Below are 55,347 nucleotides of genomic sequence, written 5' to 3'. Positions count from 1 at the left end.
CACCTTGCGCGCCCGTGTGCCCGAAGCCCGCGACGCCAGCGACCAGGTGCTGGCCGAAGCCATCCTCGCCCTGTGAAGCGCATGCGTGCCTGGCTGCTGGGCTGCGCCCTGACGCTGCTTGGCACGCCCGCCCTGGCCGATCTGCAGCTGGTGCTGCAGACCGACGGCCTCGCCCCTTCGCAACGGCAGGCCAGCCAGGTGCTGCTCGACGAAGCCATGGCCAAGCTGCCACCGCGCTTCAAGCAGCAACTCGACCGGCAGATCCTGGTCAGCTGGACCACACGCATGCCCGAGGATGCCTATGGCCAGGCCTCGCCGGTCGCCAGCCTGGATCTAAACCGACGCCTGCTACCGGGCCTCGTGGATGGCAGCGCCGCCCGCGAGAAGACCAACCGCCCCCATGGCACCGTCCGCGAAGAACTGCTGGCCACCGTGCTCCACGAGCTGACCCATATCTATGACCGCGCCCGCCTGTGGCCAGAGGCTGAGCGCCAGCTGATCAGCCGCTGCAAGCGCCAGCAGGGCGCGCTTGGCAAAGTCGGCCTGCCGCAGGACTGTCGCGGCCAGGCCGAACGCCGCTTCACCTTGAGCGACGACCCGCGCCTGCTGGACCTGGCCGGCTGGCCGCAGTACGTCGGCCGGCGCGGCGAGCGCGAGCAGCACAACGGCCAGCTGGTGCGCAGCCCGGATCCCTACGAGCTGAGCAGCCCGAAGGAGTTCATCGCGGTCAACATGGAGTATTTCCTCCTCGACCCGAGCTACGCCTGTCGCCGCCCAGCGCTGAACCAGTACCTGCGCGACCACTTCGACTGGGCGCCGCGCCAGGACGCCTGCGCCAAGGGCCTGCCGTTCCTCAACGCCGGCAACGACTTCGCCCGCCAACCCTTGGGCGAGATCGACCCGGAACGGGTCTATGAGGTCGACTACCTGCTGGCAGAAGCCAACCAGAACTGGGTCAGCCGCTGGGGCCACAGCATGCTGCGCCTGGTGATCTGCGCCCCGGGCCGCCCACGCGGGCCGGCCTGTCGCCTGGACCTCGACCAGAGCCTGGTGCTGTCGTACCGCGCCTTCGTCAATGATGTGCAGCTGTCCAGCTGGGACGGCCTGGTCGGCGCCTACCCGTCGCGGCTGTTCGTGCTGCCGTTGGGGCAGGTAATCGACGAGTACACCAAGACCGAGCTGCGCAGCCTGGCCTCGGTGCCGCTCAAGCTCAGTCGCGCCGAGATCGAGAACCTGGTGCGCCAGGCCGCCGAGATGCACTGGAGCTACGACGGCAACTACTACTTCCTGTCCAACAACTGCGCGGTGGAGTCGCTCAAGCTGCTGCGCAGCGGCACCGGCAATCCACGCCTGAATGACCTGGACAGCATCATGCCCAACGGCCTGCTCGAGGTCATGAAGGGCAGGGGGCTGGCCAATACCAGCGTGCTCGACGATCCACGCGAAGCCCTGCGCCTGGGCTATCGCTTCGACTCTTACCGCGACCGCTACCAGGCGATGTTCGAGGTGTTGCGCAAGCAGCTGCCAATCAAACAGACGACGGTGGAAGACTGGTTGGCGCTGGACGCCGAGCAGCGCCGCCAGTGGTTCGAGCGCGCCGACCTGCGCACCAGCGCGGCCTTGCTGCTGCTCGAACAGGCCGGGCTGCGGCGCCAGCTGCTGCTGGCCCAGGATGAGGTCAAGCAACGCTACCTGAACGGGCGGGCACTCAAGGACGGCAGTTTCGACAAGGCCAACGAGACCTTGCAGGCGATGCTGGCCAACAGCGGCTTCCTCAGCCGCCCGGCGGAGCTGCTCGGGGCAGGGGGCTACGGCCTGCCGCAGCCGGAAGAGCGCAAGCAACTGGAACAGGTGAGCAGCGAGCGCCAGGCGCAGCTGCTGCGCCTGAGCACCGACCTCGACCAGCAGGTGAGGGCGCTGCTGGGGCCCGAGCGGGGCAGGGAAATCAAGGCGGTGGAGGCCAACATCAAGCAGGTGGGCGAGCATCTGAGGGCGTTGCACAAGGCGGCCGGGGGATTGCAGCTGCCCTAGTACATGGCAGGTCAGCCTCTATCGCCGGCAACCCCTGATCCACCTGCAACCATGGCAACCGGCTCCCCACCCAGATATGCCGATTGGCCGGAACCCGCTCCGGGTGATCCAGCGTCGCCACGGTCACATCGATCGAATCCGGGCTATGGGCCGTCACCAGCGCCACGTGCGCCCCACAACTGCCACAGAAATAACGGCTACAGGTTTCCGGCGCCATGTAGCGCTGCGGTGAGCCCGCCAACCACTGGAAAGCCTCGAAGGGCAGGGTGACCCAGGTCACCAGAGTGCCCCCGCTGACCCGCCGGCAGATCGAGCAATGGCAATGGGCGACATCGCCCAGGGCGCCCGACAAGCGATAACGCAGGGCACCGCAATGGCACCCGCCTTCCACGACATCCACCATCGAAATGACCTCCCGTCGCCTTGCACCGGGCGAAAGCTGGCTGAAAGCTTGCCCACATAGGATAGCGCCACCACCGGCAGCAGACCGGTCAGCCAGGGCACCCGGAAACTTCCGCGCCCGGCCCAATCAACAACAACAATGGTGATTCTGATGTTTTCCTGTGCCCGCCTTTTCGCAGTCCCCCTCCGCCTGCTCCTCGCGCAGCGCCTGACGCGCTGATCCGCCCGAATCGTCCTTCCTTTCGCCGCGCCACGCCTGGAGTACCGCCATGCTGACCTTCCTCGGCTTCGCCATGGTCATCACCTTCATGTACCTGATCATGACCAAGCGCCTGTCGGCCTTGATCGCGCTGATCCTGGTACCGATCCTGTTCGCCCTGTTCGGCGGCTTCTACAGCGACATCGGCCCGATGATGCTGCAGGGCATCAGCAAGCTCGCGCCCACTGGCGTGATGCTGATGTTCGCCATTCTCTACTTCGCCTTGATGATCGACTCCGGCCTGTTCGACCCAGCCGTGCGCAAGATCCTCAAGCTGGTCAAGGGCGACCCGCTGAAAGTTTCGGTCGGCACCGCGGTGCTGGCCCTGGTGGTGTCCCTGGACGGTGACGGCGCCACCACCTACATGATCTGCTGCGCCGCCATGCTGCCGATGTACAGCCGCCTGGGGATGAGCCCGCGGATCATGGCCGGCCTGATCATCCTCGCTGGCGGGGTGATGAACATGACCCCATGGGGCGGCCCTACCGCGCGCGCCGCCAGCGCCCTGCACGTGGACCCTTCTGACATCTTCGTGCCGATGATACCGGCCATGGCCTTCGGTGTACTGGCGATCCTCGCCATCGCCTACTGGTACGGCCTGCGCGAACGTGCCCGCCTCGGTGAACTGCACCTGCCGACCGACGACATCGACCACAGCGAAATCAGCGTGTCGCAGTTCCCGGAAGCCCGCCGGCCCAAGCTGCTGTGGTTCAACGGCGCCCTGACCGCCGCGCTGATGGTCGCGCTGATCGCCGGCGTGCTGCCCCTGCCGGTGCTGTTCATGATCGCCTTCAGCATCGCCATGATCGTCAACTACCCGTGCCTGCAGCAGCAGAAGGACCGCATCGCCGCCCACGCCTCCAGCGTGCTGGCCGTGAGCGGGTTGATTTTCGCCGCTGGCATCTTCACCGGCATCCTGTCGGGGACCGGCATGGTCGATGCCATGTCCAAGAGCCTGCTGGCGGTGATCCCGGAAGCGTTCGGCCCCTACATGGCGGTGATCACCGCACTGGTCAGCATGCCGTTCACCTTCTTCATGTCCAACGACGCCTTCTACTACGGCGTGCTGCCGGTGCTGTCGGAGTTCGCCAGCCACTACGGCGTCACCCCGGTGGAAATGGCCCGCGCGTCGATCGTCGGGCAGCCGGTACACCTGCTCAGCCCACTGGTACCCTCCACCTACCTGCTGGTGACCCTGGCCGGCATCGAGTTCGGCGACCACCAACGCTTCACCCTCAAGTGGGCAGTGCTGGTGTGCCTGTGCATAATGTTCGGCGCACTGGCACTGGGGACTTTCCCGCTGTTCAGCAGTCTGTAAGACAAGCGCCTCATCCAACCGCAAAGCGCCCGCCATCAGGGCGCTTTGCCTTTACCGCTCGAAGGAATACACATGGAATGGCTGACCAGCCCGGAAATCTGGGTTGCCTTTTTCACCCTCACCGCGCTTGAGATCGTGCTCGGGATCGACAACATCATCATGATCTCGATCCTGGTCAGCCGCATGCCCAAGCACATGCAACCGCGCACACGGATCTTCGGCCTGGCCCTGGCCATGGTCACGCGGATCATGCTGCTGCTGTCGATCACCTGGGTCATGCGCCTGACCGACGACCTCTTCCATGTGCTGGGCGAGGGTATCTCCGGGCGCGACCTGATCCTGTTCTTCGGCGGCCTGTTCCTCTTGTGGAAAAGCTCCCAGGAGATCTACCACGGCCTGGAAGGCGAGGACGAGAGCGCGGACGAGCCGAAAGGCTCGGGCGGCAAGTTCTTCTACACCATCATCCAGATCGCCATCATCGACATCGTGTTCTCGCTGGACTCGGTGATCACCGCGGTGGGCATGGTCTCCCACGTGCCGGTGATGATCGCCGCGATCATCGTCGCCGTGCTGGTGATGATGCTCTGCGCCGGCACCATCAGCGATTTCATCGACAAGCATCCGTCGCTGAAGATGCTCGCACTTTCGTTCCTGATCGTCGTCGGTACGGTGTTGATCGCCGAGTCCTTCGATGTGCATGTGCCCAAGGGCTATGTCTACTTCGCCATGGCTTTCTCGCTGGCGGTGGAGGCGATCAACATCCGCATGCGCACGGCGATGGCACGCAAGAAGGGCAAGGAACACGATCCAGTGAAACTGCGCAAGGACATCCCGGGTCAATAAACCCAGGAAGCGCGGTAGCAAAAGGGCCCTTCGGGGCCTTTTTTGTTGCCGACGATGAGGCCAGAGCATGTTTCAAATACGTTTCACCCATGCCAAGCTGGCGCCAGCCACGCAAAACAACTAAAGCTTCAGTGAGCACTGGAAAAAACAGCCCACCCCCGGGCCAGGCTCACCGCTGCACCCATTGGCCCCGCCCAGGGGCATAGAAGAAAAGGGGGCCCGACCATGCTGACCCTGCTCAATCTGCTCTCCGCCGTGGCGTTGCTGGTGTGGGGCACCCATATCGTGCGTACCGGCATCCTGCGGGTCTATGGCTCGAACCTGCGCCGCGTGCTCGGCCAGAACATGAACAAGCGCCCGCTGGCCTTCATCGCCGGGATCCTGGTCACCGCCATGGTGCAGAGCAGCAACGCCACCGCCATGCTGGTCACCTCGTTCGTCGGCCAGGGCCTGATGGCCATGACCCCGGCCCTGGCGATCATGCTCGGCGCCGACGTCGGGACCGCGCTGATGGCGCGGGTGCTGACCTTCGACCTGTCCTGGCTGTCGCCGCTGCTGATCTTCCTCGGGGTGATCTTCTTCCTCTCGCGCAAGCAGACCCGCGCCGGCCAGCTGGGCCGCGTCGGCATCGGCCTGGGCCTGATCATCCTGGCGCTGCAGCTGATCGTCCACGCTGCCGCGCCGATCACCCACGCCCAAGGGGTGAAGGTGCTGTTCGCCTCGCTCACCGGCGATATCCTCCTCGATGCCCTGATCGGCGCGCTGTTCGCCATGATCTCCTACTCCAGCCTGGCCGCCGTGCTGCTCACCGCCACCCTGGCGGGCGCCGAGGTAATCAGCCTGCCGGTGGCCATCGGCCTGGTGATCGGCGCCAACATCGGCAGCGGCCTGCTCGCCTTCCTTACCACCAGCCTGCAGAACAGCGCCGGGCGCCGGGTGGCGCTGGGCAGCCTGTTGTACAAGGTGATCGGCCTGCTGCTGATCATCCCGGTGCTGCACCCGCTGGTGGCCTGGATGGACAGCCTGAGTTTCAGCCCGCAGGAGCTGGTGATCGGCTTCCACCTGCTCTACAACACCTTGCGCTGCCTGCTGATGCTGCCGACGGTCAAACCCATGGGCCGCCTGTGCGGCTACCTGCTGCCCGAACGCGACAACGGCAATGGCCACCACCAGCCACGCCACCTGGACCCGACCGCGTTGAACACCCCCAGCCTGGCGCTGGTCAACGCCGTGCGCGAGACCCTGCGCCTGGGCGATATCGTCGACAGCCTGCTCGAGGCCATGCTCGGCGCCCTGCGCGGTACCCAGACGGCCTTGCCGCAACAGGTTCGGGCCCTCGGGGAGGATGCCGAGGCACTGTACAACGCCATCAAGCTGTACCTGGCGCAGATGCCCCGTGAAGACCTCGCCGAACAGGAAAACCGGCGCTGGGCAGAGATCATCGAGGTGGCGATCAACCTCAAGCTGGCCAGCGACCTGATCGAGCGCATGCTGCGCAAGGTGCAGCAGCAGAAGACCTCGCAGCGCCGGGAGTTTTCCCAGGTCGGCCTGGAGGAGTTGACCGGCCTGCAGGAGCAATTGCTGGCCAACCTGCGCCTGGGCCTGTCGGTGTTCCTCAGCGCCGACCCGCAGAGCGCGCACCAGTTGCTGCGCGAGAAACGTCGCTTCCGCGCCCAGGAGCGGCGCCTGGCCCACGCCCATGTCAGCCGCCTGCAACGTAAAGTGGTGCAGAGTATCGAGACCAGTTCGCTACACTTGGAGCTCATTGCCGACATGAAGCGTTTGAACTCTTTGTTCTGCAGCAGTGCCTATGTGGTACTGGGCGGCACCGATACCGGCGGGCTGATGCTCGACAGCGTGCCGGACGAAGCCCGCCAGCCTTGAGCCACGACACCCCGGAGACCGAAGCTCGCCTATGCGTTGCCTGTTGTTCGTTTGCCTGCTGATCTGCAGCCTGCCCACGCTCGCCCTCGACCGCTCGCGGGTCGAGGGCTACCTGCTGCCCAACGGCCTGCAGGTGATCCTCAAGTCCGGCTACGAGCGCGATCATGTGTCGATCCGCCTGGTAGTGGGCGTGGGCCTGGACGACTTCGACTGTGACCAGCGCGAGCTGCCACACCTGCTCGAGCACCTGCTGTTCAGCGGTATCGACGAGACGGGCGAGGGCGGCCTGGAGGAGCGTATCCAGGCCCTGGGCGGGGAGTGGAACGCCTTTACCAGCAGCGCCGACACCACCTTCGTCATCGAAGCCCCGGCGCGCAACCAGCGCAAGGTGCTCGACCTGCTGCTGGCGGTGGTCCGCGATACCCACATCGACGCCAAGGCGCTGGCCACCGCGAAAAAGATCATCGAGCGCGAGGACGGTGGCCATTATGGCCGCCTGCAACGCTGGCTCGATCGCCAGGACATCGGCCATCCGGCCAGTGACCAGCTGGCTACCGAGCTGGGCCTGAAATGCCCGGAACGCTCCAACCTCGACGACATGACACTGGAGCAGGTCCAGCAGTTGCGCGAGCACTGGTATGTGGCCAACAACATGTCGCTGATCGTCGTCGGCGGCCTCGACCGCCTGCTGCCGGCCTATCTGGAACGCACCTTCGGCGAGCTGCCGGCGACCGAGCCCGAAGAACGCCGCAACCTCGAAAGTATCAGCCAGCAGGCCGAGCCGCGTCGCGACCTGACCCGCGGCTGGCTGGGCGACAACGTCAAGCTGCACTGGCTGTTCATCGAGCCGACCCTGGAGGAGGGGCACGACCAGACCCTCGAGCTGCTGTCGCGCTACCTGGACTGGGCGCTGTACGACCAGTTGCGCCTGCGCCACGGGCTGTCATACGGGCCATCGGCGCAACGCGAGAGCTTTGGCGACAGCGGGCTGCTCAGCCTGAATGCCGACCTCGAGCGCCAGGACCTCGACAAGGCACTCAAGGTACTCGAGCAGTTGTTCGACCACCTGCGCAAGCATGGCCTGGACCCGGACACCTTCGCCCGCATCAAGGAGGCAGCGATTGCCCGGGAGAGCTGGACCACCCAGGGCAACGTGGCGCTCGCCGACTACTACTGGGGGGCGCTCAACGCCTACGAGGACGGGCGCTTCACCGACCCGGTGCGAGAACTTCGCCAGGTCAGCCTGAAACAGGCCGATGCAGCGCTGCGCGAGCTGCTCAAGGAGCCTGGTTACCTGCGTATCGAGAAGCCGTTGCTGGGCTATGACGAGTTGTATGGGCTGGTGGCGTTGTTGTTGGGGCTGATACTGGCGGTCGGGTTGATCCGTCGCCGTCGGCCACACACCAAGCCCAGCGGTGCTACACGGGCGCCTTGATTCGGCGGTATCCTGTAAGCCGTTCGCTAGCGCTCATCGCGGGGCAAACCCGCTCCCACGCCGACTCATGCGTGGGAGCGGGCTTGCCCCGGGATGAAGCTGGCACAGCCATCCACCGCTCCCTGTTGCTTGCCCCATGCCCCCAATCCCCAGCTTCATCCTGCGCATCATCGAGCTGCTCAAGCGCTACCCCGGCATCATTGCGCTCTACGGCTTCGTCTCGGGGATCGGCAGCTTCATCCTGGTCGACCGCCAGGCCGGCCTGGCCAGATGGATCGCCATTGCGATGCTGGTCAGCTGGGTCTGGCTGATGCTGGAGAACACCCTCACCGAACTGTTCGCCCGCACCTTCAAGCGCGAGATCCCACAACCGCTGCTGCGCTTCGCGACGCAGATGATTCACCAGGAAAGCCTGTTCTTCGTCCTGCCGTTCTTCTTCATCACCACCACCTGGAACAGCGGCCAGCTGGTGTTCACCGGCCTGCTCGGTGCCGCGGGGCTGATCTCGATCATCGACCCGCTGTATCACAAGTGGCTGGTGCCGCGGCGCTGGCTGTTCCTGGCGCTGCATACCCTGACGCTGTTCGCGGCCATGCTCACGGCGCTGCCGATCATCCTGCATCTGACTACCGCGCAAAGTTTCAAGCTGGCACTGATCGCCGCCATGGCGCTGTCGTTCCCGAGCCTGGCCAGCAGCTTCCCGATCAACAACTGGCGCCGTGGCGTAGCGCTGGTGCTGGTGACCCTGGCGGTGGGCGGCGGCGGCTGGCTGCTGCGCTCCTGGGTGCCGCCGGCCACGCTGTGGATGACCGACGTGGCGATCAGCACCGAGGTGCTCAACCGCCAGCCAGGCGCGTCGCTGGAGGAAGTAGCAGCCAGCCGCATCCGCAGTGGCGGGCTGTATGCCTACACCGCCATCAACGCGCCGCGCGGCCTGAACGAGCGCATCTACCATGTGTGGCAGCTCGACGGCAAAGAGGTCGACCGCATCGCCCTGGACATCCACGGCGGGCGCAAGGAGGGCTACCGCGCCTGGACCCACAAGCAGAACTTCCCACCGAATCCCGTGGGCAAGTGGCAGGTGAGGGTGCTGACCGAGGACGGGCAGGTGATCGGGGTGTTGCGGTTCAGGGTGGTCGACTCCTGACAAGATCGCCGGGCAAGTCGCATCGGCGCACCGCCGCTCCCACGCCATGATTCTGGTGGGAGCGGGCTTGCCCCGTGATGGGCTATGATCTGAGTCGCCGATTCACCCGTCAGATGCATGGAGCCTATGACCGCCCCGAGCGCTATCCTGGACACCCAGCAGCAGCCCACCCGCCTGCGCATCGTCGGCGACTGGACCCTGGCCCACTACGCCGAGCTCAAGCGCGAATGCGAGCGCCTGGGCAGCCAGTACGGCGATGACACCCAGGTCGACCTCAGCCAGCTGGGCCGCCTGGACACCGCCGGAGCCTCGCTGCTGGCCGAACTGCTGGGCTCCGAACGCCTGTCGCGCTGCAGCGACGAACTCCCCGACGCCAGCCGGGCCTTGCTGAAGAACGTCTATTGCTCGGTGCAGGACTACTGCATCCCGGTCAAGGAACCGGAGCAGCCAGTGCTGCTGCTCCTGCTGGCGCGCATCGGCCGCGCCGTCGACCAGCTGTGGCAGGACACCACCCAGGTGCTGGGTTTCATCGGCCTGATCCTGCAGACCTTGTTCCTGCGCCTGTTCCAGCCGCATCGCTGGCGGGTCACCCCGGTGGTCGCGCACCTCGAGCAGACCGGCCTGGACGCCGCGCCTATCGTCGCCTTGCTGACCTTTCTGGTTGGCGCCGTTGTGGCCTTCCTTGGCGCCACGGTGCTGGCCGACTTCGGCGCAACGATCTTCACCGTCGACCTGGTGGCATTCTCCTTCCTGCGCGAGTTCGCCGTGCTACTGACCGCCATCCTCATGGCCGGGCGCACCGCCAGCGCGTTCACCGCGCAGATCGGCTCGATGAAGGCCAACGAAGAGATCGACGCCATCCGCACCCTGGGCCTGAACCCCATCGAGCTGCTGGTTGTGCCCCGGGTGCTTGCACTGTTGATCGCATTGCCATTGCTCACCTTCGTCGCGATGCTCTGCGGCATGATCGGTGGCGCGGTGGTCTGCGCCCTGACCCTGGACATCTCGCCTGCCATGTTCCTCTCGCTGCTGCAGAGCGACATCGGCGTGCAGCATTTCCTCGTGGGCATGGCAAAGGCGCCGTTCTTTGCCTTCCTGATCGCCGCCATCGGCTGCCTGGAGGGCTTCAAGGTCAGCGGCAGCGCCGAGTCGGTGGGCGCCCACACCACCTCCGCCGTGGTGCAATCGATCTTCGTGGTCATCGTGCTGGACGCGGTGGCCGCGCTGTTCTTCATGGAGATGGGCTGGTGACTGAAGCGGTGATCGAAGCCCGGGGCCTGTGCAACCGCTTCGGCAGCCAGAGCGTGCACGAGAACCTCGACCTGGACCTGTACCGCGGTGAGATCCTCGCCGTGGTCGGCGGTTCGGGCAGCGGCAAGTCGGTGCTGCTGCGCAGCATCGTCGGCCTGCGCCGGCCCAATGAAGGCACGGTCAAGGTGTTCGGCCAGGACCTGGCCACGCTCGACGAAAACCAGCGCTCGCTGGTCGAACGCCGCTTCGGCGTACTGTTCCAGAAGGGCGCGCTGTTTTCATCGCTGACCGTTACCGAGAACGTCGCCCTGCCGCTGATCGAGCATGCCGGGCTGTCGCGGGCCGACGCAGAGCACCTGGCCGGGGTCAAGCTGGCGTTGGCCGGGCTACCGATCAGCGCCGCCGACAAGTACCCGGCCTCGCTGTCCGGCGGCATGATCAAGCGCGCCGCCCTGGCCCGCGCCCTGGCCCTGGACCCGGACATCCTGTTCCTCGACGAGCCCACCGCCGGCCTCGACCCGATCGGCGCCGCCGCTTTCGACCAGTTGATCCTCACCCTGCGCGACGCCCTGGGCTTGTCGGTGTTCCTCATCACCCACGACCTGGACACGCTCTACACCATTACCGACCGGGTGGCGGTGCTGTCGCAGAAGAAGGTGCTGGTAGCCGGGCCCCTGGCCGAGGTCGAGCAGACCGTTGATCCCTGGATTCACGAATACTTTCACGGCCCGCGTGGCCGGGCGGCCGAAGACGCCGCCCTGCGCGCCCGCCAGGAGCGCTGAACGATGGAAACCCGAGCTCATCATGTCCTGATCGGCCTGGTCACCGTGCTGGTGGTGGCGGGCGCCATGCTGTTCGGCCTGTGGCTGACCAAGTCCAGTGTCGACGACGCATTCAAGGACTACGAAGTGGTGTTCAACGAGGCGGTCTCGGGCCTGTCCCGCGGCAGCCCGGTGCAGTACAACGGCATCAAGGTCGGTGATGTCAGCAGCCTGCGCCTGGACCCAAAGGACCCGCGCCGGGTCCTGGCTCGCGTGCGCCTCAGCGGCGACACGCCAGTCAAGGAAGACACCCAGGCCAAGTTGACCCTGGCGGGGGTGACCGGCAACTCGTTCATCCAGCTCAGCGGCGGCACGCCGCAAAGCCCGGAACTCAAGGGCAAGGACGGCAAGCTGCCGGTGATCGTCGCCTCGCCATCGCCAATCTCGCGCCTGCTCAACGACAGCAGCGACCTGGTGACCAACATCAACCTGCTGCTGCACAACGCCAACCAGATGTTCTCCTCGAGCAACATCGAGCGCCTCAGCAATACCTTGGCCAACCTCGAGCAGACCACCGGCGCCTTCGCCAACCAGAAGGGCGGGATTTCCGAGGCCATCGAACAGCTGGCTCAGGTCGGCAAGCAGGCCAATGCCACCCTGGCCGAGACCCAGGCCCTGATGCGCAACGCCAATGGCCTGCTCGGCACCCAGGGCAAGCAGGCCATCGGCAGCGCCGAGCAGGCCATGCAGTCGCTGGCCGAAAGCACGGCGACCATCAACAGCCTGCTGCAGGACAACCGCCAGTCCCTGGACGACGGCGCCCAGGGCCTGAACCAGATCGCCCCGGCAATCCGCGAACTGCGCGAGACCCTCAACTCGCTCAAGGGCATCTCCCGGCGCCTGGAAGCCGACCCCAGCGGCTACCTGCTGGGCCGCGACAACAACAAGGAGTTCCAGCCATGAAGCTGTCGCTGCGCCTGGCCGCACTCGTTTCCACCCTGAGCCTGGCTACGGCCTGCTCGATCCTGCCGCAGTCCGAGCCTGTGGATATCTATCGCCTGCCGGTGAGCCAGACCGCCCGCAGTGCCGCGCCGCTGGACTGGTCGCTGCGCCTGAACAAGCCACTGGCCAGCGAAGCCCTGGCCGGGCCGCGTATCGCGGTCATTCCCCAAGGGGATGTGATCAGCAGCTACAAGGGCGCCCGCTGGAGCGATCCGACGCCGATGCTGGTGCGCAATCGCCTGCTCGACGGCTTCCAGCGCGATGGCCGAGTGCAGCGCCTGAGTGCCGACGACAGCAACCTGCAGGCGGACTACGAGCTGGGTGGCGAACTGCAAGCGTTCCAGAGCGAGTACCGCCCAGGCGGGGCGGTGGAGGTGGTGATTCGCTACGATGCACGGCTGGTGCAGGGCCGCAGCCAGCGCATCCTCGCGAGTAAACGCTTCGAGGTACGCCAGCCGCTAGGCAGCCAGCAAGTGCCGGCAGTGGTCGCAGGCTTCGGTACGGCCAGCGACCAGCTGGCGCGCCAGGTGATCGACTGGACCGTCAGCCAGGCTCAGGCAAAGAACCAGTAGCAGACGAAGATCGCCGCGATCACCCCGGACAGCTCGGCCAGCAGCGCGCAGCCCACCGCATGGCGCACGCGCTGGATACCCACCGCGCCAAAGTACACCGCCAGCACGTAGAAGGTGGTTTCGGTGCTGCCCTGGATGGTCGCCGCCACCAGCGCCGGGAAGCTGTCCACGCCCTGGGTCTGCATGGTCTCGATCAGCATCGCCCGCGCCGCGCTGCCGGAGAACGGCTTGACCAGCGCCGTGGGCAGGCCCTCGACGAAGCGCGTATCCAGGCCCATCCAAGTCACCGCGTGGCGGATGCCGTCCAGGGCCAGCTCCAGGGCGCCGGAGGCACGCAACACGCCCACGGCTACCAGCATCGCCACCAGGTAGGGCAGCAGCCCCTTGGCCACGTCGAAACCCTCCTTGGCGCCCTCGACGAAGGCCTCGTACACCTGCACCCGGCGCAACGCGCCGATCACCAGGAACAGGATGATCACGCCGAACAGCGTCAGGTTACCCAGGATCGAGGACAGGCTGGCCAGCGCGGCCGCCGACAGCGTGCCGAGAAAAGCCATGAAGCCACCCAGCAACAGCGCGCCGGGGATCAGGTAGGCAAGCACCACCGGGTCCCACAGGCGCAGGCGCTGCATCACCGCCACCGACAGCAGGCCGACCAGGGTCGAGCAACTGGTGGCCAACAGGATCGGCAGGAACACCATGGTTGGGTCAGGCGCGCCTTGCTGGGCGCGGTACATGAAGATGGTCACCGGCAGCAGGGTCAGCGACGAGGCATTGAGCACCAGGAACAGGATCTGCGCGTTGCTCGCCGTGGTGCTGCTGGGGTTGAGCTCCTGCAGCGAACGCATGGCCTTCAGGCCGATGGGCGTGGCGGCGTTGTCCAGGCCCAGGCCGTTGGCGGCGAAGTTCATGGTGATCAGGCCCAAGGCAGGGTGACCCGGCGGCACCTCCGGCATCAGCCGGGCGAACAGCGGCCCGAGGACCTTGGCCAGCCATTCGACGATACCGGCCTTCTCGGCAATCTTGAGAAAACCCAGCCACAAGGTCAGGGTGCCGAACAGCAGGACCATCACCTCTACCGAGAGCTTGGCCATGGCGAAGATGCTCTCGACCATCGCGGCGAAGATGCCGGCATTGCCGCCCACCAGCCATTGGCCCAGGGCGCTGATGGCCGCAATCAGGAAAAAGCCGAGCCAGAGGCCGTTGAGCATCCGTGTGTTCCCCCGTGAAAAATGCCCGAATGATAGCGCAATCAACGTGCGCGCTGTTGGGGGCGCTTTGCACCCCATCGCCGGCGAGCCGGCTCCCACAGGGATTTGCGATACCCGTGTGGGAGCCGGCTTGCCGGCGATGGGGCCAGTGTGGGTAACACGGCCGCGGTCAACTTTCAGACAGCAAAAAGCCCCGACAAGTCGGGGCTCTTCGTTCAGCTCAGCGGCTTACTGGTTGACGGTCTTGCCCGCCACCACGGCCTCTTTCTTGCCTTTTTCCAGCACCAGCGACTTGTAGTACGCCTCGCCTTTCTCGGCGTCGTACATGCCCTGCCACTTGGCGATGACCACTGCGGCCAGGGCGTTGCCGACCACGTTCAGCGCGGTACGGGCCATGTCCATGATGCGGTCGACACCGGCGATGAAGGCCAGGCCTTCCAGCGGGATGCCCACGCTGCCCAGGGTGGCCAGCAGTACCACGAACGATACGCCCGGCACGCCGGCGATACCCTTGGAGGTGACCATCAGGGTCAGCACCAGCAGCAGCTGCTGGCTCCAGGACAGGTCGATGCCGTACAGCTGGGCGATGAAGATCGCCGCGATGCTCTGGTACAGGGTCGAACCGTCGAGGTTGAACGAGTAGCCGGTCGGAACCACGAACGAGCAGATCGACTTCGGCGCACCGTACTTCTCCATCTTCTCGATCACGCGCGGCAGCACGGTCTCGGAGCTGGAGGTGGAGTAGGCGAGGATCAGCTCATCTTTCATGATGCGCATGATCTTGATCACCGAGAAGCCGAACAGGCGAGCTACCAGGCCCAGCACCATGAAGGCGAAGAAGGCGATGGCGAAGTACACCAGCAGCACCAGCTTGGCCAGCGGCAGCAGCGAGCTGAAGCCGAAGTTGGCGACAGTCACGGCGATCAGGGCGAACACACCGATCGGCGCGTAGTTCATGATCATGTGGGTGACCTTGAACATGGTCTCCGACACGCCCTGGAAGGTACGCACCAGCGGCTCGCGCAGGTCGGCGTTGAGGCTCGACAAGCCCATGCCGAACATCACCGAGAAGAAGATGATCGGCAGCATCTCGCCACGCATCAACGCCGCGAAGATATTCGACGGGATCAGGTTGAGCAGGGTCTCGATGAACGCGTGCTCATGCTGCACCTCGGCCGCGGTGGCCTGGTACTTGGAGATGTCGACGGTGCCCAGGGTGCTCATGTCGATGCCGGCGCCTGGGTGGAACACGTTGGCCAGGACCAGGCCGACGACGATGGCGATGGTGGTCACCACCTCGAAGTAGATGATGGTCTTCAGGCCGATACTGCCCAGTTTCTTCGCGTCGCCTACCCCGGCGATGCCCACGATCAGCGACGAAATCACGATCGGGACGACGATCATCTTGATCAGGCGAATGAAGATATCGCCGGCCGGCTGGAGGACGTTGCTGATCCACCATGCCTTTTCTGCACTGAAATGATTCAGTAGCGCGCCGACTGCAACGCCCAGCAACAGACCGATGACGATCTGCCAGGCGAGGCTCAGTTTTGCCTTCTTCATGTCATTACCCTTTGTTGTAGTGGTCACGGGCACCTGACGGAAAGTCGCGTTCCAGAGCGCTTGAAAGCTTCTGGGCGGCTGCATGTTCCGTTCCGGGCCCCTCTGTAAGGACACCGCGAGCGAGTATTTCTGGCGCTCGGGCCAAGGAAAAAGGCGGCAACTATTGCGACGTGGGCAGGGGCAGTCTAATGCCGGAAACGACTACCCCATACCGAATCGGCATGAGACCAGAAGCCGAAATCGAGCATCGCCAAAGCCTTGATTTTCAACGTTCGGATTTCCGAACAAGGCCAATGCGCCATTTTTCGGCAGATTTGCAGGTATGGAAGAAGGGGGTTTGATGGCGTGTTCGACAATCCGAATGGCTGAAATGCCACACAGGCTGACCTGTCGGACAACTAAAAAAATTTCGATATACGGTAGCGACAAAATGTGTCTGAAGTAAAAAGTCGCTCGTATGGATAGATAAATTCCTACAGGCGCTTCGGAAGCCAGATCGATCACGTCCTCAACTCGACCCGATCGACCTGCAACTTCCGATGCCACCCTCTCCTGACCCGGCCCATGATGGAGGCACTCCCTGTACCCCTAGGCCACTCCGACCCTGCAACAGTCAGAACGGCCCGGCCCCCTGGTCATGCGCCGTCCCTCCTCGGGGCGGCGCATCATAGAAGCCTGAAAGATAAAAAGGTTCAGCTTCTATAGCGTTACAGTGCGCGACCGCTGGTCAGTACCAGTTCGGGTCACGCTTGAGCTGCTCCTGCAGCAAAGCTTTCATGCCTTCGTCCGGCTTGCCCAACCAGCGGTAGTCCGCATGGCGGGTCGGCGACTTGTCCGCAGGCAGGCCCTCTGGCACTTCCACAAGCATGCCGTAGGCTTCGTCCTTGTCCCAGCTGAAGGCCACGACCAGGCGCTTGTAGGTGCAATTGCCCTCGGATTCGCAGAGCGGACCAACCAGATACTGGTCGCCGTCCTCGGTCACCGCCGACATCTGCTGCGCCGAGCTGCCGCTGAGGTTGATCACCCATTCGGGCAAGCGCTCTTCTTTCTTTATCGTGTTCTGCCAGGTCTTCTGGTATTCAGGGTCCGAGCCAAGCAACTGGTTGACCCGGACCTGGCCGTCATTAGCGGCCAGCGCCGACGCACCACTGCCTAGCAGCAGTGCGACGGCCAAGGCTTTCGGGAGCATCCTGCTCATGGTCGTCAACCTCTACCACGGCCGAAGAAGAAGGAGGCAACGAACAGCACCAGGAAGACAATGAACAGGATCTTCGCGATACCGGTCGCAGCACCGGCGATACCACCAAAGCCCAGGACTGCGGCAATAATGGCGATGATCAGGAAGGTGATAGCCCAACTCAGCATGATGTTTCTCCTTTTCTTGTACGAAATCGGTCAGAAGTATCAGAACACCCAACGTTCCTGAGGCTCGACGCGGTCGAGAACGGCAGGGGCAGTATCGGCGCTGGGCAGTGGCTGGGTGGCCTTGACCAAGGTGCTGGCGTGGGGCGTTGCCCGCAGCTGCGTCAACAGCGCAGTCTGCGCCGCCACTTGCTCGGCCAGCCGGGCGGTCTGCCAGCTGTGATGGAACAGGCCGACCGCCAAGGTCAGCAGCAGGGCCATGCCGAGGAACAGCAGCTGCTGCAGGGGTACTACAGCGCTCTGCGTGCGGTTGACGTTGGGGCGATTCATGCCGGCTCCTCCTGCAGTACTTGTTATCCGTTCTTGGGAAGATCAGTGCAGCCTGCATGCCAGCCGTAAAACTCTAAAAAAACCCTTTTAAATCAAATAGTTATTGAATACTCACATAACCGGGAAGGACGTATCCTGCACGATGCCCCTGCAAGGGCTCGTGCGATTTGCACGATCAGCCCTCTACCTTGGTGGCGATCTTCAACAGATCGGCGTCTACCCCACGCACCCCGACGATCTGCCTCGCGACGTCCACGGCAATGGCCTTCTGCTCGCTGCTGACCACCTCACCCGATAACCTGACCAACCCCTCTTCACTGGCTACCTTGATGTTCAGCCCGTCCAGGTTACGGCTGAAGCGGTAGCTGGCCTGGATCTTGTCGACGATCCAGCTGTCGCTGGGCTGCGGACCGGTTGGGGCATCGACAGGTTTTTCCCTGGCCTTGGCCAGGGCCGTGCTGTCCAGGCTGACCAGATTGTTGACCAGGTGCACCCCATCGGTGGTACGCGCCAGAACCCCGGCAAGGTCCTTGGCCTCGGGGCTGTCCACCTTGCCGCGCAGGGTCACCACGCCTTCACGGCTTTCCACCTCGATAGGGGCCTTTTCGGTAATCCGGCTCCACAGCAGCCGTGCGCGCACCACCGCACCGAGGGTGGCGTCCTCCAGGCGCTGGGCGTAGGCACGCAGTTCCAAGGGCTTGTCCACCAGCCCCGGGTCGATCCGCAACTGGTTGTCCACCTGCTCGATCCCGCGCGTGGCCAGGGCCACCTGTTCGGCCAGCATGCGTTCCACCGGGTTTTCCACTTCGCCCGAAAGCCGAGCCCGCCGGCCATCGACTTCTACCTTTATAGGGAAGGCATTGAGCATGGTGTTAAGGGACAGGGCCGTCTGCAGGGCACCTTCAAGTCGCGCGTCCTGCACCGGGTCGGCCTGGGCCTGGCCGACGATCGACAACACACAAGCCGCCAGAACGGCCATTCGAGGGTAAACGGACATCACAGAACCTCCTTTCGCATCACTCAACCCAGGACTCTCGCAACCCACATGCCAACTATTTACCCACAATCAACTTCAGATTTATCAGCTACTTAGCCATCATGAAGGCATGCGGCTAGCATGCATGGAACAGAATCAATCAGAATCGACCATGCAACTTGCCCGATTTTTCCGACACTAATTGAGATCAATCCCAAAGGAGCGCAGGAAATGGAATCAGCCCAGGACAACCAAGGCCGCATTCTGCTGGTGGACGACGAGTCCGCCATCCTGCGTACCTTCCGTTATTGCCTCGAGGACGAGGGCTATAGCGTGGCGACCGCCAACAGCGCCGCCCAGGCTGAGACCCTGCTGCAGCGCCAGGTGTTCGACCTGTGTTTCCTCGACCTGCGCCTGGGCGAGGACAACGGCCTGGACGTATTGGCGCAAATGCGCATCCAGGCGCCATGGATGCGGGTGGTCATCGTCACCGCCCACTCGGCCATCGATACCGCGGTGGACGCGATCCAGGCCGGGGCCGCCGATTACCTGGTCAAGCCTTGCAGCCCCGACCAATTGCGCCTGGCCACGGCCAAGCAGCTGGAAGTGCGCCAACTGTCAGCGCGCCTGGAGGCCCTCGAGGGTGAAGTACGCAAGCCCAAGGACGGCCTGGACTCCCACAGCCCCGCGATGATGGCGGTGCTGGAAACCGCCCGCCAGGTGGCGACCACCGATGCCAACATTCTCATCCTCGGTGAGTCCGGTACCGGCAAGGGCGAGCTGGCCCGTGCCATCCATGGCTGGAGCAAGCGCGCACGCAAGGCCTGCGTGACCATCAACTGCCCGTCGTTGAATGCCGAGCTCATGGAAAGCGAGTTGTTCGGCCATACCCGTGGCGCCTTCACCGGTGCCAGCGAAAGCACCCTGGGGCGGGTCAGCCAGGCCGATGGCGGCACCCTGTTCCTTGACGAGATCGGTGATTTTCCCCTCACCTTGCAACCAAAGTTGCTGCGCTTCATCCAGGACAAGGAATACGAGCGGGTCGGTGACCCGGTCACGCGACGGGCAGATGTTCGGATCCTCGCGGCCACCAACCTCAACCTCGACGAGATGGTGCGCGAGAACCGTTTCCGCGAAGACTTGTTGTACCGGTTGAACGTGATCACCTTGCACCTGCCACCCCTGCGCGAGCGCAGTGAAGACATCCTGACCCTGGCCGACCGCTTCCTGGCGCGCTTCGTCAAGGAGTACTCGCGCCCGGCCCGTGGCTTCAGCGACGAAGCGCGCGCGGCGCTGCTGAACTACCGCTGGCCGGGCAACATCCGCGAACTGCGCAACGTGATCGAGCGCGCCAGCATCATCTGCCCTCAGGAACGTGTGGAGATCAGCCACCTGGGCATGGCTGAGCAACCCGCCGGCAACGCGCCGCGGGTCGGTGCGGCGCTGAGCCTGGACGAGCTGGAACGCGCCCATATCGGCGCGGTACTGGCCACCAGCGACACCCTCGACCAGGCCGCCAAGACCCTAGGCATCGACGCCTCCACCCTGTACCGCAAGCGCAAGCAGTACAACTTATGAAATGGCCGATGAAGCTGCGCACGCGGCTGTTCCTGAGCATCTCGGCGCTGGTCACCGTGGCCCTGCTGGGCTTGCTGCTGGGGTTGTTCAGTGTGCTGCAGATGGCAGCGCTGCAGCAGCGCGTGGTGCAGGACACCACCGAGACCCTCGAGCTGGGCCTGAAGCTGCGGCAGAACCTTGGCGAACAACTGAATCTCATCCTCGACGAGGACACCGCCCCTAGCACCCTCGTCACCTTGCAGGAGCAGTTCCAGGCCCTGCTCAAGCAGGGGCTGGAGCAGGGCGGCGAACGCACCGGCTTCAGCAAGGCCGCCAGCAACTACCAGGCGTTCGTCCAGGCCTATCGACAGAGCCCCGCGCCCGCCCGCAGCATGGGGGTGGACCAGCCCCTTGGCGCCACCTTCAACCAGGTGCGCGCCGATCTGCTGGACTCACATCGCCAAGCCCTTGAACACATCACCCGAACCGAGAAGTCATCGCGCGATCACGCCTTGCTCATCAGTGGCCTGCTCGGGTTGATGGGCCTCACCGTGCTGGTGCTCGGCTTCATCACCGCGCACAACATCGCCCGCCGCTTCGGCCAACCGATCGAGGCGCTGGCCAAGGCCGCCGACCAGGTCGGCCAGGGCAACTTCGACGTCACCCTGCCCGTGACGCAGGCCACCGAGCTCAACCTGCTGACCCGCCGCTTCGGCCTGATGGCCGACGCCCTGCGCAAGCACCAGGCCACCAATGTCGATGAGCTGCAGGCTGGCCAGCAGCGCCTGCAAGCGGTACTGGACAGCATCGACGACGGCCTGCTGATCATCGATCGCCAAGGGCGCCTGGAGCACCTCAACCCGGTGGCCCAGCGCCAGCTGGGCTGGGACCCGAGCCGCCTGGGCGTAAGCCTGGCCGAAGCCCTGCAACGCCCCGAGCTGGAACAACAGCTGCGCCAGGTGCTGCGAGGTGGCAGCCTGGACCGACTGCCGGAAGACCTGAGCCTTGAGGTGGATGAAGAGACCAGGCTGCTGACCTATAGCCTGACGCCGGTCAGCCACCCCGAAGGACCTATTCTCGGCGCGGTGATGGTGTTGCACGATGTCACCGAACAACGCGCCTTCGAACGGGTACGCAGCGAGTTCGTACTGCGTGCTTCCCACGAGCTGCGCACTCCCGTCACGGGCATGCACATGGCGTTCGGGCTGTTGCGCGAACGTGTCAGCTTCCCGCCCGACGCGCGGGAGAACGACCTCCTCGAAACCATTGCCGAGGAAATGCAGCGCCTCACCCAATTGATCAACGACCTGCTCAACTTTTCCCGCTATCAGAGCGGCTTGCAAAAGCTCGAACTGGCCCCCTGCTCATTGGAGGAACTGTTCGAGCGCGCCCAGGCGCGTTTCGTCGAACAAGCCTCGGGCAAGCAGATCGAGATTATCCGCGAGCTGGAGCCACCGCTGCCACGCATTCAGGCCGATGTCGCGCAGCTCGACCGGGTGCTCGACAACCTGCTGCACAACGCCATTCGCCACACCGGCAGCGGCGGGCGTATCCGCCTGCATGCACGGCGGCATGCCGAGCGGGTGATCATCAGCGTCGAGGATAACGGCGAGGGTATCGCCTATGGTCAGCAGGGGCGGATCTTCGAGCCGTTCGTGCAGGTCGGGCGCAAGAAGGGCGGGGCAGGATTGGGCCTGGCGCTGTGCAAGGAGATCGTCCAGCTGCATGGCGGGCGGATGGGCGTGTTCTCACGGCCGGGGCAGGGAACGCAGTTCTATATGGCACTACCGGTTTGACGGGTCCCTCCAGGGCGCCCAGTCTCAAGGTTCATCATCGATCCGCCGCCCAGCCACACGCCGCCCGCGAGTAATCAGTTCGGCAAACTGACGGGCATTCAGCGGATGGGCGAACAGCCACCCTTGCCCGTAGTTGACCCCCTCGCTGTTGAGCAGCACCGCCTGGTCCTCGCACTCGATGCCTTCGGCGATCACCCGCAGGTGCAGGTCGTGGGCCATGCGGATGATGTGCGGCGCCACGCCGCTGCTGGCGGCGTCATGGCCCAGGGCATCGATGAACGACTTGTCGATCTTCAGGCAGTCCACCGGCAGAGTCTGCAGGTAGGCGAGGCTGCAATAGCCAGTACCGAAGTCATCGATCAGCACCTGGTGCCCGACAGCGCGCAGGGCCTGCAGGTTGTCCCGCGCAACCACCACATCGATCAGCCCCCGCTCGGTCACCTCGAAGGCGATCTGGCTGGGGGCGACACGATGGTGCGCCAGCAACCGCGCCGCCACCCGGCCTATACGCGGCGCCATGACGTCGCAGGCCGCCAGGTTGACCGAGATATAGAGCTGGCGGTTGGCCCGCAGCAACTGCCCCAGCTGTTCGAGCACCCGTTGCAGGACGAAGTCGGTGATCTGTCGAATCTGGCCGGTGTTCTCTGCCAGGGGGATGAACAGCTCGGGGCTGGTCAGGCTGCCGTCCGGGCGGCGCCAGCGCACCAGGGCCTCGGCACCGACACAGCGGCGGCTGTCCAGTTCGAAGATCGGCTGGTACAGCACCTGCAGCTCGCCGCGGCGCAGCGCATGCTGCAGCTCCGAGCTCATCGAGCGGCGTTGCAGGATCAGTTGCAGCACCAGCCAGCCGATACAGCCGGCCAACACCAGGCTGCCGGGGAACAGCAACCAGAGCAGGCCATTGAGCTTCAGTGGCAGGCTCGCCCGCGGTGCGATCAGCACCAACTGGTAGTCCGGTGATTTGGTGGACATGCGATAGACCAGGCGGTCGGGCAGCTCGATCAAGGATTTGCCCTGCGCAGGTGGCCATTCGGTGGTCGGCGGCCAGGGTTGCGTCGGGCCCAGCACGGGGATGGCCCGGGTACCCCGATCCAGCACTACCAGCAGGCTGCCACCGGGCGGCAGGTCGACGACGTCGGTGAGGTGGCCACGGGAGGTGGAGACGACGAAGCGGCCACGGCCCAGCATCAGGGCCGCGAGATTCTCGTTGGGTTCAGTGGTGGTATTGAGCCAGTAGCTGTAGGTCGGCCCTTGGATATCCGGGCTGCGCAAGGGCTCGATGATCCGCTCGTCGCCGCGGTTGGAGCAGGCCCGCGTACCCTCCACATAGGACGCTTCATAGATGAACCGCGACTTCAGCGCCACCTGTTGCAGTTGCGTCAGCATCAGCGCATCACAGCCGCGCAGGGGCTGCGCCTGAAGCTGGTCCACAGCCTCGCGCAATTGGCCGAACACCTGCTCCAGGCGCTCGAGGAAACGCTCGCCCTGGGCATTCATCTGCGCGCTTTCACTTTGTTTCATCTGTTGCAAGGCAACGTTGACGCTGATCGCCAGCAACAGCCCGGCACTGGCCAACGCCGCGAGCGCGGCTAAAAGCCAGGGGCGGTGGAAAAATTGACGCACCGTAGCGAAGAGGGCAAGCATGCGTGGCATCCAGTTGAATACCAAAGGTATAGCAACGGAATCAAAGCTTGGCGCAGCCGCTGGGCATGTGAATTGGCCCGCTTGCGCGCCAAGCGTCCGAAAAGTTCGGGTCAGCGCTTGCGGTTAAGCACCTGCAACATCGCGGCGGTCTGTGCATCCGGCGTGCCATCGAACAGCCGCGGGCGGAAACGCATCTGGAAGGCCGCGATCACATGCCGGGTGGCCACGTCCAGTTCACCGGTCTGGTCGATGGCATAGCCAAAGCGCGACAGTTGCTGCTGGTACCAGCTGATGCTTGGCGGGTTGACCTCGAAAAAGGCCTGTTGCCGCGCCACCGCAGCGCTATCCGGCCAGACACCCAGGCCGGCCTCGGCCAGACGCTTCCAGGGGAACAGCGGGCCCGGATCGAGCTTGCGCAGCGGGGCGATGTCGCTATGGCCGATGATGTGGCGCGGGTCGATATTGTTGCGCTTGACGATATCCTTGAGCAGGGCGATCAGCGATTGCACCTGGGCTTCGCTGTAAGGGTGCCAGACACGCCCGGTCGGCGTGTCCGTGTAGCCCTCGTTGACGATCTCGATGCCGATGGAGCTGGAATTGAGCCAGGTGCGCCCCTGCCACTGGCTATCCCCTGCGTGCCAGGCACGGCGGTTCTCGTCTACCAGTTGGTAGACAGTGGCCGGGCCGTCGCCGATAAGGTAATGGCTGCTGACCTCGCCATGGGTCAGCAGGGCGAGGGAGCGCTCCAGCGACGCGTTGGTGTAGTGCACGACGACGAACTGGATGCGGCTGTCCTGATTGGCCGAGGGGTGGCTGCGGTCGATACGCAGGCCACTGGAACAGCCTGCCAGGACCAGCAGGAGCAAGGCAGTGATGAGTGTTTTCATTGCAGGGAGCACGCCATGATGAGCCGACAACAGCGCTACAGTATAACGTGCTCCAGGCCTTGCGCCTCAGCGAACGCACATCAACTGAAACGCCATCGAGTTATCGCCGGAAGGTCCCTTGAGGTCCACCAACTGCGTAGCGACCCTCACCATCTCCACTGAAGGCTTGCCGATCACTTTGCCCTGCCCGTGTAAAAGCCGCTCATAAGTCCCGACATCTATGGGCGACATGCTGCAGAACGCCGGATCGCTTTGGGTGATTTTTGAGTCAAGAAGCAGGGTGTATTCAGTCATGTAGTCCTTCTGCACGACCCGTTTGACCTCAGTGATCCATGTGGGCGACTGATTCAAAATCGTGCCTTTGTGACTGATGTGTGCGGTAAACAGTACCTGCTCGGCAAACGCCAGGTTGTGAAACGCCAGCGTCATCAAGGACGCCATCAACAAACGAGAGATTTTCATGATCAGTACTTCGCAAGACGGAAATGAATAGGAGGTTTCTGGCTGAAGTTCCAGCCTTCCGTCACGCAGTTTCATTCAGGGCAACGCCCCACAAGCGGTAGTTACTTATGCCTGCTCGACGCGATTACGCCCCTTGTCCTTCGCCCGGTACAAGGCTTCGTCCGCGCGCTTGAGCACTTGGTCGCCGCGCTCGCCGGCGCGGAAGGCACTCAGGCCGATGGACGTAGTGATCACCACTCGTTCGCCCTTGAAGTGGAATGGGCAGGCTTCGATCGCCGCACGCAGTGCCTCGACCACCTGCGCTGCGGCGGGCGGCGATGTTTGCGGCAACAGCAGGACGAATTCCTCACCACCGAAGCGGGCGATGAAGTCACCGCCACGCAGGCGTTTGCGCAGCTGGTCGGCGACGATCTTGAGCACTTTGTCGCCCGCCAGGTGGCCGTAGCCGTCGTTGATGCGCTTGAAATGATCGAGGTCAAGGATGGCCATCGCCAGATGGCCGCCGTTTTCTTGCCAGTCGAGTACTTCCTGTTCGACTCGCTCCGACCAGGCCGCACGATTGGGCAGGCCGGTCAGCGGATCGATCATCGCTTTCTGCCGCTGCTCTTCAAGGTGCTCACGGTAACCCAGTGCCTCCTGCTCCATGCTCGCCACACGTTCGGCCAATCCGTGCAGGCGACCAGCCAGCTCATGCTCACGGCGGTCACGCTCGTGCTGGTGAGCATCCATGGTCACCAACAGGCCTTCGAGGCGGTTCTCCAGGATATGCTTGAGGCTGTCGACATCGGCAGCCCCCTGCACACTGCTCTGCAAGCCATCGACCTGCTCGCGCAGCTGGCTGTCGAGCTCCCGGGCGGCGGAGCTGTTGTCGGCATGGCCGGCGCTGGCTTCGTGCAGGTGGCTCTGGAAGGTTTCCAGGCGCTCGTTGAGCTGCTGCAGGTAAGCCTCGAACTCGTGCTGGCCGCTGTCGGTGATCGCCAGCATGAGCACGGCCAGGTCATCCAGTACCGGGATCAGCTCGTACCAGTTCAGCCCCCGCGACACTCGCTCGCGCATTTCCAAGGCCTGGGCCTTGTGGCGCTCGGGCAGGCTCAGGTCGTCGAGCAGGCCGATCAGCGTCTGCTCGATATGGGCGGCAACCTGGCTGTAGGGCGGCTCGACCGCATCGGGCAGGGCATAGGGGCCATCATCGACGGTGACCAGCTCCGCCACTGTGTCCGGTTCATCCGTTGCGGCTTGCTCCGACTCGATGACAGTCAAAGGCTCAGGTACAGGTTCGGCAACCGCGGCCACCGAAGGCTCGGCTTCGGGGTGCGGATCGGCAACGATCAACGGCGTGGTTTCAACCAGCGCCGGGCCGGGCAATTCGATATCCGCTTCAGCCGGCTCCACGGGCACTGTGTCATCTATTGCCTGTGCCGCCTCGGGCAAGGCCTGAGGCACAGGGGCCAGGGCGTGCAGCTCGTCGACATCCCTGGGCTGTGGCTCAGGTGCGATGACCGGGGCTGCAGCGGCTGGCTGGGGTGCGGGCGACGTCGCCTCGATGGCAACAGGTGCGGTCGCCAATTCCCCTTGGGGCTCGTCACGGCCACCAAACAGGCGCTGAAGGAACCCGGGGCGAGCTTCATCATCGGGCTTTTGCACAGCATCCAGGGCGCGCCCCTGCAAACCACTGAGCTCGCCCAGCAAGGGCGGTAGCTCGCGGGACTGGCTGACGCCACCGTCGAGCTTCTTCGCCAGCTTTTTCAACGGACGTGCCACATCGCCCGGCAAGGGCAAGGTCTGCAACTGGGTAACCAGCGCGGTCAGCGCCTCGCTAACCTGGTTCATGCGAGTTTCGCGGCGCTGCTCGGAGTCGAGCACGGCTTTTTCCAGGCGCGGAATCAGCCCGGCGAGGCCGGCGTCCATATTGTCGCTGCGGATGACCTCGCGCATTTCCTTCATGCACTGGTCCACGATCTTGTCGCTACCTTCCGCCGCCAGGGTGCTGCGCACCAGGCCACGACGCAGCAGGTCGAGGCGGGCTTCCCAGCGCCGCTCGAGCTTTTCCTGCTGCTCGATGCTCTTGAGGTATTTTTCTTTCCAGCGCTCGGCTTCTTCGGTCATGCCTGGATCCGCAACGGGTAGTGGCATCTAGTCCTGCAATCACTGGATTTCGGCGGAAAAGCCCAACACTTGAGTGCAGGATTCGCCCAGGCAGGACTAACTCAGGACCGGCAGCGTATCCACAGTCAGGGCATCAGGCAATCGGATCTCGACGGCGACGGGAAGGTGATCGGAAATTGGCTGTGCCAATACCTCGACACGCTCCAGTGTCAGGCTCGGGCTGAGCAGGATGTGGTCAAGGCAGCGCTGAGGACGCCAGCTGGGAAAAGTGGCCTCGACCTGAGGAGCGACAAGCCCGAGATCCCGCAACGGCGAATGGTCAAGCAGGTCGTTGGCGTGGGTGTTCATGTCACCCATGAGGATCTGGTGGCGATAGCCACCGATCAGCTCGCGGATATAGGCCAGCTGGCGGGCGCGCGTCTTGGAGCCGAGCGCCAGGTGCATCATCACCACGATCAGGGCGTCGGCACCTTCGCCGAAACGCACGAGGATCGCCCCTCGCCCAGAGGGGCCGGGCAGGGGATGGTCTTCCAGGTGCTGGGGTTTGAGGCGGCTGAGCACACCGTTGCTGTGCTGGGCAAAACGCCCCAGGTTGCGATTGAGCTGCTGGTACCAGTAGGGGAAGGCCCCCAGCTGGGCCAGGTGCTCCACCTGGTTGACGAAGCCGGTGCGTAGGCTGCCACCATCGGCTTCCTGCAAGGCCACCAGGTCGAAGTCGTTGAGCAGGTCGCCGATCTTCTGCAGGTTGCCGGCTCGCCCGTTGTGCGGCAGCAAGTGCTGCCAACTGCGGGTCACGTAGTGGCGATAGCGCTCGGTACTGATACCGACCTGGATATTGAAACTGAGCAGCCGCAGGCGACCATCGGCCGGCAGGCCGCTGGCCTGCAGGTGATGTTCGTTGACCTGCGGCTGGTGCAGGCCGACGCTTCGGGTTGAGCGAAAGCGGCCCATGGCATTCGCCGCTTACTTAGCGGCGCGCTCCTTGGCGATCAGCTGGTCGGCGACGTTCAGCACGCCTTCCGGACCACCGGCGGTACCCAGGTCGAAGCGGTACTTGCCGTTGACCACCAGGCTCGGTACGCCGGTGATTTCATACTTCTTGGCCAGCTCTTTGGCCTGATTGACCTGGCCCTTGATGGCGAAGGAGTTGAAGGTGGCGAGGAACTTGTCCTTGTCCACGCCCTGGGTGGCCAGGAAGTCGGCCATCTCCTCAGGTTTGGTCAGGCGCATGCGCTTGTTCTGGATGGCGTCGAACACCGCGTTGTGGACATTGTGCTCAACACCCATGGCTTCGAGGGTGAGGAACATCTGGCCGTGGGCATCCCAGGGGCCACCGAACATGGCAGGGACGCGCTTGAAATTGACGTCCTTGGGCAGCTTGTCGACCCAAGGGTTGATGGTCGGTTCGAAGTGGTAGCAGTGCGGGCAGCCATACCAGAACAGCTCGACGACCTCGATCTTGCCTGGCACCGACACCGGCACGGGGTTGCTCAGCTCGATATATTCCTTGCCGGCCACAGGCTCCGCAGCCTGGACGGCGGCCATACCGAATACGCTGGCGGCGACCAGCGCAGCGCTGAGAATCAGTTTACGCATGCTTTACTCCTGAGCAGTCTTTGGTCGCCTCGACGCGACCTGTGTAGGACAGGTCGGGAAGGGCTCGAGTTCTGTAGTGTAACGGCTACGGACAGAAAAAAGGGCAGCGTGGGCTGCCCTTTTCATCTTTAGCGCTGAAGCATTAACCGAGTGTTAACGCGTAATTCAGTGCAGGCCCTGGATGTAGCTGGACAGTGCTTCGATGTCCTTGTTGCTGAGCTTGCCGGCGATGGTGCGCATGGTCATGGCGTCGCCGTCGTTGGTGCGGTTGCCTTCGCGGAAGTCGGTCAGCTGCTTGCTGACGTACTGCGCGTGCTGGCCACTGAGGTGCGGGAACTTCGCCAGGGCGATGCCTGCGCCGTTGGGGGAGTGGCAACCGGTACAGGCCGGCATGCCTTTCTCCAGGTTGCCGCCGTTGAACAAGGCACGGCCACGCTCGACGAGCTTCGGATCGGCGGCACCCACGCTGCCTTTCTGGCTAGCGAAATAAGCGGCGATGTCGGCCAGGTCCTGTTCGTTGAAATTGGCCAGCATGCCGGTCATCTCAAGCACGGTACGCTTGCCGTCCTTGATGTCGTGCAACTGCTTGTTCAGGTAGGGCTCACCTTGGCCGGCGAGCTTCGGGAAATTCGGTGCCAGGCTGTTGCCGTCCGGGTTGTGACAGGCCCCACAGACAGCTGTCTTGGCCTGGCCGGCGGCGGCATCGCCTTTGATGGGTCCCGCAGCAGTTGCCGCACCTGCGACCCCCATGGTCAACAGCAGACTCACGACTAGTTTGTTCATCAGCTAATCCAACACGGCTAAGGGTGAAATGTTATGTATCGGGACTGCCGCTCATCCAAAGGATGACCAAACGGTAGTCCTCGGCACTGCAGTCCATGCACAATCCACGCGGCGGCATAGCCTTGAAACCCTGTGTAACATGCACCACCAGTTGCGCCATGCCTTGCGCCAGCCTTGGCTCCCAGGCCGCCCGGTCACCGCTTCTGGGTGCCTGGGGCAGTTGTCCGGCGTGACAGGCCGCGCACGTGCGGTTGTACAACGCCTCGGGATCCTGTGTAGCCTGTGCGCTGAAAAACGGCAGGAACATACCGACAGCAAGCAGCCATTTCGCCATGCGAAACGACCTGACAGGGTTGGGGGCCGCGCTGCGTTCTGTTGCGCGAGCTATTGTTCGACACCCCATGCTCAATTGCCTTCGCTGGGCGAATGAGCACACAAAAACTGGGGCATTATATACTTCCGCCAGCCAAACGGAAACGACACCGCTTGCCAGGCCTGGTCCTACGCCTCCAGCGCTGGGCAACACCCACATCGGAAATCCCATGCAAGTCAAGAACCCCATCCTCGGCCTCTGCCAGAAAGCCAAATTCGCCCTCAGCGCCGCCAAGGTCGAACAATGCCCCGAAGACCAGGGTTACGAGGTGGCTTTCGCCGGCCGTTCCAACGCCGGTAAATCCAGCGCCCTCAACACCCTGACCCACGCCAGCCTGGCGCGTACCTCGAAGACCCCCGGCCGCACCCAGCTGCTGAATTTCTTCAGTCTGGACGATGAACGGCGTTTGGTCGACCTGCCGGGCTACGGTTATGCAAAAGTGCCGATTCCGCTCAAGCAGCACTGGCAGAAACACCTGGAAGCCTACCTGGGCAGCCGCGAGTGCCTGCGCGGGATCATCCTGATGATGGATACCCGCCATCCGATGACCGACTTCGACAAGATGATGCTCGACTGGGCCAAGGCCAGCGGCATGCCGATGCACATCCTGCTGACCAAGGCCGACAAGCTGACTCACGGCGCGGGCAAGAACACTTTGCTCAAGGTGCAGTCGGAGATTCGCAAGGGCTGGGGCGACACCGCGACCATCCAGCTGTTTTCGGCGCCCAAGCGCCTGGGCCTGGAAGAGGCCTATCGCGTGCTGGCGGACTGGATGGAGCTGGAAGACAAGCCGGCTGTCTGAGCTCGAGTGAGGCTTTCGTGGGAGCGGGCTTGCCCCGCGATGGCCCTGTCGCGAGGCAAGCCCGCCCCCACGAGCCCAGGCAGACATGACGCCGAATTCCGGGCAAAAAAAACCCCGGACTTCGTATGGGGAGGGGGAAGTTCGGGGTCCAAGTCCGGACCGCTAGGGCGGGGTCCAGATATCTGCCAACACTTAACACAACATAGGAGCATCGAAAGGCTTCACCAGCCATTCAGTACCTCTGAGTGGCGGTTCACCGGTTTAGTTCCGAGCCCCTGGAAACTATTTGCGATAGTTTCATGAAACTCTCGATCTAAGGCCCCAGGCCTGCGCCGGATCCGCGACACTACGCCGCAGATCCTACACAGCTTTCACGCTGCGTTTAGTGAGCTTCGTCCCAATTCGAGCCAACACCCGCTTCCACCAGCAACGGCACGTCCAACTGCGCCGCGCCGCTCATGTGGACCCTAATCTCGGCTTTCACCTGGTCGACCAGGTCTTCGCGCACCTCGAGCACCAGTTCGTCGTGCACCTGCAGGATCACCCGCGCATCCAGCCCGCTCTCGGTCAGCCAGTTGTCCACCGCCACCATCGCGCGCTTGATGATGTCTGCCGCGGTGCCCTGCATAGGCGCGTTGATCGCGGTGCGCTCGGCGCCTTTGCGCAAGGCCGGGTTCTTGGCGTTGATGTCCGGCAGGTACAGGCGACGCCCGAACAGGGTTTCGACGAAGCCCTTTTCAGCGGCCTGGGCGCGGGTGCGCTCCATATAGGCCAGCACGCCTGGGTAACGGGCGAAATAACGGTCGATGTAGTCCTGGGACTGCTTGCGATCAACGCCGATCTGCTTGGCCAGGCCAAATGCGCTCATGCCATAGATCAGGCCAAAGTTAATCGCCTTGGCGCTACGGCGCTGGTCGGTGGTGACGTTCTCGAGGGCGACACCGAACACTTCCGCGGCGGTGGCGCGGTGCACGTCAAGGTCGTTGCGGAAGGCGTGCAGCAGCCCTTCGTCCTTGGCCAGATGGGCCATGATACGCAGCTCGATCTGCGAATAGTCCGCCGCCAGCAGTTTGTAGCCGGGGCTGGCCACGAAAGCCTGGCGAATGCGCCGGCCCTCGGCGGTGCGGATCGGGATGTTCTGCAGGTTGGGGTCGCTGGACGACAGGCGACCGGTGGCAGCCACCGCCTGCTGATACGAGGTATGGATGCGTCCGGTACGCGGGTTGATCTGCAACGGCAACTTGTCGGTGTAGGTGCTCTTGAGCTTGCTCAGGCTGCGGTACTGCATCAGCACCTTGGGCAGCGGGTAGCCCTGCTCGGCCAGGTCATCCAGAACCGCCTCGGCGGTGGACGGCTGGCCCTTGGCGGTCTTGCTCAGCACCGGCATGCCCAGCTTGTCGTAGAGAATCGCACCGAGCTGCTTGGGCGAGCCCAGGTTGAATTCCTCGCCGGCCAGCGCATACGCCTCACGCTCCAGCTCGACCAGCTTCGCTCCCAGCTCACCGCTCTGCACGCCGAGCAGCCCGGCATCGACCAGCGCGCCCTGGCGCTCGATCTTCGCCAGCACCGGCACCAGCGGCATCTCGATATCCATCAGCACCGGCAGCACGCTGGGCGTCTGGGCCAGCCGTGCCTGCAGCGCATGGTGCAGGCGCAGGGTGATATCGGCGTCCTCGGCGGCGTAGGGGCCGGCCTTGTCCAGCGGGATCTGGTTGAAGGTCAGCTGCTTGGCGCCCTTGCCGGCGATATCCTCGAAGGCGATGGTGGTGTGGTCCAGATACTTCTGCGCCAAGCTGTCCATGTCGTGACGGGTGGCGGTGGAGTCGAGCACGTAGGACTCGAGCATGGTGTCGTAGGCCACGCCGCGCATCAGGATGGCCGGGCTGCCGTTGGCCAGGATGTTGATGTCGTACTTGGCGTTCTGGCCGATCTTGCCCTTGGCCGGGTCCTCCAGCAGTGGCTTGAGCGCCAGCAGCACACGCTCGCGGTCCAGCTGGGCCGGAGCGCCTTCGTAGTCGTGGGCCAGGGGCACATAGGCGGCTTCATGGGGCTCGACGGCGAACGACAGGCCGACGATCTGCGCCTGCTGGGCGTCCAGGCCGGTGGTTTCCGTATCGAAGGCGAACAGCGGCGCCTGGCGCAGCTTTTCCAGCCAGACGTCGAAGCGAGCCTGGTCGAGAATGGTTTCGTACTTCGGCTCGACCTTCTCGGCAACAGCCTCGGCGACAGCGGCGCCATTACCGGCTTGGGGCGCGCTGCGCTGGACTTCGGCAACCCAGCTCTTGAACTCCATCTCGGTATAGAGCGCCATCAGTGCTTCACGGTCGGGTTCGCCACAGACCAGGGCGTCCACCTCGACATCCAGCTCGACATCGCACTTGATGGTGGCCAACTCGTAGGAGAGGAAGGCCGCGTCGCGGTGCTCCTCGAGCTTGGCGGCGAGGGTCTTGGCGCCTCGAATGGCCAGGCCCGGCACCTTGTCCAGGTTCTGGTACACATCGCTCAGGCCGCCACCGATACCGGTCAGCAGGCCCACCGCGGTCTTTTCGCCAACGCCCGGCACGCCGGGAATGTTGTCGACCTTGTCGCCCATCAGGGCGAGAAAATCGATGATGTGTTCGGGCCCTACGCCGAACTTCTCGTGCACGCCAGCGACATCGAGCACGCTACCGGTCATGGTATTGACGAGGGTAACGTGGCCGTCCACCAACTGGGCCATGTCCTTGTCGCCGGTCGAGATGATCACCGGGCGGCCGGCGGCGGCGCTGCTGCGCGCCAGGGTGCCGATCACGTCGTCGGCCTCCACGCCTTCGACGCACAACAGCGGGTAGCCCAGTGCACGAACGCTGGCGTGCAGCGGTTCGACCTGCACCCGCAGGTCGTCGGGCATGCTCGGGCGGTTGGCCTTGTACTCGGCGAACATGGCATCGCGGAAGGTCCCGCCCTTGGCATCGAAGACCACTGCGAACAGGCTGTCCGGGTACTGCTTGCGCAGGCTCTTGAGCATGTTCAGCACGCCCTTGACCGCGCCGGTGGGCATGCCTTTGGAGGTGGTCAGCGGCGGCAGCGCGTGGAAGGCGCGGTAGAGGTAGGACGAACCGTCCACCAGGACGAGGGGCGCTTGGCTCATGAGGAGAATCAACCTTTTCGACGGGTCCGGCGCTAGAATAGCCGGATCAATGACGACAAAAGGACTAGGTTATCATGCGCACACTCAATCGCCTGTTACTGCTCGGTCTGCTGGCCACCATGCCAGTCGTCACCCAGGCGGCGGACGAAGCCCCATCGGCCGATCCCGATGTAACCATTCGCACGGAAGGCGATAAAACCATCCAGGAGTACCGGCAAAACGGTTTCCTGTATGCGATCAAGGTCACGCCGAAGAACGGCAAGCCTTATTTCCTGGTACGCGCCGATGGCTCCGAAGGCAATTTCATTCGTTCCGACCAGCCGGACATGCTGATTCCGTCCTGGAAGATCTTCGAGTGGTAAGCTAGTAACGCGTATCGTTCTTATCAACCAGGCACTTCCGGGCGGAAGTGCCCGCATGGGCAATTCTTCAACATGTCAGTCTTCACCCCTGTGTCCCGGCCTGAGCTGGAAACCTTTCTGGCGCCATACGAGCTGGGCCGCCTGCTCGACTTCCAGGGCATCGCCGCCGGTACCGAGAACAGCAATTTCTTCGTCAGCCTGGAAAAAGGGGAGTTCGTCCTCACACTGATCGAGCGTGGGCCGGCTGAAGACATGCCGTTCTTCATCGAACTGCTCGACGTGCTGCACGATGCCGACATGCCCGTGCCCTACGCCCTGCGCGACCGCGAAGGGCATGGCCTGCGCGAACTGTGCGGCAAGCCTGCGCTGCTGCAGCCGCGACTGTCGGGCAAGCACGTCAAGCTGCCGAACAACCAGCATTGCGCCCAGGTCGGCGAGTTGCTGGCCCACATTCACCTGGCCACCCGCGAGCGCATCATCGAGCGCCGCACCGACCGTGGCCTGGACTGGATGCTGGAATCGGGCGCCGAGCTGCTGCCGAGCCTGAACCGGGAGCAAGCCGGGCTGTTGCAACCGGCACTGGCGGAAATCACCGCGCACAAGGCGCAGATCCTCGCCCTGCCCAAGGCCAACCTGCACGCCGACCTGTTCCGTGACAACGTGATGTTCGAAGGCACTCACCTGACCGGGCTGATCGACTTCTACAATGCTTGCTCCGGGCCGATGCTGTACGACATCGCCATCACCGTGAACGACTGGTGCCTGGACGAGCAGAGTGGTATCGACCTGCCACGCGCCCAGGCATTGCTGGGCGCCTACGCGGCACTGCGGCCGTTCACCGCCGCTGAAGCGGAGCTGTGGCCGGTGATGCTGCGGGTGGCGTGCGTGCGCTTCTGGCTGTCGCGCCTGATCGCGGCGCAGGCGTTCGCCGGGATGGACGTAATGATCCATGACCCTAGCGAGTTCGAGGTGCGCCTGGCGCAACGCCAGCAGGTGGCGCTGAAGCTGCCGTTCGCGCTCTGATAGGCAATAGCGGCATTTGTGGGAGCGGGCCTGCCCCGCGATAGCGCTGGGCCTGCCAACGCTATCGCGGGGCAAGCCCACTGCCACCTGGTCCGCCTACAGCCTCAGAGCTGTTCCAGGCAGCCGACCAAATCACCGCCGAGCTTCTCCAGCAAGCGCTCATAGCCCTTGCCATCCACCTTGTCGGTGCCACCCAGCGCATCCAACTCGGCCAACCGCACCGGCAACCCGGCCGTCAGCGTCTCGGCCAGGCGCGGCCTCAGCGGTGGCTCGCTGAACACGCAGGTCTTGCCCACCGCCTGCAAGCGCTTACGCATGGCGGCGACGTGCTGCGCGCCCGGCTGCACCTCGGACGCCACGCTGAACACGCCAGTGTGCTTCAGGCCATAGGCGGCCTCGAAGTAGTCGAACGCCTCGTGAAACACGAAGTAAGGCTTGCCGGCGATCCCCGCCACACGCTGCTTGATGCGCGCATCCAGGGCATCCAGGCGCTCGACGAACCGCTTGAGGTTGGCCTGGTAGCGCGGGGCATTGGCCGGGTCGGCCGCTGCCAGGTCCCCAGCCATCTTCGTCGCGATCACCCGGGCATTCAGCGACGACAGCCACAGGTGTGCATCGAGGCTGCCCGGACGGTGGTCGTGGTCATGATCGTCGTGGTCTTCCTCGTCATGGGAGTGGCTGTCCTCGCCGAAATGACGCAACTGCATGCCCGACAGCGACTGCACGGCCACGGTCGGCTTGGCGCGGCTCTTCAGCACGCGGGGCAGGAAACCTTCCATGTCCGGGCCGATCCAGTACAGCAGGTCGGCATCGGCGACCTTGCGCACGTCGGAGGGACGCAGTGCATAGTTGTGCGGGGAGGCGCCCGGCGGCAGCAGCACATCGGCGCTGCCGACACCGTCCTGAACGGCGGCGGCGATCTGTTGCAGGGGCTTGATGCTGGTCAGCACGCGCACGTCGGCGTGCGCCGAAAAAGCGATGAAAGCGACAAAGAGGGCAAGGATTCGGGACACGGTGGATACTCGGGTCGTCAGAAACAGGTAACATAATAACGTCTCCATCCTGAACCGTCGCTGCCCATGTCCATCACGCCGCTGGCCCACCGTCCCCACGATCACTCCCATTGCGTCCACAGTGCGCTGGCCGAGGCCGACGCGCTGTGCAACCGTCAGGGCCTGCGCCTGACCGCCCTGCGCCGCCGCGTGCTGGAGCTGGTGTGGCAGAGCCACAAGCCGCTGGGCGCCTACGATATCCTCGCCGTGCTCAGCGAGCAGGACGGCCGCCGCGCCGCGCCACCGACCGTCTATCGTGCCCTGGACTTCCTTCTGGAAAATGGCCTGGTGCACCGCATCGCCTCGCTCAATGCCTTTATTGGCTGCAGCCACCCCGAGCACGCGCACCAGGGGCAGTTCCTGATCTGCCGCGAATGTCATGTCGCCATCGAGCTGGAGCAGAACAGCATCAGCGACGCCATCGTCAGCAGCGCCAATGCCGTGGGCTTTGCGGTCGAGACGCAAACCGTCGAAGTGGTCGGCCTGTGCGGCAACTGCCGGGGCAAGGCATGAGCGATGCCCTGATCCGCCTCGAGCAAGTCGGTGTCAGCTTCGCTGGCGAAGCGGTGCTCGACAGCATCGACCTGGCGGTGGCACCGGGCCAGATCGTTACCCTGATCGGTCCCAACGGCGCCGGCAAGACCACCCTGGTGCGCGCCGTGCTGGGGCTGCTCAAGCCGCATCGCGGCAAAGTGTGGCGCAAGCCCAGGCTGCGCATCGGCTACATGCCGCAAAAGATCCAGGTGGACGCCACATTGCCCTTGTCGGTGCTGCGCTTCCTGCGCCTGGTGCCCGGTGTAGACCGTGCGGCAGCCTTGGCGGCGTTGCAGGAAGTCGGCGCCGAGCAGGTGATCGACAACCCGATCCAGACCATCTCCGGTGGCGAGATGCAGCGTGTGCTGTTGGCCCGCGCGCTGCTGCGCGAGCCCGAGCTGCTGGTACTCGACGAACCGGTACAGGGTGTCGACGTAGTTGGCCAGACCGAGCTGTACAACCTGATCACTCGCCTGCGCGACCGCCACGGCTGCGGCGTGCTGATGGTTTCCCATGACCTGCACCTGGTCATGAGCGCCACCGACCAGGTGGTCTGCCTCAACCGCCACGTGTGCTGCTCGGGCCACCCGGAGCAGGTCAGCAACGACCCGGCCTTCGTCGAGCTGTTCGGCCAGAACGCCCCGAGCCTGGCCATCTATCACCACCATCACGATCACAGCCACGACCTGCACGGTTCGGTGATCGCCCCCGGCGCCCATGTTCACGGAGAGCACTGCAAGCATGGCTGATTTTCTTCTCTACGCCCTGCTTGCCGGTATATCCCTGGCGTTGGTCGCCGGGCCCCTGGGCTCGTTCGTGGTGTGGCGGCGCATGGCCTATTTCGGCGACACCCTGTCCCATGCCGCGCTGCTCGGCGTGGCCCTGGGCTTCGCCTTGGACGTCAGCCCGGCACTGGCGGTGACCGTCGGCTGCCTGCTGCTGGCGATCCTGCTGGTGACCCTGCAGCAGCGCCAGCCGCTGGCCTCGGACACCCTGCTCGGTATCCTCGCCCCCAGCACGCTGTCGCTGGGGCTGGTGGTGCTGAGCTTCATGCACGATGTGCGCATCGACCTGATGGCCTACCTATTCGGTGACCTGCTGGCAATCAGCCCTACCGACCTTGCCTGGATCCTCGGCGGCAGCGCCTTGGTACTGGTGCTGCTGGCGATGTTCTGGCGACCACTGCTGGCGGTGACCGTGCACGAGGAACTGGCGACGGTCGAAGGCCTGCCAGTGGCCGGCCTGCGCCTGGCGCTGATGCTGCTGATAGCCGTGGTGATCGCGGTGGCGATGAAGATCGTCGGCGTGCTGCTGATCACCTCGCTGCTGATCATCCCGGCCGCCGCGGCACAGCGTCACGCCCGCTCACCGGAGCAGATGGCCGTGGGCGCCAGCCTGCTTGGCGTTTCTGCGGTCTGCGGGGGCCTGGCGCTGTCCTGGTTCAAGGACACCCCGGCCGGGCCTTCGATCGTGGTCTGTGCGGCAGTGCTATTCTTGCTGAGCCTGGCGTTGCCGAAACGCTGAATTTTCAGGGTGCGCGCAGGCGCATCCTGCAACCTTTTCGCAGGTTTCGAGTCTGAGAAGACTTGTTTTCGAGCGTGCGCACCTGGGTGTAGACTTGCTCGCTTTTTGCGCAAATAGAGAGTCGCAGGAATGAAGCCGTTCGCCTCACGTTATCTGCTTGTTGCCGCGTTTTCCCTGTTCCTGGCTGCCTGCTCAAGCAAGCCGGCCGAGCAGCCGGTGGCGCCTGCCCAGCCCGATGCCTGGCAGCAGCTCGAGCAAAGCATCGCCAGCAACGAGCTGGCCACCGCCGAGGATCAACTGGCCGCCTTGCAGGCCCAGGCGCCGGATGACGCCCGCCTCGAACCGCATCAGCGCCAGCTGGCCGAGGCCTACCTGCGCCGTAGCCAGATTGTCCTGCAGAAGGGCGATGTGAATGCCGCTGCCACGGCATTGGCCCGCGCCCGGGCGCTGATGCCGCAAGCACCGGCCCTGACCGGTGGCGATGCCGTGGCCCAGGCACGCAAGGCCGAACTGGAAAAGGCCGAAGCGGCGCTCAAGGCTGCCGCGTCCAAGCCCAAGGCCCGGGTGATCGACCCGACCGCGCCGACCACCGTCGTGGCGCTGAAAACCACCGATAGCCGGGCGATGCGTCGCCAGTTGGACGATATCGCGGCGGACGTGGTGAGTTATCAGTGCGAGGTGGTGTTCCAGGTGCCGCGTACCGAGGATGCGCCTTGGCTCAAGACCCTGCTGGAGAAGCGAGTGCGCAAGCTCGACAGTGGCTTCGAGCTGAAGCAGAAGCATGAGATCCAGCGTTCATTGCCGGCGCAGGTGGTATTGATCCCTCATCAGCAATAAACCTGTCAGGGCCTCATTGCCGGCAAGCCGGCTCCCACAGGGACCGCCTACAATCTGTGGGAGCCGGCTTGTCGTGGCGACGAACCGCGGCGATGGGCTGCAAAGCAGCCCCCGATTATGCAGGAACAGCTTCGGCAGCCGCCTCCCGCGCCCACACCCGGTGCCCCTCGACGGCCTTGAAGAAGGCCTCGAGCGCCTTCTGGTCATCGCCCAGCAACAGCCCCGCATCTTCCTTGAGTCCCAGCTTGTTCAGCAGCAGCTTGCCCTCACTGGCTACGCCCATGGGCTTGAGATGCTTGTAGGCCTCGAGCAGGAAGTGCTTGGCCACGCCGCTGTTTTCCAGCGCCTCCAGCGAAGCCTTGCCCGCCGGCACCCACACCCCGTCGAACATCACCGAGGGCATGCCCTCCATCGATGCATCCACCGGCAGCTGCTTGCCAGCGGCAGTCTTCACGGGTGCCGAAGTCGGCCCCAGCAGCATGGGACGCGCACTTTGCGCCTCCAGCGCCTTGACCACCTTGTCGACACTCGCGTCATCCACGCCATCAGCCATCAGGATGGCGATCTTGCGTCCACTGATGCCGATGTCCCCGGGGTGGTTCATCTGGCTCAAGGCCTTTGACTGTGCCGGCTTGCTGCCCTTGACCTTGACCGTGCCGGCCTTCGGCGCCGGCAGGCCGAGGTTGGCCGCCACCGCTGCCGCCAACTTGAGATCGATATTGGCCAGGATCTCGTTCACTTCCCGCGCGCGGATCGCCTCGCGCTCGACCTTGCCCAGCTCGAAGCTGTAGGCCTTGATGATGTGCTGCTGCTCGGTGGGGCTCATGCTCTGGAAGAACAGGCGCGCCTGGGAGAAATGATCGCCAAACGACTCGCTGCGCTGGCGGATCTTGTTCGCGTCGATACGTTCCTGGTAACTCTCGAAACCGCCATCCTGCGCGGCGGGCGGCGTTTCCTTCGGCCAGCCGCCATCGATCGAGTTGGGCTCGTAGGACGCCCGGCCCTTGTCGATGGTCATGCGGTGCATGGCATCGCGCTGGCTGCTGTGATTGGGCGCGACAGGGCGGTTTATCGGAATCTCGTGGAAGTTCGGCCCGCCCAGGCGGCTTATCTGGGTGTCGGTGTAGGAAAACAGCCTGCCCTGCAGCAACGGGTCATTGCTGAAGTCGATGCCCGGCACGATGTGCCCGGGGCAGAAGGCGATCTGCTCCACTTCGGCGAAGAAGTTGTCCGGGTTGCGGTCGAGCACCATCTTGCCCAGCGGCGTCACCGGCACCAGCTCCTCGGGGATGATCTTGGTCGGGTCGAGCAAGTCGAAGTCGAACTTGTGCTCGTCGGCCTCCGGCACGATCTGCACGCCCAGCTCCCATTCCGGATAATGCCCGGTCTCGATCGCTTCCCACAGGTCACGGCGGTGATAGTCGGTGTCCTTGCCGGCAAGCTTCTGGGCTTCGTCCCACAGCACCGAGTGCACGCCCTGGCGCGGCTTCCAGTGGAACTTGACGAAGCTGGCCACGCCTTGGGCATTGATCAACCGGAAGGTGTGCACGCCAAAGCCTTCCATCATGCGCAGGCTGCGCGGAATGGCCCGGTCGGACATCGCCCACATGACCATGTGCGCGGATTCCGGCACCAGCGACACGAAGTCCCAGAAGGTGTCGTGGGCAGAGCCACCGGTGGGCATCTCGTTGTGCGGTTCGGGTTTGACCGCGTGGACGAAGTCGGGAAACTTGATCGCGTCCTGGATGAAGAACACCGGCATGTTGTTGCCGACCAGGTCGAAGTTGCCTTCATCGGTGTAGAACTTCACCGCAAAGCCGCGCACGTCGCGCACCGTGTCGCCCGAGCCACGCGGACCCTGCACGGTGGAAAAGCGTACGAACACCGGGGTGATTTTCTCGGGATCTTGCAGGAAACCGGCCTTGGTCAGCTCGGCATGGCAGCCGTAGCTCTGGAAGTAGCCATGGGCGCCGGTCCCGCGGGCATGGACGATGCGCTCGGGGATGCGCTCATGGTCGAAGTGGGTGATCTTCTCGCGCATGATGAAGTCTTCGAGCAGCGAAGGCCCACGGGCACCGGCCTTGAGGCTGTTCTGGTTGTCGGCGACCTTCACCCCCTGATTGGTGCGCAGCGCCTGGCCGCTGGCGTCGCTGCGAAACGCCTCCAGGCTCTGCAGTTTGGCGTTGGTGTTGGCCTTGTCCGGGGTGTCGGTGCCGGCGACAGGGCTGGGCTGTGGCGCCTGCGGCGTCTTGCTGGGCATCTTCGGCTCTCCTCATCAGTCTTCAGGCTGCCCGTTCGGGCTTGTTCAATTAGTGACTGGGCCGCCGTCGGATGCGTTCAATCGGATTGCCGACCGTCGCGTTATGCCGATTGGATTGGAGCGTGACGAAATAAATGCTAAGAACACGCAGGGGAAAAGGCTAAAATGCGCGCCCCGGCTAACCGCTGACCCAAATTCCATGCGCCCCACAAGGTTCGCTCAGTGATCGAGTTTCAAAATGTCCACAAGACCTACCGCGTCGCCGGTAGGGATATCCCGGCCCTGAACCCGACCAGCCTGACCATCGAAGATGGCCAGGTGTTCGGCCTGATAGGCCACTCCGGTGCCGGCAAGAGCACCATGCTGCGCCTGATCAACCGCCTCGAGGAGCCGTCCGGCGGCAAGATCGTGGTCGACGGTGAAGACGTCACCGCCTTCGACTCGAACCAGCTGCGGCGCTTCCGCCAGCAGGTCGGCATGATCTTCCAGCACTTCAACCTGCTGGCCTCCAAGACCGTCGCCGACAATGTCGCCCTGCCGCTGGTGCTGGCGGGCGAGCTGTCGCGTGGCGAGATCGATAAGCGCGTCACCGAGCTGCTGGCCCGTGTCGGCCTTTCCGAGCATGCCAAGAAGTACCCGGCGCAACTGTCGGGTGGGCAGAAGCAGCGCGTCGGCATCGCCCGCGCCCTGTCCACCAACCCCAAGATCCTGCTGTGCGACGAAGCCACCAGCGCCCTCGACCCGCAGACCACCGCCTCGGTGCTGCAACTACTGGCCGAGATCAACCGCGAGCTGAAGCTGACCATCGTGCTGATCACCCATGAGATGGACGTGATCCGCCGGGTCTGCGACCGCGTGGCGGTGATGGACGCCGGGCAGATCGTCGAGCAGGGTCCGGTGGCCGACGTGTTCCTGCACCCGCAGCACGCCACCACCAAGCGTTTCGTCCAGGAAGACGAGCAGGTCGACGAGAACGAGCAACGCGACGATTTCGCCCATGTGCCGGGGCGCATCGTGCGCCTGACCTTCCAGGGCTGCGCCACCTACGCGCCGCTGCTGGGCACCGTGGCCCGCGAAACCGGCGTGGACTACAGCATCCTTGCCGGGCGCATCGACCGCATCAAGGAAATCCCCTATGGCCAGCTGACCCTTGCCCTGATCGGTGGAGACATGGAGGCGGCATTCGCCCGCTTCGCTGCAGCTGACGTACATATGGAGGTACTGCGTTGATGGACATCCTCAGCTATTTCGCCAACGTCGACTGGGTCGAGATCTGGCAGGCGACCAACGACACGATGGTCATGCTGTTCATCTCGCTGGCCTTCATCATCCTGCTGGGCTTGCCACTGGGCGTCGTGCTGTTCCTGTTCAGCCCACGGCAGATGTTCGAGCACAAGAAGGTCTACGCCGTGCTGGCGACCATCGTCAACATCGTGCGCTCGGTGCCGTTCATCATCCTGCTGATCGTGATGATCCCGATCACGGTGCTGATCACCGGCACCTCGCTGGGCGTTGCCGGTGCCATCCCGCCGCTGGTGGTGGGAACCACGCCATTCTTCGCGCGGCTGGTGGAAACCGCCCTGCGTGAAGTGGACCGCGGCATCATCGAGGCTACCCAGTCGATGGGCGCCACCACCCGCCAGATCATCTTCAAGGCCGTGCTGCCTGAAGCGATGCCGGGCATCATCGCCGCCATCACCGTGACCGCCATCACCTTGGTGTCCTACACCGCCATGGCCGGCGTGGTCGGGGCCGGTGGCCTGGGTGACCTGTCGATCCGCTTCGGCTACCAACGCTTCCAGACCGACGTGATGATCGTCACCGTGGTGCTGCTGGTCATCCTGGTCCAGGTACTGCAAATGATCGGCGACAAGCTGGTCGTGCATTTTTCCCGTAAGTAACCCCAATGGGGTCGGCCCGGCCGACCCGTTCGGGGGCCGTCGCGGCCCTCACAAGGAGTGATCAATGAAGAAGCTGCTTGCTGTTGTCGCCGCGGTCGCGGCCTTCTCGGCCCACGCCGAGACCCTGACGGTCGCCGCCACCCCGGTGCCGCACGCCGAGATCCTCAACTTCGTCAAGCCACAGCTGGCGAAGGAAGGCGTGGAACTGAAGGTCAAGGAGTTCACCGACTACATCCAGCCGAACGTGCAGGTGTCGGAAAAGCGCCTGGACGCCAACTTCTTCCAGCACCAGCCGTACCTGGATGAGTTCAACAAGGCCAAGGGTACTCACCTGGTAAGCGTCGCCGGCGTGCACATCGAGCCGCTGGGCGTGTACTCGACCAAGGTCAAGAAGCTCGACGAACTGCCTTCCGGCGCCGCCGTGGTCATTCCCAACGACGCCACCAACGGCGGCCGCGCCCTGCTGCTGCTGGACAAGGCAGGGGTGATCAAGCTCAAGGACAACACCAACATCCTGTCGACCATCAAGGACATCGCCGAGAACCCGAAAAACCTGAAGTTCCGGGAACTGGAAGCCGCGACCATCCCGCGTGTGCTGACCCAGGTCGATGCCGCCCTGATCAACACCAACTACGCGCTGGAAGCCAAGCTCAACCCGGAAAAAGACGCCCTGGCCATCGAAGGCAAGGACTCTCCGTACGTGAACATCCTGGTGACCCGCGAGGACAACAAGGACGCGGACGCGGTGAAGAAGCTGGTACAGGCCCTGCACTCGCCTGAGGTGAAGCAGTTCATCACCGAGAAGTACAAGGGCGCTGTGGTTCCTGCGTTCTAAGCTGAAATCCCCAGGGCCGCTTTGCGGCCCATCGCGATACACCGCCGCTCCCACAGATTCGGTACCAGCTCAACCCTGGCGCTGCAACTGTGGGAGTGGGCTTGCCCCACGATGCATCTACAGCGTTTTGTCACCTGATAACTCAGCCTAGTTGTCTGTTCCACGACTCAACGCCACCAAAGCGTTCAAGTAATTGTTGTACGTCAAACCCTGGGCCGGATCTGCGAAAGAACCAGTGACACCGCCCAAAGCCACTGAAGTTCTCCTGAGCTCAACCATAACTGTCTGCGCAAGGTCTGGATTCACTTCAGTGGGTATCGCCGTTGCCGCCGTGCGCCTCTGCTCCACTGCCGCCTTCATAGACGCTTTGATTGATTCACGATTGGGACCTGATGCCGAACTACTTGGTCCGCTTACGGTGTTTGGAGAGCTTGCCCCATGTAATGCGTTTTGTGGCTGTAGAGCGGTATTGGTGTCAGAGAGTGGTAACCGATCAAAGTGGGCCATCATTCCCTCCAGTACCTGGGGAGGTGACATCTCGCTTTCAGAAAACCGTCTTGCGGTGTTACTTGCTCCTGAGTGACGGCCGGGCGAAGAGGATCTGAGCATATGGCCAGTCGGGTCGCTGAAATTCACAGGATCGCCATTGCAGTACACATAACAATTGATGCCACCCTCCAAGAAAGGGCTCAGCGAGTCTGGTGAATGGAAGCGCATGAATGTCGTGCTGTACAAGCGGTACCCATTTCCGAGCAAGTAGCCTTGCAGCTCGGTGGCCCTCAACTGGCCCGTAAAGCCCAGGCATGATTGCAATACAGTTTCCCGCCCGTAGGGCGTGTAGGTGCCGACACGCCTACCATTCGTATCAATTTCGCAAAGCGGCGAAGCTTGCTGATTGGTGCTCAGCAGCATTGTCAGCGCCTGGGAGCGATGTGTACTGCCCTGCGCCAAAGAGCTGGTGTTGCAAACTCGGCTTTTGTCCGTAGATGGCATTTCGGGCACTCCGAACGAATGGTTCGGGCGCTAGCCTGTAAGGTATGAGGCATCCGTTCAACTGGTAGAATTACCAGGTCTGATTATCGCCTGCGTGCTACTTCGGAACTGCTGGGAACGCTCTGCGGCTCTTTCGCAGCAGGCCCAAGGATTGAATGCCAATCGCGGGGCAAGCCCGCTCCCACGCAGGTTATGCCCCTCGATTCATTTCAACCGTCAGTCGCGCTTCACAAGCCCCGGCAACTGTGCCACCAGCTTCTGGTTGTTGAACGGCGCTCGGATGAACCCGCGCTGACGCCCGTCCGGGCCGACCACCGCCAGGTTGCCGCTGTGATCCACGGTATACCCGGGCTTGCTGGTATCGGCCGGGATGAACGGGATGCTCAAGGCGTTGGCCAATTTCTGGGTATCCTCGATCGAGCCCGCCACCCCGACGAAATCCTTGTCGAAATAGCCCAGGTACTGCTTGAGCTGGTTCGGCGTGTCGCGGTTCGGGTCGACGCTCACCAGCACCACCTGCAGACGCTCCAGCGCCTCCTTGGGCAGTTCGCTCTTCACCTGGCGCAGCTGGGCCAGGGTGGTCGGGCAGATGTCCGGGCAGTAGGTGTAGCCGAAGAACAGCAATGACCACTTGCCCTTGAGCTGGTCCAGCACCAGCGGCTGGCCGTTCTGGTCGGTCATGGTCACGTCCGGCACGGTACGGCTCTGCGGCAGCAGGATGATGCCGGCATCGATCAGCTCGGTGGGGTTCAACTGACCACGGTCGTTGAGCACCTTGTTGACGGTCAGGCCCATGATCAGCGCGACCAGGGCAACGAGGATGAAGACGGTTTTCTGGGTTCGGGTCATAGGTTCAGCAACAGGTAGTGGTCTACGAGCAACGCGATGAACAGGGCGAACAGGTAGCCGATAGAGTACTTGAACGTCTTGATCGCCGCGTGCGGCCGGGTGCCACGGTACAACACCCAGGCCCAGTGCAGGAAGCGCAGGCCCAGCAGCAAGGCACAGGCCAGGTACAGCGGGCCGCTCATGTGTATGGCATAGGGCAACAGGCTCACGGCCAGCAATATCAAGGTGTAGAGCAGGATATGCAGGGCCGTGTAATGCTCGCCATGGGTAACGGGTAGCATGGGAATATCAGCTTTTGCGTACTCCTCCTTGCGATGAATCGCAAGGGCCCAGAAGTGCGGCGGTGTCCAGGCGAAGATGATCAGCACCAGCAGCAGGGGCTCGGCGCCCAGGTGCCCGCTGACCGCTACCCAGCCCAACAATGGCGGCGCGGCCCCAGCCAGGCCGCCGATCACGATGTTCTGCGGCGTGGCCCGCTTGAGAAAGCCGGTGTAGAGCACCGCGTAACCCAGCAGCGAGGCCAGTGTGAGCCAGGCGGTGAGGGGGTTGGTGAAAGCCAGCAGCAAGGCCATACCTGCCACGGCCAACAACAAGGCGAACAATAGTGCCGCCAGAGGCGCCACCCGGCCTTGGGCCAACGGACGCTTGTGGGTACGGGCCATCAACGCATCGACTCGTCGGTCGACCACGTGATTGACCGCCGCCGCCGCCCCCGCGCACAAGGCGATCCCGAGGTTGCCGAACAGCAGGACGCTCCAGGCCACCCCCGCGCGGGTGGCGAGAAACATCCCCACCAGCGAGGTGATCAGCATCAGCACCACCACCTTCGGCTTGGTCAGTTCCAGATAGTCGCGCCATCCGGCGCGCAGGCGTTCCGTGCTCAGAACCGTCGCCACGAATCGTTCCTCATGTGATGAGTGAGTTGCGCCCCGGTCACCGGCGTCAGGCGCCAGCCATGCCCTACTCGGACCTTGTCGACCACGCGGATGCGGTAGTTCACCAGCACCATGGTCAGCAGCAGCAGCGCACCGCCAGCGTTGTGGGCAACGGCCACGCCCAGCGGCAGGTGGAACAATACGTTGCTGATGCCCAGGCCCAGCTGCAGCGTCAGCGCCAGCAATACCAGGCGCGCCAGGCCGCCCAGGCCATTGCGCTGCAACTTCCAGCTGAGCATCAGCAGTACCGCCAGCACCATCATCGCGCCGAGCCGGTGGCTGACATGGATCGCCGTGCGCGCATCGCTGTCCAGTTGCCCGCCCAGGTAATTGGGGCCGACGTGCTGGGTCAGGTGGAAGCCGTTGCTGAAGTCCGCCGCCGGCCACCACTGGCCATGACAGGTGGGCAGGTCGATGCAGGCCACCGCCGCGTAGTTGGCGCTGACCCAACCCCCCAGGGCGATCTGGCCGATCACCACCAGCAGCGCCAGCGCCGCGATCCGCCGCAAGCTCAGCGGCAGTTTCGGCAAAGGCGCAAAAGCCCGGGATAGACGCAGGGATAGCAGGAAAAGCAGGCTTACCGTGGTGAACCCGCCAAGCAGGTGCGCGGTCACCACCTGGGGCCACAGTTTCAGTGTCACGGTCCACATGCCGAACGCCGCCTGGGCTAGCACCACACCCAGCAGCAACACTGGCAGGCGGTAGGGCTGGCCGTCATGGGCATGCCGGCGTACAGCCTGGAAGGCAAGCAGTGCGATCACCAGTGCCAGGCTGCCGGCGAAATAGCGATGGACCATCTCTGCCCAGCCCTTGGCTTCCTCCACCGGGTGCTCAGGGAAGTGCAGCTCGGCATGGGCCAGTTGGGCATCGGTCTTGGGCACGCTGATGAAGCCGTAGCACCCCGGCCAGTCGGGGCAGCCAAGACCGGCATGAGTCAGGCGAGTGTAGGCGCCGAGCAACACGACCAGCAGCGCCAGCAGCGTGGCGCACACAGCAAGGCGGAATCCGGGTCTGGCCATGGCAGCCTCCTAGCCGATGTTGGACAGCTTGAGCAGGTGACGCAGGTCGTCCAGCACATGCTTGCCCTTGACCTTGGCGTCGTAGCGCAGCACCAGGTTGCCGTGAGGATCGACGATCCACAGTTGCGGGGCAGTGTCGCCGACCTTCTGGATATAGCGCTGGGCGTCCAGCGGATAGCGTTGCAACTGCGGGTATTCACGGCCCAGCAACGCCTGGTAGTCAGCGGCCAGCGGCTGGGCCGCCGCCAGGGCATGGCTGGCGCGGCTGGCATCGCGGCCCAGGCCGACCTGGATCTGCCGGGCCAGGTACACCAGTTGCCGGCAGTCCTCGACACAGGCGCCCGGGGAGCTGACCAGCAACTGCCAGCGCTCGTCCTGGGCATCGATGCCGATATCGGCCCGGCCCTCGCCATTGCCGATCATCACACCGTGATAGCTGCGCCCCTCCGGTACCCAGAACTTGAGCTTGTACATGCTGGTGGCAAGGATCATCGGCCCGAGCACGACGAACAGGATCAACAGCAGTTGCAGGCGCCCGCGGGGCTTGCGGCGGTCAGGCACGTCCAGTGGACTCGTGGCGGCGGCCATGGCGGTTCTCCTTGTCGTTGTGATGCCAGCCGAAATACAGGTAGAGCAGGACCAGCGCGCTGGCCAGGGCGAACCACTGCACGGCGTAGCCCTGGTGTTTTTCCGGCCCCATGGCGACCACCGGCCAGTCCAGGCGGTAGGCGGCCGGGCCGGGCCGCAGGCGTAGCTCCTGAGCAAAGCCTTCCCGGCCCAGTTGCTGCCAGAGCCCGGACGGATCGATCGCCGTCAGCAGTTGCGGCCACTGGCCATCGGGATTGTCCGGGTGCAGCTGGAACGTCTTGCCCGGCGGCACGTAGACCGTGGCGTCCAGCGCCAGCGCCTGGCTGGGCGTGTCGAAGCGCACCGGCACACGACGGTCGGGCCACGGCAGCCAGCCGCGATTGACCAGCAACCACAGGCCACTGGCCTGATCGTGGAAGGGCTGCAACAGCTCGACGCCGGCCTTGCCGTCACGCATCTGGTTGTCCAGCAGCAGGCTGTGACCGGCATCGAACCGGCCATACAGGTGCACGGGGTAGAACGCCGGGTCCGGCAGCTGGCGCAACCGGTCAGCAGTGACCGGCGCCTCGATCTGGCGCTCGGTGTAGATGGCCAGCAGGTCACGCTTTTCGTCGGCGCGCCGCAGTTGCCAGCAGCCGAGCGCGATCAACCCCGGCAGCAGCGCAAGCACCACCAGGGTCGGTACCAGGCCTGGGCGAAACGGCTTCACCAGGGCCTCTTGAGGTCGAGCGCTATACTTGTATCCATCACCTCATCCCCCGGAGTGTCGCCATGCTCAAGGCCGCGATTGTCCTGATGCTGCTGGCCACCATCGCCAGCCTGTTCAGTGGCCTGGTGTTCCTGGTCAAGGACGATGACCAGTCGACCCGCCTGCTCAAGGCCCTTACCGTGCGCGTCGCTCTCGCCACCCTGACCATCGCCCTGGTGGCCTGGGGCCTGATCAGTGGGCAACTGGTGTCGCACGCACCTTTCTGAATTCACACCATCCCTGTAGGAGCGGCTTCAGCCGCGATCACCCGCGAAGCCGCACTACAGGACATACACGAAGATGAACAACCCCACCCACACCACATCGACGAAGTGCCAGTACCAGCTCGCCGCCTCGAAACCGAAGTGCTTGTCCGGGTCGAAGTGCCCGCGCAGCACCCGGCAGAACATCACGAACAGGATCAGCGTGCCCAAGGTTACGTGCGCGCCGTGGAACCCGGTAAGCATGAAGAACGTCGCGCCGTAGATGCCCGAGCCCAGGGTCAGCCCGAGTTTGTTGTAGGCCTCGTGGTACTCGTAGGCCTGCAGGGCGAGAAACGCCAGCCCCAGCAGGATCGTCAGCCCCAGCCACAGCTTCAGCGTGCCGCGGTGCCCCTTGCGCAGGGCGTGGTGGGCGATGGTCACGGTCACACTGGAGCTCACCAGCAGGATGGTATTGATCAGCGGCAGGTGCCACGGATCGATGACTTCCTTCGGTGGCGGGAACAGTTTCGGGTCCGGCGTATACAGCAGCGGCCAGACGAACTCGAAGTTGGGCCAGAGCATGTGCGTCACGCCCTTGGCCCCATCGCCCCCCAGCCACGGCCCGGCCAGCACCCGCACATAGAACAGCGCGCCGAAGAAGGCCAGGAAGAACATCACCTCGGAAAAGATGAACCAGCTCATGCCCCAGCGGAACGAGCGGTCCATCTGCGCACTGTAGAGCCCGGCGTGGCTTTCCTTGACCACTGCGCCGAACCAGCCGAACAGCATGTAGGCCAGGAACAGCGCGCCAACGAAGAAAATCAGCGGCCCGTGGGACTCCGGGTGGCCGGCCTTGAGGTCGTTGAACCAGGTGCCGAGCCCGAATACGGTGATGAACATGCCGATCGTGGCAATGATCGGCCACTTGCTCTGCGCCGGTACGTAGTAATGCTCGTGGCTTGCCATGACGTATCTCCTTCCCTCAACGGGCGCCCTCGGTCGCGGCTTGGGCGACCGGGGGGTGGCGAGCGGTGATGTCGAACAGGGTGTAGGCCAGGGTCAGGTGTTTCACCGACTCCGGCAGGTCGCGGTCGACGATGAAGCGCACCGGCATCTCGATGCGCTCGCCCGGCTGCAGAACCTGCTGGGTGAAACAGAAGCACTCGGTCTTGTGGAAGTACGCCGCAGCCTCGGCGGGGGTGATGCTGGGGATGGCCTGGGCGCTCATGGGCTGGTTGGTCGGGTTGCGGGCCACGAAGATCATCTGGTTCACCGCCCCCGGGTTGACCTCGATCTGGTCGGCGGTGGAGTGGAACTCCCAGCTCATGTCACCGGCATTGGTCGACATGAACTGCACCCGCACCGAACGGGTCGGGTCGCTCACCTGGGTGCCCGCGTACTGCCCGCCGGTCTTGCCGTTGATGCCGAAGGCCTTGCACATCACGTCGTAGATCGGCACCAGGGCAAAGCCGAAGGCGAACATCACCACGGTCAGCATCAGCAGGCGGCTGACCAGGCGTTTGAGCGACAAGCCGTCCATGGGCAAGCTCCTACTTCACTTCCGGCGGCGTCTGGAAGGTGTGGTAAGGCGCAGGTGAAGGGATCGACCACTCCAGCCCCTCGGCGCCGTCCCAGGGTTTGGCCGGTGCCGGCGCGCCACCGCGAATGCACTTGATGACGATGAACAGGAAGAAGATCTGCGTGGCACCGAACATGAAGGCGCCGATCGACGAGACCATGTTGAAGTCGGCGAACTGCAGGTTGTAGTCGGGGATGCGCCGGGGCATGCCGGCCAGGCCGACGAAGTGCATGGGGAAGAAGGCCAGGTTCATGCCGACGAACGACAGCCAGAAGTGCAACTTGCCCAAGGTCTCGTCGTACATGTGCCCGGTCCATTTCGGCAGCCAGTAGTAGGCCGAGGCAAAGATGCCGAATATCGCCCCGGGCACCAGCACGTAGTGGAAGTGGGCAACCACGAAGTAGGTGTCGTGGTACTGGAAATCCGCAGGCGCGATGGCCAGCATCAGCCCGGAGAAGCCGCCGATGGTGAACAGGATGACGAAGGCGATGGCGAACAGCATCGGCGTCTCGAAGGTCAGCGAGCCTTCCCACATGGTGCTGACCCAGTTGAACACCTTCACCCCGGTGGGCACGGCGATCAGCATGGTGGCGTACATGAAGAACAGTTCGCCCACCACCGGGATGCCGACCACGAACATGTGGTGGGCCCAGACGATGAACGACAGGAAGGCGATCGCCCCGGTGGCGTAGACCATCGAGGTATAGCCGAACAGCGGCTTGCGCGAGAACGCCGGGATGATCGAGCTGACCGCGCCGAAGGCCGGCAGGATCATGATGTACACCTCGGGGTGCCCGAAGAACCAGAACACATGCTGGAACAACACCGGGTCACCGCCGCCGGCCGCGCTGAAGAAGCTGGTGCCGAAATGGATATCCATCAGCATCATGGTCACCACGCCGGCCAGCACCGGCATCACCGCGATCAGCAGGAACGCGGTGATCAGCCAGGTCCAGACGAACAGCGGCATTTTCATCAGGGTCATGCCGGGGGCGCGCAGGTTGAGGATGGTGGCAATCACGTTGATCGCGCCCATGATCGAGCTGATGCCCATCAGGTGGATGGCGAAGATGAAGAAGGTCACGCTGGCCGGGGCGTAGGTGGTCGACAGCGGGGCATAGAAGGTCCAGCCGAAGTTCGGCCCGCCACCGGGGCTGAACAGGGTCGAGACCAGCAGCAGGAACGCCGCCGGCAGCAGCCAGAAGCTGAAGTTGTTCATCCGCGGCAGGGCCATGTCTGGCGCGCCGATCATCAGCGGGATCATCCAGTTGGCCAGGCCGACGAAGGCCGGCATCACCGCGCCGAACACCATGATCAGCCCGTGCATGGTGGTCATCTGGTTGAAGAACGCCGGCTCCACGATCTGCAGGCCGGGCTGGAACAGCTCGGCGCGGATCACCATGGCGAACGAGCCGCCGAGCAGGAACATGGTGAAGGCGAACCACAGGTACATCGTGCCGATGTCCTTGTGGTTGGTGGTCAGCACCCAGCGCATCAGGCCCTTGGCCGGGCCGTGGGCGTGTTCATGACCGTGGGCGTGGTCGTCGATCACTGCACTCATGTCCTGTCTCCTGCAATCCACTGACTGCCGCGGGTAGCCCGGCTCATTGCGCTTCGGCCTGCTTGAGCGCCAGCACGTCCTTCGGCGTGACCATGTCGCCCTTGTTGTTGCCCCAGGCGTTGCGCTCGTAGGTGACCACCGCGGCGATATCGACTTCCGAAAGCTGCTTGCCGAATGCCGCCATGGCGGTGCCCGGCTTGCCGTGGAAGACGATGCCCAGGTGCGCTTCCTTGGGCCCGGTGGCAATCTTCGAGCCCTTGAGGGCCGGGAACATCGGCGGCAGGCCCTGGCCCTCGGCCTGGTGACAGGCCACGCAGGTGGTGTGGTAGACCTTGTCGCCACGTGCCACCAGCTCTTCGAGGGTCCATTCCTTGCTGGTCAGTTCCTTGAGCTTGGCCGCCTCGGCCTTGCGCTCGCCGAGCCAGGTGTCGTAGTCGGCCTTGGATTTCACCTCGACCACCACCGGCATGAAGCCGTGGTCCTTGCCGCACAGTTCTGTGCACTGGCCACGGTAGATCCCGGGCTTCTCGACCCGGGTCCAGGCCTCGTTGACGAAGCCGGGGATGGCGTCACGCTTGACCGCGAAGGCCGGCACCCACCAGGAATGGATGACGTCGGCGGCGGTAACCAGGAAGCGCACCTTGGCGCCCACCGGCAGCACCAGCGGCTGGTCGACTTCGAGCAGGTAGTGCTCGTCCTTCGGCGACTGGTTGTGGATCTGCTCGGCGGGGGTGGCCAGGTTGCTGAAGAACTCGACGTCCTGGCCCAGGTACTTGTAGTGCCACTTCCACTGGTAGCCGGTGACCTGGATATCGATGTCCGAGTCGCTGGCGTCGTAGATGTCGATCAGGGTCTTGGTGGCCGGGATGGCCATGGCCACGAGGATCAGGAAGGGCACGACGGTCCAGAGGATCTCGACCCAGGTGTGCTCGTGGAAGTGCGCGGCCTGCTGCCCGGTGGAACGGCGGTGGACGACCATCGACCAGAACATCGCGCCGAACACCACGATGCCGATGATCACGCAGATCCAGAAGATGGTCATGTGCAGGTCGAACACCGCGTGGGAGACTTCCGTCGCCCCGGGCGCCATGTTCACCGTCCATGCTGCCTGTGCCTGACCAAACAATGACCACAGCAACAGGCCCATCCAGACATGTGGATGTCGCATCATTGCGGGTTCCCCTTATCGTTCTTGTAGTCCCGGAGGCGTGGACGACCTGCTACGACAAAGGGGGGAACGGTGGCCAAGACTGCCTGGCTTCGACGACCGAGCCCCCTGCTTAAGGCAGTCGGGCCTCATCAACGAATCACGTTTCAAGCGGAGTATAGCCACCGACCAATGGGGCGCAACGCGGGGACTGAAATGATCTTCACGCAACCAAACGTTTGCGCTGGAAGGTGCATGGATACTGGGCTGGGACACAATAATGGCACATTGATATAGCCAATTTCCTACACGTGCCTAAGCGATATAACAAATGCGTCTTAGCGATTCTCGCAAGCAAGCTAACTTAGTGTCTTCCGTTTGTAACGCCTTGTCCCTGGAGTTGTCATGAACATCGCTGCTGTACGCGAGCAGATCGAAAACGCCCATCAACATGAGAGCCGCACAGGCCAACTGAAAAACCGTCTCGAGAAGCAACTGCCACACCTGCACCCTTCGATCCACCTACCCCAGCAGGACGCCCAGGGTACTTTGGCCCGCTTCGTCGGCGCCTACATCAACGAGGTTCCAGAACTGCTCGAAGCCGCGCACACCGTGGCCCTCGAGGCCGGCATCGAATCGCAGATCAAGCCGGTGCTGAAGATTGCCGAGGCCTATTTCCTGCAGCCGCCGAGCGTGATGGCCGGGCAGGTCGGGCTCGATTGCCTGCTGGACGAGGCCTATCTGGCGCATCGTCTGGTCGAGGAGGTCAACGACCTGTATATCCGCCACTTCCAGCAGCCGCTGATTCCGGTGGATACCACGGTCGCCAACCTGATCGCCCACCAGCTGATCGGCGAGACCTTCGCCAACCAGCTGGATGAAGTGGTGCATCACTCGGTGGACGAGATGCTCGATGACGAAAGCTTCGCCGTGGAGTCAGTGGAGCGCTATCGCGACAAGCTGTCGAACCCGGAAACCGGAGAGGCCTGGAAACGCTGGCCGTGCCTGTCGCGCCAGCTGGGCGTGGAGTTGAGCCAGTCGGCCTGAGTTGACTTGATCCTACCTAGTCGCGGCAAGCCCGCTCCCACGAACTCGATCGTAGGAGCGGGCTTGCCCAGCGATAGGCCGCTACAGACTTACCCTAAGCGCCAACTCCCGCCGTAGTCCGCAACCGCCCCTCGACCCGCCGCTTCAGACGCCGCTGCTCCAGTACCAGCCGCGAGCCCTTGGCCGCGCCACTGCGCCCCCAATCCTCCAGCAGTTCCAGGCAGGAATGGTCGATATAGCTCAGGTTGCCCAGCGGCACATGCAACGTGGTCCCTTCCGGCACGGTATCCAGTACCTGGGTCAGCGCCGGCACCTTGAGGAAGGTGGCCGCGCCGCTCAGGCGCAGTTCCATGTGCCCCGGCGTACCCAATGCCACCAGATTGATCTTCAACCGCGCCGCCTTCAGCGCCAGCTTCAGCAGGGTCAGGGCAAAGCCCAGCAATACGCCGGTCAACAGGTCGGTGAAGATGATCGCCAGTGCAGTCGCCGCATAGGTGAACATCGGCATCCGCCCATAGCGGCCCAGGCCGCGGAACGCCTTGAAGTCGACCAGCTTGATGCCGGTATAGACCAGAACCCCGGCCAGGCTGGCCACCGGGATCTGCTGCAGCACACTGCTCAGCGCCACCACGAAGGCCAACAACCAGAGCCCATGGAAGATCGCCGAGGCGCGAGTCTGCGCACCGGCCTGGACATTGGCCGAACTGCGTACGATCACCCCGGTCATCGGCAACGCGCCAAGCACGCCGCAGAGCATGTTGCCGATACCCTGCGCCGACAGCTCACGGTCGAAATCCGAGCGCTGGCCACTGTGCATGCGATCGACTGCCGCCGCGGACAACAAGGTCTCGGCGCTGGCGATGAAGG

At 63.9% G+C, this 55,347-nt stretch carries 55 protein-coding genes (2 of these 55 only partly in view); 25 read left to right on the top strand and 30 right to left on the bottom strand.

Annotated elements, in window-relative coordinates:
- Both AC3WL2_RS03575 and AC3WL2_RS03570 read left to right on the top strand, forming a co-directional pair.
- Window positions 1–76, top strand: partial view of a DUF2388 domain-containing protein gene (locus AC3WL2_RS03575; protein WP_011531558.1) — the end only. The gene continues 245 nt to the left of window position 1, outside the view; 76 of the gene's 321 nt are visible here — the last part of the coding sequence; its start codon lies beyond the left edge, outside the window; the stop codon is at window positions 74–76.
- Window positions 73–2,031, top strand: coding sequence for a DUF7844 domain-containing protein (locus AC3WL2_RS03570; RefSeq protein WP_102683034.1), 1,959 nt, complete (start codon window positions 73–75; stop codon window positions 2,029–2,031). Before AC3WL2_RS03575 ends, AC3WL2_RS03570 begins: the two co-directional genes overlap by 4 nt.
- Here the strand turns inward: AC3WL2_RS03570 and AC3WL2_RS03565 are convergent.
- Window positions 1,967–2,434, bottom strand: coding sequence for a GFA family protein (locus AC3WL2_RS03565; RefSeq protein ID WP_102690647.1), 468 nt, complete (start codon window positions 2,432–2,434; stop codon window positions 1,967–1,969). The genes AC3WL2_RS03570 and AC3WL2_RS03565 overlap by 65 nt on opposite strands.
- A gap of 268 nt (window positions 2,435–2,702) precedes the next feature.
- Here AC3WL2_RS03565 and AC3WL2_RS03560 point away from each other — a divergent pair, with 268 nt between their 5' ends.
- The 9 genes from AC3WL2_RS03560 (at window position 2,703) to AC3WL2_RS03520 (ending at window position 12,905) form a co-directional block, all read left to right on the top strand.
- Entirely contained in the window at window positions 2,703–4,010 is a 1,308-nt protein-coding gene (locus AC3WL2_RS03560; protein WP_102683032.1) for a CitMHS family transporter, read from the top strand.
- 72 nt (window positions 4,011–4,082) lie between these two features.
- On the top strand, window positions 4,083–4,853 hold the full coding sequence (locus tag AC3WL2_RS03555; protein ID WP_102683031.1) for a TerC family protein: 771 nt from the start codon (window positions 4,083–4,085) through the stop codon (window positions 4,851–4,853).
- Between the two features lie 225 nt (window positions 4,854–5,078).
- The gene (locus AC3WL2_RS03550) at window positions 5,079–6,737 is read left to right on the top strand and encodes a Na/Pi cotransporter family protein (protein ID WP_102683030.1); all 1,659 of its coding nucleotides are present in this window, start codon (window positions 5,079–5,081) and stop codon (window positions 6,735–6,737) included.
- 31 nt (window positions 6,738–6,768) lie between these two features.
- Entirely contained in the window at window positions 6,769–8,172 is a 1,404-nt protein-coding gene (locus AC3WL2_RS03545; RefSeq protein ID WP_102683029.1) for a M16 family metallopeptidase, read from the top strand.
- Between the two features lie 136 nt (window positions 8,173–8,308).
- Window positions 8,309–9,319, top strand: coding sequence for a DUF5924 family protein (locus AC3WL2_RS03540; RefSeq protein WP_102683028.1), 1,011 nt, complete (start codon window positions 8,309–8,311; stop codon window positions 9,317–9,319).
- A 117-nt stretch (window positions 9,320–9,436) separates the two neighbouring features.
- Window positions 9,437–10,570 carry an ABC transporter permease gene (locus tag AC3WL2_RS03535; protein WP_102683027.1) on the top strand — a complete coding sequence of 378 codons (1,134 nt, stop codon included), beginning with the start codon at window positions 9,437–9,439 and terminating at the stop codon, window positions 10,568–10,570.
- On the top strand, window positions 10,567–11,352 hold the full coding sequence (locus AC3WL2_RS03530) for an ABC transporter ATP-binding protein (RefSeq protein WP_046853637.1): 786 nt from the start codon (window positions 10,567–10,569) through the stop codon (window positions 11,350–11,352). Before AC3WL2_RS03535 ends, AC3WL2_RS03530 begins: the two co-directional genes overlap by 4 nt.
- 3 nt (window positions 11,353–11,355) lie before the next feature.
- The gene (locus tag AC3WL2_RS03525) at window positions 11,356–12,294 is read left to right on the top strand and encodes an MlaD family protein (protein WP_046853636.1); all 939 of its coding nucleotides are present in this window, start codon (window positions 11,356–11,358) and stop codon (window positions 12,292–12,294) included.
- Complete coding sequence (locus AC3WL2_RS03520; RefSeq protein ID WP_102683026.1) at window positions 12,291–12,905, top strand: ABC-type transport auxiliary lipoprotein family protein; 615 nt, start codon at window positions 12,291–12,293, stop codon at window positions 12,903–12,905. The genes AC3WL2_RS03525 and AC3WL2_RS03520 overlap by 4 nt, the downstream gene beginning before the upstream one ends.
- Here AC3WL2_RS03520 and AC3WL2_RS03515 read toward each other — a convergent pair.
- The 7 genes from AC3WL2_RS03515 to AC3WL2_RS03485 form a co-directional block, all read right to left on the bottom strand.
- On the bottom strand, window positions 12,887–14,116 hold the full coding sequence (locus tag AC3WL2_RS03515) for a nucleoside recognition domain-containing protein (RefSeq protein ID WP_046853634.1): 1,230 nt from the start codon (window positions 14,114–14,116) through the stop codon (window positions 12,887–12,889). The genes AC3WL2_RS03520 and AC3WL2_RS03515 overlap by 19 nt on opposite strands.
- Window positions 14,117–14,344: 228 nt before the next feature.
- Window positions 14,345–15,679 carry a glutamate/aspartate:proton symporter GltP gene (gltP, locus tag AC3WL2_RS03510; protein WP_023629390.1) on the bottom strand — a complete coding sequence of 445 codons (1,335 nt, stop codon included), beginning with the start codon at window positions 15,677–15,679 and terminating at the stop codon, window positions 14,345–14,347.
- A gap of 201 nt (window positions 15,680–15,880) precedes the next feature.
- Window positions 15,881–16,183 carry a hypothetical protein gene (locus AC3WL2_RS03505; protein WP_146022582.1) on the bottom strand — a complete coding sequence of 101 codons (303 nt, stop codon included), beginning with the start codon at window positions 16,181–16,183 and terminating at the stop codon, window positions 15,881–15,883.
- 223 nt (window positions 16,184–16,406) lie between these two features.
- Window positions 16,407–16,877, bottom strand: coding sequence for an inhibitor of vertebrate lysozyme family protein (locus AC3WL2_RS03500; RefSeq protein ID WP_102683025.1), 471 nt, complete (start codon window positions 16,875–16,877; stop codon window positions 16,407–16,409).
- A gap of 5 nt (window positions 16,878–16,882) precedes the next feature.
- Entirely contained in the window at window positions 16,883–17,044 is a 162-nt protein-coding gene (locus AC3WL2_RS03495) for a DUF1328 domain-containing protein (protein ID WP_008092060.1), read from the bottom strand.
- Between the two features lie 39 nt (window positions 17,045–17,083).
- Entirely contained in the window at window positions 17,084–17,371 is a 288-nt protein-coding gene (locus AC3WL2_RS03490; protein WP_102683024.1) for a hypothetical protein, read from the bottom strand.
- A 175-nt stretch (window positions 17,372–17,546) separates the two neighbouring features.
- Entirely contained in the window at window positions 17,547–18,368 is an 822-nt protein-coding gene (locus AC3WL2_RS03485; RefSeq protein ID WP_102683023.1) for a BON domain-containing protein, read from the bottom strand.
- A gap of 210 nt (window positions 18,369–18,578) precedes the next feature.
- On the opposite strand from AC3WL2_RS03485, the gene algB reads away from it, so the two are divergent.
- On the top strand, window positions 18,579–19,925 hold the full coding sequence (gene algB, locus AC3WL2_RS03480; protein ID WP_046853630.1) for a sigma-54-dependent response regulator transcription factor AlgB: 1,347 nt from the start codon (window positions 18,579–18,581) through the stop codon (window positions 19,923–19,925).
- The gene (locus AC3WL2_RS03475; protein WP_102683022.1) at window positions 19,922–21,700 is read left to right on the top strand and encodes a KinB sensor domain-containing domain; all 1,779 of its coding nucleotides are present in this window, start codon (window positions 19,922–19,924) and stop codon (window positions 21,698–21,700) included. Before algB ends, AC3WL2_RS03475 begins: the two co-directional genes overlap by 4 nt.
- Window positions 21,701–21,724: 24 nt before the next feature.
- Here the strand turns inward: AC3WL2_RS03475 and AC3WL2_RS03470 are convergent, their stop codons facing one another.
- From AC3WL2_RS03470 to AC3WL2_RS03435, 8 genes are all read right to left on the bottom strand, one after another.
- Window positions 21,725–23,344 carry an EAL domain-containing protein gene (locus AC3WL2_RS03470; protein WP_102683021.1) on the bottom strand — a complete coding sequence of 540 codons (1,620 nt, stop codon included), beginning with the start codon at window positions 23,342–23,344 and terminating at the stop codon, window positions 21,725–21,727.
- 110 nt (window positions 23,345–23,454) lie between these two features.
- Complete coding sequence (locus tag AC3WL2_RS03465) at window positions 23,455–24,231, bottom strand: N-acetylmuramoyl-L-alanine amidase (RefSeq protein WP_207238317.1); 777 nt, start codon at window positions 24,229–24,231, stop codon at window positions 23,455–23,457.
- Between the two features lie 66 nt (window positions 24,232–24,297).
- On the bottom strand, window positions 24,298–24,768 hold the full coding sequence (locus AC3WL2_RS03460; RefSeq protein WP_139674599.1) for a hypothetical protein: 471 nt from the start codon (window positions 24,766–24,768) through the stop codon (window positions 24,298–24,300).
- Between the two features lie 30 nt (window positions 24,769–24,798).
- Entirely contained in the window at window positions 24,799–26,799 is a 2,001-nt protein-coding gene (locus AC3WL2_RS03455) for a GGDEF domain-containing protein (protein ID WP_102683019.1), read from the bottom strand.
- 96 nt (window positions 26,800–26,895) lie between these two features.
- Window positions 26,896–27,750 carry an endonuclease/exonuclease/phosphatase family protein gene (locus tag AC3WL2_RS03450; RefSeq protein ID WP_102683018.1) on the bottom strand — a complete coding sequence of 285 codons (855 nt, stop codon included), beginning with the start codon at window positions 27,748–27,750 and terminating at the stop codon, window positions 26,896–26,898.
- A gap of 12 nt (window positions 27,751–27,762) precedes the next feature.
- Window positions 27,763–28,395 carry a thiol:disulfide interchange protein DsbA gene (dsbA, locus tag AC3WL2_RS03445; protein ID WP_102683017.1) on the bottom strand — a complete coding sequence of 211 codons (633 nt, stop codon included), beginning with the start codon at window positions 28,393–28,395 and terminating at the stop codon, window positions 27,763–27,765.
- Window positions 28,396–28,560: 165 nt separating this feature from the next.
- The gene (locus AC3WL2_RS03440; protein ID WP_102683016.1) at window positions 28,561–29,178 is read right to left on the bottom strand and encodes a c-type cytochrome; all 618 of its coding nucleotides are present in this window, start codon (window positions 29,176–29,178) and stop codon (window positions 28,561–28,563) included.
- Window positions 29,179–29,209: 31 nt separating this feature from the next.
- Entirely contained in the window at window positions 29,210–29,512 is a 303-nt protein-coding gene (locus AC3WL2_RS03435) for a c-type cytochrome (protein ID WP_031314666.1), read from the bottom strand.
- A 208-nt stretch (window positions 29,513–29,720) separates the two neighbouring features.
- On the opposite strand from AC3WL2_RS03435, the gene yihA reads away from it, so the two are divergent.
- Window positions 29,721–30,353: a ribosome biogenesis GTP-binding protein YihA/YsxC gene (gene yihA, locus AC3WL2_RS03430; protein ID WP_023629403.1), complete on the top strand. Its 633-nt coding sequence runs from the start codon at window positions 29,721–29,723 to the stop codon at window positions 30,351–30,353.
- Between the two features lie 382 nt (window positions 30,354–30,735).
- Here the strand turns inward: yihA and polA are convergent, their stop codons facing one another.
- Window positions 30,736–33,483: a DNA polymerase I gene (gene polA / locus AC3WL2_RS03425; protein ID WP_102683015.1), complete on the bottom strand. Its 2,748-nt coding sequence runs from the start codon at window positions 33,481–33,483 to the stop codon at window positions 30,736–30,738.
- Window positions 33,484–33,557: 74 nt separating this feature from the next.
- Here polA and AC3WL2_RS03420 point away from each other — a divergent pair, with 74 nt between their 5' ends.
- Both AC3WL2_RS03420 and AC3WL2_RS03415 read left to right on the top strand, forming a co-directional pair.
- Window positions 33,558–33,845 carry a DUF2782 domain-containing protein gene (locus tag AC3WL2_RS03420; RefSeq protein WP_046853618.1) on the top strand — a complete coding sequence of 96 codons (288 nt, stop codon included), beginning with the start codon at window positions 33,558–33,560 and terminating at the stop codon, window positions 33,843–33,845.
- Window positions 33,846–33,917: 72 nt separating this feature from the next.
- On the top strand, window positions 33,918–34,868 hold the full coding sequence (locus tag AC3WL2_RS03415) for a homoserine kinase (protein ID WP_102683014.1): 951 nt from the start codon (window positions 33,918–33,920) through the stop codon (window positions 34,866–34,868).
- A 104-nt stretch (window positions 34,869–34,972) separates the two neighbouring features.
- Here the strand turns inward: AC3WL2_RS03415 and AC3WL2_RS03410 are convergent, their stop codons facing one another.
- Window positions 34,973–35,929: a zinc ABC transporter substrate-binding protein gene (locus tag AC3WL2_RS03410; protein WP_102683013.1), complete on the bottom strand. Its 957-nt coding sequence runs from the start codon at window positions 35,927–35,929 to the stop codon at window positions 34,973–34,975.
- Window positions 35,930–35,947: 18 nt separating this feature from the next.
- Between AC3WL2_RS03410 and zur the strand changes: the two genes are divergently transcribed.
- The 4 genes from zur (at window position 35,948) to AC3WL2_RS03390 (ending at window position 38,815) form a co-directional block, all read left to right on the top strand.
- A complete protein-coding gene (gene zur / locus AC3WL2_RS03405) occupies window positions 35,948–36,433 on the top strand; it encodes a zinc uptake transcriptional repressor Zur (protein ID WP_046853615.1) in 486 nt (161 codons plus the stop codon).
- Window positions 36,430–37,203: a zinc ABC transporter ATP-binding protein ZnuC gene (znuC, locus tag AC3WL2_RS03400; RefSeq protein ID WP_102683012.1), complete on the top strand. Its 774-nt coding sequence runs from the start codon at window positions 36,430–36,432 to the stop codon at window positions 37,201–37,203. Before zur ends, znuC begins: the two co-directional genes overlap by 4 nt.
- Window positions 37,196–37,978, top strand: coding sequence for a zinc ABC transporter permease subunit ZnuB (gene znuB / locus AC3WL2_RS03395; RefSeq protein WP_102683011.1), 783 nt, complete (start codon window positions 37,196–37,198; stop codon window positions 37,976–37,978). The genes znuC and znuB overlap by 8 nt, the downstream gene beginning before the upstream one ends.
- Window positions 37,979–38,107: 129 nt before the next feature.
- Complete coding sequence (locus AC3WL2_RS03390; RefSeq protein WP_102683010.1) at window positions 38,108–38,815, top strand: PA5502 family lipoprotein; 708 nt, start codon at window positions 38,108–38,110, stop codon at window positions 38,813–38,815.
- A gap of 115 nt (window positions 38,816–38,930) precedes the next feature.
- On the opposite strand, the gene katE is transcribed toward AC3WL2_RS03390, so the two are convergent.
- Entirely contained in the window at window positions 38,931–41,075 is a 2,145-nt protein-coding gene (gene katE / locus AC3WL2_RS03385; RefSeq protein ID WP_102683009.1) for a catalase HPII, read from the bottom strand.
- Window positions 41,076–41,297: 222 nt separating this feature from the next.
- Between katE and AC3WL2_RS03380 the strand changes: the two genes are divergently transcribed.
- The 3 genes from AC3WL2_RS03380 (at window position 41,298) to AC3WL2_RS03370 (ending at window position 43,811) form a co-directional block, all read left to right on the top strand.
- A complete protein-coding gene (locus AC3WL2_RS03380; protein ID WP_102683008.1) occupies window positions 41,298–42,305 on the top strand; it encodes a methionine ABC transporter ATP-binding protein in 1,008 nt (335 codons plus the stop codon).
- Window positions 42,305–42,976 carry a methionine ABC transporter permease gene (locus tag AC3WL2_RS03375; RefSeq protein WP_023632566.1) on the top strand — a complete coding sequence of 224 codons (672 nt, stop codon included), beginning with the start codon at window positions 42,305–42,307 and terminating at the stop codon, window positions 42,974–42,976. Before AC3WL2_RS03380 ends, AC3WL2_RS03375 begins: the two co-directional genes overlap by 1 nt.
- A gap of 64 nt (window positions 42,977–43,040) precedes the next feature.
- Window positions 43,041–43,811: a MetQ/NlpA family ABC transporter substrate-binding protein gene (locus tag AC3WL2_RS03370; protein WP_102683007.1), complete on the top strand. Its 771-nt coding sequence runs from the start codon at window positions 43,041–43,043 to the stop codon at window positions 43,809–43,811.
- A 147-nt stretch (window positions 43,812–43,958) separates the two neighbouring features.
- Here the strand turns inward: AC3WL2_RS03370 and AC3WL2_RS03365 are convergent, their stop codons facing one another.
- From AC3WL2_RS03365 to AC3WL2_RS03340, 6 genes are all read right to left on the bottom strand, one after another.
- A complete protein-coding gene (locus AC3WL2_RS03365; protein ID WP_158247481.1) occupies window positions 43,959–44,723 on the bottom strand; it encodes an RHS repeat-associated core domain-containing protein in 765 nt (254 codons plus the stop codon).
- Between the two features lie 297 nt (window positions 44,724–45,020).
- On the bottom strand, window positions 45,021–45,653 hold the full coding sequence (locus tag AC3WL2_RS03360) for an SCO family protein (protein WP_028688687.1): 633 nt from the start codon (window positions 45,651–45,653) through the stop codon (window positions 45,021–45,023).
- Window positions 45,650–46,549, bottom strand: coding sequence for a heme o synthase (cyoE, locus tag AC3WL2_RS03355; protein ID WP_102683005.1), 900 nt, complete (start codon window positions 46,547–46,549; stop codon window positions 45,650–45,652). Before cyoE ends, AC3WL2_RS03360 begins: the two co-directional genes overlap by 4 nt.
- Window positions 46,534–47,607 (bottom strand): COX15/CtaA family protein, encoded by a 1,074-nt coding sequence (locus tag AC3WL2_RS03350; protein ID WP_102683004.1) that lies wholly within the window; start codon window positions 47,605–47,607, stop codon window positions 46,534–46,536. Before AC3WL2_RS03350 ends, cyoE begins: the two co-directional genes overlap by 16 nt.
- Window positions 47,608–47,616: 9 nt before the next feature.
- Window positions 47,617–48,195 carry a PA_0111/PP_0108 family redox-active disulfide protein gene (locus AC3WL2_RS03345; protein ID WP_102683003.1) on the bottom strand — a complete coding sequence of 193 codons (579 nt, stop codon included), beginning with the start codon at window positions 48,193–48,195 and terminating at the stop codon, window positions 47,617–47,619.
- A complete protein-coding gene (locus AC3WL2_RS03340) occupies window positions 48,161–48,904 on the bottom strand; it encodes an SURF1 family protein (RefSeq protein ID WP_102683002.1) in 744 nt (247 codons plus the stop codon). Before AC3WL2_RS03340 ends, AC3WL2_RS03345 begins: the two co-directional genes overlap by 35 nt.
- Window positions 48,905–48,966: 62 nt before the next feature.
- Between AC3WL2_RS03340 and AC3WL2_RS03335 the strand changes: the two genes are divergently transcribed.
- The gene (locus AC3WL2_RS03335; protein WP_023628968.1) at window positions 48,967–49,170 is read left to right on the top strand and encodes a twin transmembrane helix small protein; all 204 of its coding nucleotides are present in this window, start codon (window positions 48,967–48,969) and stop codon (window positions 49,168–49,170) included.
- A 54-nt stretch (window positions 49,171–49,224) separates the two neighbouring features.
- On the opposite strand, the gene AC3WL2_RS03330 is transcribed toward AC3WL2_RS03335, so the two are convergent.
- From AC3WL2_RS03330 to coxB, 4 genes are read right to left on the bottom strand one after another with little or no spacing between them, the layout of a single operon-like run.
- Window positions 49,225–50,112, bottom strand: coding sequence for a cytochrome c oxidase subunit 3 (locus AC3WL2_RS03330; RefSeq protein WP_102683001.1), 888 nt, complete (start codon window positions 50,110–50,112; stop codon window positions 49,225–49,227).
- Between the two features lie 16 nt (window positions 50,113–50,128).
- Window positions 50,129–50,686, bottom strand: a complete 558-nt coding sequence (locus AC3WL2_RS03325) for a cytochrome c oxidase assembly protein (protein ID WP_102683000.1) — start codon at window positions 50,684–50,686, stop codon at window positions 50,129–50,131.
- 10 nt (window positions 50,687–50,696) lie between these two features.
- A complete protein-coding gene (gene ctaD / locus AC3WL2_RS03320; RefSeq protein WP_023628965.1) occupies window positions 50,697–52,286 on the bottom strand; it encodes a cytochrome c oxidase subunit I in 1,590 nt (529 codons plus the stop codon).
- 43 nt (window positions 52,287–52,329) lie between these two features.
- Window positions 52,330–53,457, bottom strand: a complete 1,128-nt coding sequence (gene coxB, locus AC3WL2_RS03315) for a cytochrome c oxidase subunit II (protein WP_102682999.1) — start codon at window positions 53,455–53,457, stop codon at window positions 52,330–52,332.
- A gap of 381 nt (window positions 53,458–53,838) precedes the next feature.
- Here coxB and AC3WL2_RS03310 point away from each other — a divergent pair, with 381 nt between their 5' ends.
- Entirely contained in the window at window positions 53,839–54,480 is a 642-nt protein-coding gene (locus tag AC3WL2_RS03310; RefSeq protein WP_102682998.1) for a hypothetical protein, read from the top strand.
- 94 nt (window positions 54,481–54,574) lie between these two features.
- Here AC3WL2_RS03310 and AC3WL2_RS03305 read toward each other — a convergent pair whose 3' ends face one another.
- Window positions 54,575–55,347 carry the 3' portion of a SulP family inorganic anion transporter gene (locus AC3WL2_RS03305; RefSeq protein ID WP_219730243.1) on the bottom strand. 763 nt of this gene lie beyond the right edge of the window, so the window shows 773 of its 1,536 coding nt (coding positions 764–1,536); the start codon falls outside the window, past its right edge; it ends in the stop codon at window positions 54,575–54,577.

The sequence above is a fragment of the Pseudomonas sp. FW305-96 genome (assembly GCF_058783825.1).
Note: the sequence above shows the minus strand (reverse complement) of the source record. Positions and strands in the feature narration are given on the sequence as shown.

Coding starts and splice junctions, on each gene's coding strand:
- AC3WL2_RS03495 (WP_008092060.1), bottom strand. CDS start 17,044: ATGCTGAGTTGGGCTATCACCTTCCTGATCATCGCCATTATTGCCGCA.
- AC3WL2_RS03390 (WP_102683010.1), top strand. CDS start 38,108: ATGAAGCCGTTCGCCTCACGTTATCTGCTTGTTGCCGCGTTTTCCCTG.
- AC3WL2_RS03455 (WP_102683019.1), bottom strand. CDS start 26,799: ATGACCGAAGAAGCCGAGCGCTGGAAAGAAAAATACCTCAAGAGCATC.
- AC3WL2_RS03420 (WP_046853618.1), top strand. CDS start 33,558: ATGCGCACACTCAATCGCCTGTTACTGCTCGGTCTGCTGGCCACCATG.
- AC3WL2_RS03365 (WP_158247481.1), bottom strand. CDS start 44,723: ATGCTGCTGAGCACCAATCAGCAAGCTTCGCCGCTTTGCGAAATTGAT.
- yihA (WP_023629403.1), top strand. CDS start 29,721: ATGCAAGTCAAGAACCCCATCCTCGGCCTCTGCCAGAAAGCCAAATTC.
- AC3WL2_RS03490 (WP_102683024.1), bottom strand. CDS start 17,371: ATGAATCGCCCCAACGTCAACCGCACGCAGAGCGCTGTAGTACCCCTG.
- AC3WL2_RS03310 (WP_102682998.1), top strand. CDS start 53,839: ATGAACATCGCTGCTGTACGCGAGCAGATCGAAAACGCCCATCAACAT.
- AC3WL2_RS03550 (WP_102683030.1), top strand. CDS start 5,079: ATGCTGACCCTGCTCAATCTGCTCTCCGCCGTGGCGTTGCTGGTGTGG.
- AC3WL2_RS03525 (WP_046853636.1), top strand. CDS start 11,356: ATGGAAACCCGAGCTCATCATGTCCTGATCGGCCTGGTCACCGTGCTG.
- AC3WL2_RS03540 (WP_102683028.1), top strand. CDS start 8,309: ATGCCCCCAATCCCCAGCTTCATCCTGCGCATCATCGAGCTGCTCAAG.
- AC3WL2_RS03465 (WP_207238317.1), bottom strand. CDS start 24,231: ATGAAAACACTCATCACTGCCTTGCTCCTGCTGGTCCTGGCAGGCTGT.
- AC3WL2_RS03375 (WP_023632566.1), top strand. CDS start 42,305: ATGGACATCCTCAGCTATTTCGCCAACGTCGACTGGGTCGAGATCTGG.
- AC3WL2_RS03440 (WP_102683016.1), bottom strand. CDS start 29,178: ATGAACAAACTAGTCGTGAGTCTGCTGTTGACCATGGGGGTCGCAGGT.
- dsbA (WP_102683017.1), bottom strand. CDS start 28,395: ATGCGTAAACTGATTCTCAGCGCTGCGCTGGTCGCCGCCAGCGTATTC.
- AC3WL2_RS03535 (WP_102683027.1), top strand. CDS start 9,437: ATGGAGCCTATGACCGCCCCGAGCGCTATCCTGGACACCCAGCAGCAG.
- AC3WL2_RS03475 (WP_102683022.1), top strand. CDS start 19,922: ATGAAATGGCCGATGAAGCTGCGCACGCGGCTGTTCCTGAGCATCTCG.
- ctaD (WP_023628965.1), bottom strand. CDS start 52,286: ATGAGTGCAGTGATCGACGACCACGCCCACGGTCATGAACACGCCCAC.
- AC3WL2_RS03330 (WP_102683001.1), bottom strand. CDS start 50,112: ATGGCAAGCCACGAGCATTACTACGTACCGGCGCAGAGCAAGTGGCCG.
- coxB (WP_102682999.1), bottom strand. CDS start 53,457: ATGATGCGACATCCACATGTCTGGATGGGCCTGTTGCTGTGGTCATTG.
- AC3WL2_RS03450 (WP_102683018.1), bottom strand. CDS start 27,750: ATGGGCCGCTTTCGCTCAACCCGAAGCGTCGGCCTGCACCAGCCGCAG.
- AC3WL2_RS03415 (WP_102683014.1), top strand. CDS start 33,918: ATGTCAGTCTTCACCCCTGTGTCCCGGCCTGAGCTGGAAACCTTTCTG.
- AC3WL2_RS03470 (WP_102683021.1), bottom strand. CDS start 23,344: ATGCTTGCCCTCTTCGCTACGGTGCGTCAATTTTTCCACCGCCCCTGG.
- katE (WP_102683009.1), bottom strand. CDS start 41,075: ATGCCCAGCAAGACGCCGCAGGCGCCACAGCCCAGCCCTGTCGCCGGC.
- AC3WL2_RS03370 (WP_102683007.1), top strand. CDS start 43,041: ATGAAGAAGCTGCTTGCTGTTGTCGCCGCGGTCGCGGCCTTCTCGGCC.
- AC3WL2_RS03520 (WP_102683026.1), top strand. CDS start 12,291: ATGAAGCTGTCGCTGCGCCTGGCCGCACTCGTTTCCACCCTGAGCCTG.
- AC3WL2_RS03350 (WP_102683004.1), bottom strand. CDS start 47,607: ATGGCCAGACCCGGATTCCGCCTTGCTGTGTGCGCCACGCTGCTGGCG.
- AC3WL2_RS03555 (WP_102683031.1), top strand. CDS start 4,083: ATGGAATGGCTGACCAGCCCGGAAATCTGGGTTGCCTTTTTCACCCTC.
- AC3WL2_RS03345 (WP_102683003.1), bottom strand. CDS start 48,195: ATGGCCGCCGCCACGAGTCCACTGGACGTGCCTGACCGCCGCAAGCCC.
- znuB (WP_102683011.1), top strand. CDS start 37,196: ATGGCTGATTTTCTTCTCTACGCCCTGCTTGCCGGTATATCCCTGGCG.
- AC3WL2_RS03515 (WP_046853634.1), bottom strand. CDS start 14,116: ATGCTCAACGGCCTCTGGCTCGGCTTTTTCCTGATTGCGGCCATCAGC.
- AC3WL2_RS03485 (WP_102683023.1), bottom strand. CDS start 18,368: ATGTCCGTTTACCCTCGAATGGCCGTTCTGGCGGCTTGTGTGTTGTCG.
- zur (WP_046853615.1), top strand. CDS start 35,948: ATGTCCATCACGCCGCTGGCCCACCGTCCCCACGATCACTCCCATTGC.
- algB (WP_046853630.1), top strand. CDS start 18,579: ATGGAATCAGCCCAGGACAACCAAGGCCGCATTCTGCTGGTGGACGAC.
- AC3WL2_RS03335 (WP_023628968.1), top strand. CDS start 48,967: ATGCTCAAGGCCGCGATTGTCCTGATGCTGCTGGCCACCATCGCCAGC.
- AC3WL2_RS03410 (WP_102683013.1), bottom strand. CDS start 35,929: ATGGAGACGTTATTATGTTACCTGTTTCTGACGACCCGAGTATCCACC.
- AC3WL2_RS03565 (WP_102690647.1), bottom strand. CDS start 2,434: ATGGTGGATGTCGTGGAAGGCGGGTGCCATTGCGGTGCCCTGCGTTAT.
- znuC (WP_102683012.1), top strand. CDS start 36,430: ATGAGCGATGCCCTGATCCGCCTCGAGCAAGTCGGTGTCAGCTTCGCT.
- AC3WL2_RS03435 (WP_031314666.1), bottom strand. CDS start 29,512: ATGGCGAAATGGCTGCTTGCTGTCGGTATGTTCCTGCCGTTTTTCAGC.
- AC3WL2_RS03325 (WP_102683000.1), bottom strand. CDS start 50,686: ATGGACGGCTTGTCGCTCAAACGCCTGGTCAGCCGCCTGCTGATGCTG.
- AC3WL2_RS03500 (WP_102683025.1), bottom strand. CDS start 16,877: ATGAGCAGGATGCTCCCGAAAGCCTTGGCCGTCGCACTGCTGCTAGGC.
- AC3WL2_RS03460 (WP_139674599.1), bottom strand. CDS start 24,768: ATGAAACTGCGTGACGGAAGGCTGGAACTTCAGCCAGAAACCTCCTAT.
- gltP (WP_023629390.1), bottom strand. CDS start 15,679: ATGAAGAAGGCAAAACTGAGCCTCGCCTGGCAGATCGTCATCGGTCTG.
- AC3WL2_RS03560 (WP_102683032.1), top strand. CDS start 2,703: ATGCTGACCTTCCTCGGCTTCGCCATGGTCATCACCTTCATGTACCTG.
- polA (WP_102683015.1), bottom strand. CDS start 33,483: ATGAGCCAAGCGCCCCTCGTCCTGGTGGACGGTTCGTCCTACCTCTAC.
- AC3WL2_RS03545 (WP_102683029.1), top strand. CDS start 6,769: ATGCGTTGCCTGTTGTTCGTTTGCCTGCTGATCTGCAGCCTGCCCACG.
- AC3WL2_RS03360 (WP_028688687.1), bottom strand. CDS start 45,653: ATGACCCGAACCCAGAAAACCGTCTTCATCCTCGTTGCCCTGGTCGCG.